Here is a 56867-nt window from a genome sequence, read left to right as displayed (position 1 = left end):
TGCACTCGGATGACTGATCGCCGGCTCAGACGTATGCGCGCAGACGGCCGGACGTTGGCGAGGGCCGGGCAGCGTGGCTTCTCCGCAGGCGGGGCGCGCGGCCCGGCGGGCGGGACGGCCGCGACGGAACTCGCCTCCCCGGGCGATTCCGCTGTCCGAACGGCGGACGTACCGCTCGACGTGCCCTCGGGCATCGCCGCGCGCCCCCTCACCTGTTTCCACGGTTGCCGAGGGCTCCGGAGAACCGGCCGGAGCACCGGGCGGTAGCGGCGGCGGCCCGGGCGGGCCGAGTACATCCGCACGGCGAACTACTTCTTCGCCGCGACGAGGACGGGCAGCGGCCCGATCGGCAGATGCCACCGGGCACGCCGGTGCAGCGCCTCCAGCTCGCGCCGGAGCGGCGGCGTCGGGACGGCCAGCACCGCGCAGCCGGCCTTCCGCAGGCAGTACGCCGCCACCGCGGGCCGGAAGCGGCGGCGCAGCAGACCGCCGCTCTGCCCGACGACTACCAGGTCGTCGGGCCGGTCGGCGACGTGCACGAGCGCCGGGCCGGTCTCGCCGCGCACCACCACTGGGCGCAGTGGCACCTCCGGGTCGGCGCCGCCGAACGCCGCGTCGAGCGCGTCGCGAAGCCGCTGCTCGGCGGCCTTCCGGGCGGCGGAGAGCAACGGCGGGCAGGGCGAGCGGCGGTAGCCGAGCTCGCCGCCCGGCGGCTCCCAGGCGAGCACCGGCACCAGTTCGCCGCCGGTGCGGCGCGCCTCGGCGACGGCGCGGTGCAGCGCCGCGAGACTCCCCAGCGACCCGCTGACCCCGACCACCACCCGGGGTGTCCCGCTGCGCTCGTACCGCCGGCTGGCGTGCATGATCCGTCCTCGTCTCGTTGTCGCGCACTGTCGTCGCGCGCTTCGTCGGCCTCCAGCCAACCGCTGGACGGGCCGCAAGCTCGGCGACCTTGACGGCTTCCTGACGCTCCGGGCCGCCGTCCCAACGCGGTCCATACGCCGGACGGGGGTGCGGATGGACTGGCAGCAGGGAGGCCGTCGTCGACACCGCCCCGCGCGGGAGCTGATCAGCCCAGGGCGCGGGCGGGGTCCAGGACGTAGGTCCTGCCGCCACCGGGGCGAGTTCGCCGTTCCGTCGTCCACCGGGGTGCCGGGTTGGGCCAGGGAGCGGGAACGGCGAGAGGAGGCCCGTCCGTGCTTTTAAAACCTGCATGGTGCTATCGTCAGTAGCACCATGTTGCTGAAGCTGGACATCGGCGACGCCCGCCCCCTGCACGAGCAGGTGGCGGGCGCGATCCGTCGGGCCGTCGCCGAGGGCGAGTGCGGTCCCGGCGACAAGCTGCCGCCCGCCAGGGACCTCGCCCGGGCCCTCGGCGTGAACACCAACACCGTCCTGCGCGGGCTGCGCGCCCTGCGTGACGAGGGGGTGCTGGAGTTCCGCCGGGGCCGCGGCATCACGATCGCCACGGACGCCGACATGCGCGCCGAGCTGGCGGACCGTGTAAGGCAGTTGATCGCCGACGCGGCCCGGGCCGGCTACAGCAGGAACGATCTCGTGGACATGATCAGGGGGATGTCGTGACGGACTCGGAGCCTGTCATAGGACGTAGTGCGAATGAAGCGCGCCGGGGCGGGAGATGGGCGGCGGCGGCCTGGTCTGCCGGTGTGTCGGCCCTGCTCGTCGGCCTGCCGTGGCTGGCACGCCACCGGATGCCGGACCAGGTGGCGACCCACTGGAGCGGCAGCCACCCGGACGATTCGATGACGCTGACGGCGGCGGCGCTGTTCCCGGCCGGGGTCTGGCTGCTCGTGGTGCTCGGCGCCGCGGTCGCCCACCGCTTCCCGGGCGGCCGGGCGAGCGGGGTGCCCGGCACACTGCTGGCCAGCGGCGGGGTGCTGCTGACGGGGGCGCAGGCCTCAATCGTGCATTCCAACCTCGACCGGTCGCGGTGGCAGGACGCCGCCCCGGTAGATGTCTGGGTGGTCGCCATCGTCGTTGGGGCGGCCGTGGCCGGCCTGCTCGCCTGGTTCGCCACCCGGCGGCCGGGCACCGCCGCCGGCTCCCAGCCCCGCGGACCGGTGATGACGATCCCGGCCGGCGAGCAACTGATCTGGCTCTCCCGCACCAGCAACCCGTGGCTCCAACTGCTCGCCGCCGTCCTCGGCACCGGCGCAGCGGGCACCGCGCTCCCCGCGGCCACCGGGCTGACCGGCCTGAACTGGCCGCTGCTCGTCCCGCTCGCGCTCATGGCGCCGGCCGTGCTCGCCTGCTCCTCGGTGCAGGCCCGGGTGACCGCCACGGGCCTGGACATCGGCTTCGGCCCGTTCGGCTGGCCGAAGCGGCACTGGTCCCCCACGGACATCGAGTCGGCGCGCGCCGAGGATCGCACTCCGGCGCAGGCAGGCGGCTGGGGCTACCGGGTCAACGGCCTGGGCACCACCGTGATGCTCCGCCGGGGCGCCTGCCTGGTCGTCCGCACCCACCAAGGTGCCGAGTTCGCGGTCAGCGTCGACGACGCCGAGCGCGGAGCAGCCCTGCTCAACTCGCTCACCGCCAAGGCCTCCGAGACGCCCACCACCTGACGGACCCAGTGCCGCGGTGCCGCCAGGGCGGCACCGCGGCGGCCCGCGAGACAGGTACTCGGAGACGAGCGACCAGCGAAACGCTCAATCCAGTGATGTGGCGTCATCTCCTGAGATGGGTACAACAGTTGCAGCCGCTTCGGTGCGGCGGCGCTGTCAGGACCGCCTCACCCCATCCAACGCGGCAGGCCTGTCCGCGGGGCCCACTGTGCCCGTGCGGGAAGCAAGGAGGCGTCCGTGATCCATGACTGGCGTGCGGAGAGAACCCGGCGGCGCGACTCGTTCGACGCCCGGAACGACACCATCCAGGACGAGCGGAGCGTCACCGTCCTCCGCCTCGGCGTCGGGGTGATCGGCATCGTCCTGCCGCTCGCGCTGCCGCTGGGGAACTGGCTGTTCGCCGAGCTCAGGGGGCTGAGCACGGCGGAGTTCTGGCCGGCGTCGATGAGCGGCGCCTACTACACCAGCACGCGGAACATCCTCGTCGGCAGCCTGTGCGCGCTCGGGGTGTTCCTCGTCTGCTACCGCTTCGACCGGCGTGACGACCGCTGGAGTACAGCGGCCGGCGTGTGCGCTCTCGGAGTTGCGCTGTTCCCGACGACTCCTGCGAACGCGACGACGTTCCAGACGACGATCGGTGCGCTCCATCTCGTCTTCGCCGGGCTGCTGTTCTTCGTGCTGGCGATGTTCTGCGTGCACTCCTTCCGGGACCCGCACTACGAACAGCGGCGCTGGGTCGGCCGCGGGTATCTGGCGGCCGGTGTGGCCATCCTCGCTCTCCTCCTGCTCGCCGTCGTCGCCGGAGTGACCCACTTCGGAACGGACTGGACGGTCCGGCCGGTGTACCTGTGCGAATGGCTGGCGACCTGGGCCTTCGGGGCCGCCTGGACCGGTGCTGCGTTCGAACTCGCTTCCGCCACCGGCGCGTTGGGGCGTTCCGCCGCCCTGCCGCACCAGTCCGGAGCTCGCGCCGTGCCCGCCGACGGCCCGACGGCGAACCCGTAGCAGCAGCCCCGGGAGCCGCCTGCGGCGGATCGCCCGAACGCCCTCTAGATGAAAGTGATTATCACCGCTACCTTGGCCCGTGCTCGCTCGTTATGACGGTGAGCAGGCAGAACGTGCCGAGGGGCGGTCACCATGGTGGAGACGAGTCCCAGCAGCGTCCGGCACCTCGCGGCGGCACCGGCGGTCACCCCGCCCCGCCGGCGGCCGGCGCTGCTGGTGGGAGTGCCGCTGGTCGCGGCGAGCGCGGCGGTCGTCGCACTCGCCGCGACCTGGGACACCGGCGGGCCGCGGGCGTGGCGGACGCTGCTGGTGGCGATCGTCGTGCAGGGCGTGCCGTTCCTCGTGCTGGGCACGGTCGTGTCGGCGGCGATCGCGGCGTTCGTCCCGGCCGCGGTGTTCACCAGGGTGCTGCCGAGGAACCCGGCGCTCGCGGTCCCCGTCGCCGGCATGGCGGGGGCCGTCCTCCCCGGCTGTGAGTGCGCGTCCGTGCCCGTCGCCGGGAGCCTGATGAAGCGTGGTGTCGCTCCGGCGGCCGCGCTCGCGTTTCTGCTCTCCGCCCCGGCCGTCAACCCGGTGGTGCTGGCCGCCACCGCGATCGCCTTTCCCGGCAGGCCCGGGATGGTGCTCGCCCGGCTGGTGGCCTCGCTCGTCACGGCGGTCGTCATGGGCTGGCTCTGGGTCGCGTTCGGCCGGCCCGAGTGGCTGCGGCTGCCCAAGGCCCCGGACCACCACGGCATAACCGGACGCAACCCGCTGGACGAGTTCCGCCGCAGCCTCCAGCACGACTTCCTGCACGCGGGCGGGTTCCTGGTGGTCGGCGCGGCCGCCGCCGCGGCGTTCAACGTCCTCGTGCCGCCGTCGATCCTGGAGACCTTCGACGACTCGCCGTGGCTGGGCATCCCGGTCCTGGCCGGGCTGGCCGTGGTCCTCGCGGTCTGCTCCGAGGCGGACGCCTTCGTCGCCGCCTCGCTCACCGGCTTCTCCCCCACCGCACGGCTGGCGTTCATGGTCGTCGGCCCGATGGTCGACCTGAAGCTGATCGCCCTTCAGTCGGGCGCCTTCGGCCGCGGCTTCGCCGCCCGGTTCTCCTCCGCGACCTTCGCGGTCGCGCTCGTCGCCAGCATCGTGATCGGTGGGGTCCTGTTGTGAAGACCGTGGTCCGGGGCCTCGCGCCATCCCTGCTCATCGCCCTGGTCGGGATCGCGCTGCTGCGGATCACCGTCGGCAGCGACGTCTTCCTCCAGTACGTCAAGGAGGGCCTGCGCTACCCGCTGATCGCCTCCGGGCTGGTGCTGCTCGGGGTGGGCGTCGCGGGCGTGGTCGACTGTCTGACGGCACGGCTGCGGGAGCCCGTCACGCGGTTCGGCCGTGACGCCGAGGGCAACGCCGTCCGCCCCGACGCCGAAGAGGAGCAGCACGGGCACGACCACGGGCCGCGCGTGGCCTGGCTGTTGACCGTGCCCGTCGTGCTGCTGCTCTGCTTCACCCCGCCCGCGCTCGGCTCCTTCACCGCCTCCCGCGACGGCGCGGACGCCACCATGGAGCAGGCGAGCTACGCCGACCTCGGTCCGCAGGCGCCAGCCATCTCGGTGCCTACCCCGATGTCGCTGACCGAGTTCATCGGGCGCAGCCGCGACCCGCGGAAGAGTCTGCAGAACCGCAAGGTCCGTCTCACCGGTTTCGTCGCTCCCGGCTCGGGGCCCGACGAGTGGTACCTGAACCGCCTGGTGGTGAGCTGCTGCGCGGCCGACGCCCGCCGTCTGCGCGTCCTCGTCCACGCCGCCGGCCCGGCCCCGGCCGCCGACACCTGGGTCGACCTGATCGGCGTCTGGCGCCCCGTCCCCGAAGCCCCCGCCAACACCGCCCCGCGCCTGGACGTCACCGAGCAGCACGCCGTCCCCCAGCCCCGCGCGCCCTATCGCGACCTGCCACCCTCGGACGGATAGCGGCTCAGTGATCCGCTCCTCCGTCCGGCCGCCAGGTCGAGCACGGCCACCAGCAGCGCCGCGAGTACCAGGCTCGCCGCGACCGTCGTCCCCAGTTGGAAGGCGAGCGCCCAGTCCGGGTGCCGTCCGCGGGCGTGCGCGAAGAACACCGAGCCGACGATCGCGATCCCCACCGCCGAACCGACCCGCTGCGCGGTCTGCAACACGCCGCCCGCGCTCCCGGCGCGAGCCAGCGGCACCTGCTGGAGGGTCAGTGTCTGGTTCGGCGAAATCACCAGCCCGCTGCCCGTCCCCGCCAGCAGCAGCGGCAGCGCCGTCGCCCAGCCCGTCGCCGACGCCGGCGGCCCGAACCCCACGACCAGCGCCGAGGCCATCAGCCCGAGCAGCACGAGCACCAGCCCGCCCACCACCAGCCGCCTCCCCAGCCGGGTGACCACCCGTCCGCCCAGCGCCGCCGCACCCGCCGAACCGACCGCGAACGGCGTGATCGCCAGGCCCGCCGCCAGCGCCGAGTAGTGCAGGCCCACCTGGAGGTAGAGCGTGAAGATGAAGAAGATCGCGGTGAACCCGGCGAAGTACACCAGCGACAGCAGCACCCCCGCCCCGTAGGACCGCACCGCGAACAGCTCCATGCTGACCAGCGGCTCCCGACGGCGCGCGTAGTACCGCTCCCAGCCCACGAAGACCGCCAGCAGCACCACCGCCACCGGCAGCAGCAGCCAGCGTGCGGCGCCGTGCCACTGCTGCCGTTGGACGAACGGCAGCAGCAACGCCACCGTCCCGGCGCCGAGCAGCAGCACACCGACCGGGTCGAAGTCGCGGTGCCCGGCGCGCTCACCGGGCGGCGGAGGCGCCGGCAGCAGCCGGTAGCCGATCGGCAGGGCGGTGACGCCGATCGGCAGGTTGACGAAGAACACCCACCGCCAGCCGTCCTGTGGCCCGAACAGGTGGATCAGCAGGCCGCCCAGCAGCGGCCCTACGGCCGTGGACACCCCGATCGTCGCACCGAGCGCGCCGAACGCCCGGCCGCGTTCGGCGCCCTGGAAGAGGGTCTGGATGAACCCGGACACCTGCGGCACCAGCACCCCGCCCGCCGCCCCCTGGAACAGCCGGGCCAGGATCAGCCACTCCTGGCTGCGTGCCGCCCCCGCCAGGGCGCTGGCCAGGGTGAACAGCGCGAGCCCGGTCAGGAACACGGCCCGTCGGCTCCGCGCGTCCCCGAGCCGCCCGGCCGGGACGAGGATCAGTCCGAAGGCGAGCGCGTAGCCGCTCAGCACCCACTGGAGGCCGCTCTCCGACATGTGCAGCCCGGTACGGACGGTCGGCAGGGCGACGTTGACGATGCTGACGTCCAACAGGGTCATGAACCCGGCGACCAGGCAGACCGCGAGCGCCCGCCACCGTCGCTCCGACGTCCGTCCGCCCTCGGCGGAGGCACCGGGCGGTGGCGGGTTCGCGAGACGAGCCGCCATGGTCGCTCCTTCCGGGGCGGTCGGTCGGACCTCCCGGGCGGGTCGGCCGGACCTCCCGGGCGGTGCGTGGCCCGGCCCGCAGGGACGGTCGTGCACACATCGCGTGCACGGACCGGAGCGCCATCGTGACCCCGCCGGCCCCGCGCCGCCACGCGGGCCGCCCCCGCTCACCCAGACGGCCGAGCCGGATCGCGGCGGACCCGGGCCGGCGGCGAGGCTGTGGGCATGAGCGAGGCTGCAGAATGAGCGGGCATGGCATCGAACGGTCCGCGTGGGCGAACGCCCCCGCCGAGCGGTGGGGGCTCCCCGGGCCACCGGTCCGGACAAGGGCGGGCACATGAGCGTCGCCATCGAGACCCCGCCGTCCGCCCCGCCGGTGCTGGACGTACGGCAGCGGAACGTCGTCTTCGCCACCATCGTCCTCGGCATGCTGCTCGCCGCCCTCGACCAGACCATCGTCGGCACCGCCCTGCCCACCATCGTCGCGGACCTGGGCGGGGCCGCCCACATGTCCTGGGTGGTGACCTCCTACCTGCTCGCGGAGACCGTCGCCACCGTGCTCGCCGGCAAGTTCGGCGACATGTACGGGCGCAAGCTGCTGTTCCAGCTGTCCGCGATCATCTTCATCACCGGCTCGTTCTTCTGCGGCCTCGCCACCAACATGACGCTGCTCATCGCCTGGCGGGCCCTCCAGGGCGTCGGCGCGGGCGGGTTGATGGTCACCGCCATGGCGCTGATCGCCGACGTCATCCCGCTGCGCGAGCGCGGCAAGTACCAGGGCGCGGTCGGCGCGGTGTTCGGCGTCGCGACGGTGGTCGGCCCGCTGCTCGGCGGCCTGTTCACCGACCACCTGTCGTGGCGCTGGGCGTTCTACGTCAACGTGCCGATCGCGATCCTCGTGGTCGCCGCGGCCGCCCGGACCATCCCGTCGGTGCGGGCCGCCGCGCGCCCGGTGATCGACTACCTGGGGATCGCGCTCGTCGCGGTCGGGTCCGGCGCCCTGATCCTGGCCACCAGTTGGGGCGGCAACCAGTACGCGTGGGGCTCCGGGGTGATCATCGGCCTGTTCACCGGCGGCGTCGTCGCGCTCGGCCTGTTCTGCTGGGTCGAGACCCGCGCCGTCGAACCCATGCTGCCGATGCGGCTGTTCCGCAATCCGGTGTTCGCGGTCTGCTCGGTGCTCAGCTTCGTCGTCGGCTTCGCCATGCTCGGCGCGCTCACCTTCCTGCCGACCTTCCTCCAGTACGTCGACGGCGAGTCCGCCACCGTCTCCGGCATCCGCATGCTGCCGATGGTGATCGGGCTGCTGCTCGCCTCCATCGCGAGCGGCAACGTCGTCAGCAGGACCGGCAAGTACCGGCTGTTCCCGATCGTCGGCACGCTGGTGATGGCCATCGGCCTCTACCTGCTCTCGCTGCTCGACCCCGGGACGGGCACCGCGGCGGCCTCCTTCTCCATGTTCGTCCTCGGTGTCGGCATCGGGCTCAGCATGCAGGTGCTCACCATCGCCGTGCAGAACACCGTCGACTACGCGGACCTCGGCACCGCCACCTCCGGGGTGACGTTCTTCCGCACCATCGGCAGTTCCTTCGGCACCGCCGTGTTCGGCACCATCTACACCAACAGCCTCAGGACCGAACTCGCCCACGGCGTGGCCACCTCCGCCCGGCTCACCGGCACCGACCCCGCCGTCCTCGTCCGGGCCACCCAGAGCCCGCAGGGCCTGCACGCCCTGCCCGCCGCCCAGGCCGCACCGATCGTCGAGGCGTACTCCAACGCCCTGCACACCGTCTTCCTGTGGACCGTCCCGGTCGCCGTCGTCGGCTTCGTCGTCGCGCTCTTCCTCAAACAGGTCCCGCTGCGCGACACCGCCCGCGCCGGCTCCACCGACATGGGCGAGGGCTTCGCCCAGCCGACCTGCAGCGACTCCGACCCGCACCTGGAGTACGCCGTCGGCAAGATCCTCCGTGGGGTCGACCTCGACACCGTCCGCTCGATCGTCTCCGGCGCCGACACCCGCGTCGACCTCGCCGGCGCCTGGGCCCTCATCGAGGTCGCCGGCCACACCAAGGCCCTCGGACAGGCCTCCCTCGACCTCATCGCCGCCCGCAAACGCATGCCGCCCGAAGTCCTGGAACCCGTCTTCGACCGCCTGACCGCCGAGGGCTACCTCACCCGCGACGGCGACCTCCTCACCCCCACCGAGGCCGGCATCCGCCAGATCCGCGCCCTAGCCCACGCGTGGTCCGACTGGCTCAACGCCCGCCTCGAAGCCGACGTCGGCCGCCCCCGCAGCCACCAACTCCGCATGGCCGCCGACGCCATCGCCTGGCGCCTCCTCGTCGAGGACGTCACCAACGGCCTCCCCGCCCGGGCCAAGGCGAAGGCCACCGCCCGCACGGACTAGGAATCGACGGAAATCGCGAGGGGCTCCGACATGGTCGAAGCCCCCGCCTCATGTGGTTCTGACGTCAGGCAACGGACCGGGTCAGGCCGAGAGGGGCTTGGCGAGGACGAGTTCGCGGCTGACGCCGTCGTCGAGGAGGTCGCCGAGCTCGTCGGTGTCGGTGAAGCCGTGGCGGCGGTAGAGGGCGATGGCGGCTTCGTTGTGGGGCATGACGGCGAGCTTCAGCGTGCGGTAACCCAGCGCGGTGGCCCACTGGGCGATCTCGGCGATGAGGCGGTCGCCGACGCCCCGGCCGCGGGCCTGGGGGCCGACCCACATGGAGATCAGCTCGGCGGCGGCCGGGTCCTCGTCGGCGGGGACGCCGCTGGCCATGGCGACGGGGTGTCCCTCGAGGACGGCGACCAGGTCGAGGGCGCCGGGGATCTCCAGGCGGGAGCGCCAGCGTTCCTCGTGGTCGCCGGGGCCCTGCCAGTCGGCGAGGGTGGAGCCGAAGGCGTACGGGGCCTCGGCGAGGGAGGCGAGGCGCAGCTCGCGCCAGAGCGGCCAGTCGTCGGAGGTGAGGCGGCGCAGTTCGAGATCGTGCAGTTCAGGCATGGTACGGACCCTCCCGCACGACGAACCGTGCGGGCAAGCCGATTATCCGGCTGCGGTGGGGGCGGTCCTCCCGGCCGTCGGTGGTGAAACCCGTGTCACTCGTCGTCGAGGTCCGCGTAGCCCTCGCGCATGGTCTCCACCAGGTCGTGCCAGAACTCGTATTCGTCCAGCTTCAGGCCCAGCTGCTCCAGCAGCTCGGTGAACTCGGCGATCGCGGCCCCCGCGTCGCCCTCGGTGATGCGCTCCTCGTAACGGGTCAACAGGACGATCGCGCCCATCAGTTGCGGCAGCGAGTCGGCCGCGTAGCCGGCGTGGCCGGCGGCGTGGTCCCAGCCGTTCGGGTCGTAGGCCTCGACCGATCCGCTGGTGCCGTCCACCATCAGGTGCAGCTGGTTGACGAGCCCGACGCAGTACGCGTAGCCGGCCGGCGGGGTGTCGTCGTCGGGGTAGCGGCGGCCGAAGATCTCGTCCGGGTCTGCCTCCCACATGCCGCGCTCGGGCAGGAACTCCCCGTCGTAGTCGATGAATCCGTTGCGGGCCGCCGGGATGCCGATCTCGGTCAGGAAGGCGCGGGTCTCGGCGTCCTCCAGCCGCTCGGGCAGGGACTCCGGGCTCGGGCGCCACAGGGTGCCCGCGCCGAAGTGGGACTCCAGCCACTCGGCGGTGGGATTCCTGGCGGCGGCCAGCAGCTCGGCGTCGGACGTGGTCATAGGTGGATCTCCCCCGGTCGGAACGGTGCAACGACCCCATCCAAGCGCACCGCACCGACAGCGGGTCCTACCGGGTCAGATCCTCCAGGACGGCCTGCGCCGCGTTGTGCCCGGGAATGCCGCTGACCCCGCCGCCGCGGATCATCCCCGCGCCGCACAGCAGCACGTTCGGGTACGCCGTCGCCACTCCCCAGCGGGCGGCGGCGCCGGCCACGCCCTCGTCCGTGAAGGGGAACGAGAGGTCCCGGTGGAAGATGTGACCGCCCGGCAGGCTGATCTCCCGCTCCAGATCCAGCGGTGTCCTGGCCTCCACGCAGGGCCGCCCGTCGGCGTCCGTCGCCAGGCAGTCGGCGATCGGCTCGGCCAGCACCTCGTCCAACTGCGCCAGGCTCGACGCCAACGCGTGCTCCTTGGCCGCCGAGTACGCCGCCGGGTCCTTGAACAGCCGTGCGGGCATGTGCAGGCCGAACAGGGTCAACGTGTGGAACCCCTGCCGGATCGCCTCGGGCCCCAGGATCGAGGAGTCGGTGAGCGTGTGGCAGTAGATCTCCGACGGCGGCGCCGACGGCATCCGACCCGCGGCCGCCTCGGCGTAGGCCGTCTCCAACTGCCGGTAGCCCTCGGCGATGTGGAACGTCCCGGCGAAGGCGTCGCGCGGATCCACCGAGGCGTCCCTGAGCCTCGGCAGCCGGCGCAGCACCATGTTGACCTTCAGCTGCGCGCCCTCCGGCGCGGGCCCGGGTTCCTCACCGAGCAGCCGGGCCAGGGTCGCCGGGGCGGCGTTCACCAGCACCCTTCGGCCCACCACCGTGAACTCCGCGCCATTGTGGCGGTACGTCACCTCGGCGTCGCCGAAACCGTCCGTGGCGATGGCGGTGACCTCGCATCCGGTCCGGAGCTCCGCGCCGGCCCCCAGCGCCGACTTGGCCAGTGCGCCCGTCACCGCGCCCATCCCGCCGACCGGGACGTCCCAGTCGCCCGTGCCGTTGCCGATCACGTGGTAGAGGAAGCAGCGGTTCTGCCGCAGCGAGGGGTCGTGGGCGTGGGTGAAGGTGCCGATCAGCGCATCCGTGAGCACCACGCCGCGAACGAGGTCGTCGGCGAAGGTCCGCTCGATCGTCTCGCCCAGCGGCCGTTCGAACAGCGCCTCCCACGTGGCGTCGTCCCCGACCCGCCGGCGCAGCTCTGCGCGCGAGGGCAGCGGCTCGGTGAGCGTCGGGAACACGTGCCGGGCCACCTCTCCGGTCATCCCGTAGAAGCGGCGCCAGGCCTCCCACTCCCGGTCGGCGCCGGTCAGCGCCCGGAACGACTCCCGGGTCCGGTCCGGGTCCGCCGCGTCCACCAGCAGCCCGGCCGGCTTTCCGTCCCGCACGGTCGGCGAGTAGGAGGCGATCCGGCGCCGCCGCAGTTCCAGCCGCAGCCCCAGGTCGCGTACCACCTTCCGCGGCAGCAGGCTCACCAGGTACGAGTAGCGCGACAGCCTGGCGTCGACCCCTGTGAACACGCGGGCTGACACCGCCGCCCCGCCCGTGTGCGGCAGCCGTTCGAGCACCACCACCCGCTGCCCCGCCCGCGCGAGGTAGGCCGCGGCCACCAGTCCGTTGTGCCCGCCGCCCACGATCACGGCGTCGTACCGGGAGGACGAGTTCGTGTTCACGCTCGCCACGCTACGGCAGACCGGGCGGCTCGGGAACAGGACGTCCGGCCTTGGTCGGGCGGGCGGTTCGGACGCTTCAGAAGGTTCGGGCGGTCTAGAAGAAGCCGTCGTCGTCGCCCTCGTAGTAGTTGTTGATGACGACCTCGGGCTGGTCGTCGCTCAGCGCCTCGTTGAGGAGCGCGCCGCCGACCAGGCCCGCGGCGCCCGCACCGATCAGGGCGCCGGTGCCGTAGCGGCGGCCGCCCTGGTCGGGCCGGCCCTGGCCGGGGGCCTGCGGGTAGCCCTGCTGGACCGGTTGCGGGTAGCCCTGCTGCGGGGTGTAGAACGGCGGCGGGGTGGTCTGCACCCGCTGGGCGCAGGCGACGCACGCCTGGATCTGGCGCGGCACACCCCACTGCGGCGACCACAGCACCGCGGTCGAGCCGGCGCCGTGGGAGGGGTCGAAGAAGCACGTCACTGGGGAACTCCCTGTTGCTTGGCGGGTCGTTGCTGGCGGGGTCGTTGCTTGCGGGGTCGTGGGAACAGCGGGGGCCGCCGGGACGGGAGCTGCCGGAGCGGCCGGAGCGGCCGGCGCCGGCTGGAGGACGTCGACGCCGAAGTCGGTCGCGATGCCCGCCAGCCCGGCCGCGTAACCCTGCCCGACGGCACGGAACTTCCAGTCCGCGTCGTGCCGGTAGAGCTCGCCGAACACCATCGCCGTCTCGCTGCCGGCCTCGGCCGACACGTCGTACCGCGCCACCTCGCCGCCGCCGTCCGGGTCGGTGAGGCGGATGTACGCGCCGCGGACCTGCCGGAAGGTCTGGGCCCGCTGCGCGGCGTCGTAGATGGCGACCGCGAAGACGATCCGCTCGACGTCGGCGGGCACGTCCGCGAGGCGGACGTCGATCCGCTCGCGGTCGCCCCCGCCCGCGTCGTTGCCGCCCCCGTCGTTGCCGTGGTGGCGGACGGAGCCGTCCGGGCTCCGCAGGTTGTTGAAGAAGACGAAGTGCTGGTCCGAGATGACCTTCCCGGACCGGCCGCACAGCAGGGCGCTGGCGTCCAGGTCGTACCCGGCGCCCACCGTCCAGCCGATGCCCACCCGCACGGCTCGCAACCCCGGGTTCTGCTTCCCCAGGGAGACGTTGCCGCCCTTCGTCAGGGCCACACCCATGACGCTTCCTCCACAACCGTCCGTGTTCCGCTGTTCGACGACGACAACGCCGTGGAGCCGGCGCCGGTTCCCGGGAGCCGGTCAGTACCGGACGGGAAGTTCCAGCAGGCCACGGGCCCGCAGGGCGGGTCGGTGCCGCAGCTGCTCGACGGGCACGTCGAGGGCGAGGTCGGGGAAGCGGCGCAGCAGGGCGGTCAGGGCGATCTCGGTCTCCATCCGGGCGAGCGGCGCACCGAGGCAGTAGTGGATGCCGTGGCCGAGGGAGAGGTGGCCGCTGTCACGGCGGCGCACATCGAGCCGGTCCGGGTCGGCGAACTGGTCGGGGTCGCGGTTGGCGGAGGCGATGGCGAGCAGGACGGTCTCGCCGGCCGGAACGGTGACGCCGCCGATGGTGACGTCCTCGCGCGGGAAGCGGCGGATGGACAGCGGCGAGGGGCCGTCGTAGCGGGCGAACTCGTCGAAGGAGCCCTCGATCAGCGCCGGTTCGGTGCGCAGGGCGGCGAGCTGCTCGGGGTGGGTGAGCAGGGCGAGGACGGCGTTGGCGATGAGGTGGACGGTGTTCTCGTAGCCGGCGAAGAGGATCAGGAAGGCGAGCGAGGTGAGCTCGTCCTCGCTGAGCCGGCCGTGCCCGTCCTCGTCGTCGCGGACCGCGATCAGGTCGGAGAGGAGGTCGTCGGCGGGTGCGGTGCGCTTGCGCTCGATGAGCCCGGTGAAGAAGCCGAGCATCGCGCCGACGGCCGCCTTGGCGTCCTGCGGGCGGTGCGGGTCCGGGGTGATGAGCGTGTCGGTCCAGGCGCGGAAGTCGTGCCGGTCGCCCTCGGGGACGCCGAGCAGGTCGCAGATGACGGTGATGGGCAGCGGCCCGGCGTAGGCGGTGAGCAGGTCGGTGCGGCCGAGCGGGGCCATCGCGTCGAGCAGCTTCTCGGCGACCTGTTCGATCGGGCCGCGCAGCGCGGCGATCCGGCGCGTGGTGAAGGCCTTGGTGACCAGCCGGCGGATGCGGGTGTGGTCGGGCGGGTCCATGTTGAGCAGGTTGGCGTCGAGGGTGGGCGGCAGTTTGAAGCCCTGGTAGTTGCCGGGCGCGGCATGGGCCTTGTCGAGCGAGAGGCGGGGGTCGGCGAGGGCCTGGCGTACGTCCGCGTAGCGGGTCACCAGCCACACCGGCAGGCCGTCCGGGCCGGTGACCCGGTGGACGGGGGCGATGGCGCGCAGGGCGGCGTAGCCGGCGTAGGGGTCGGCGATCAGGGCCTTCACGGTCAGGTCGGATGTCGTCACATGATCACCCTACGGGGAGCGGCGACGCGCTCTGGCGGGGTGTCAGCCCGCCAGGGCCCCACCAGATGGCTCACTCGCACCGCACGGCTCACCGCACACTGCTCGACGGCTCAGGCCGGATCCGCGTACCTGGTGCCCGCCGCCCGGGCCCGGGACTCGGCGATCTCCGCGTACGCCGCCTCCCGGCCCGCCCAGTGCGAGCCCTCGACGGACTTGCCGCGCTCCAGGTCCTTGTAGACCTGGAAGAAGTGGGTGATCTCCAGCAGGTCGAACCTCCGCAGGTCGCCGATGTCGCGCACGTCCTCGTAGCGCGGGTCCCGGGCGGGCACGCACAGCACCTTCTGGTCCGGCCCGCGCTCGTCCCGCATCACCCACATGCCGACCGCCCGGCAGGTCTGGAGGCAGCCCGGCACGGCCGGCTCGCCGCCGAGCACCAGCGCGTCCAGCGGCTCGCCGTCGCCGCCGAGGGTGCCCTCGACGTAGCCGTAGTCCGCGGGGTAGCGGGTGGCGGTGAACAGCGTGCGGTCGAGGCGGATCCGGCCCGCCACGAAGTCCATCACGTACTTGTTCCGGGACCCCTGCGGGATCTCGATCATCACCTCGAACTCCACCACGGCCTCCTCGCCGGCCGGCCGCGCCCCGCAGGGCGGCCGGGTCGCCTCCTGTGGTGATTGTCCGCCCGCGCGGCCGGGGCCCGCCTACCGCCACGCGCAGCGGGCAGGTGCGGGCGGGACACGCGACGCGGTCACGGCCTGCCCCAAGCCCGGTCGGCCGGGCGCGTTCACTCGACGGTCGCCTCCCACGGGCCGTCCTCCCGCCGGGCCTCGGCGTCGGTTCCCGGCCAGGGCGGCATCGTGACGGCGACGATCCGCAGCGGCACGTCACCGTCCGCGTCCGCCCGGAACTGGAACGCCGTGCCCAGCGGTATCGACGCCGCCGTCCCGGGCACCAGCCGCACGGTCTCCTCCCGCTCCCCCTGCCGCCGCCACAGCTCCCCGCTGCCCGCGGTGACGTGCCAAAGCTCCTGCACGGTGGCGTGCGACACCGCCCGCGTCACCGCTCCCGGCTCCAGCTCGAACACCGCGAGACTCCCTCGCTCGTCCATGACGAGCATCGGGAGGACGGCGGCTCCGTCGGGCGCCTTCACGACGGGCACGGCTCCCACGTCTGCGGTCTCAAACGGCTGCACGATCATCCGACCCGGCCTCTCTCGAACGACGGAGTACCTCGGTCTCGCCCCCACCGCCGATCAGATCACGCCGCCCGGCGCCCCCGCCAGACCGCGTGCCGGCGGCAGGCGGCCGCTACTGCCGGGCGCCGAACTCCCGCACCGCGTCCGTCACGATCGCATCCAACCGCGCGTGATGCGCGCCGCGCCAGTACGCCTGACCGCAGTCCGCACACTGCGCGAACGCGTCGTAGGAGCGCTCGGTGCCGTCCCGGAGCTGTTCCCGCACCGACGTCTTGGTCACCGTGCGCAGCGTCCCGTTGCACGTGGTGCAGCGGCTCCAGGGCGCGAGCGGGGGTGCGAAGCGGGAGAGGACGTCGCGGAGCTGTTCGGCGGGGCGGTGGCTGTAGATGTAGGCGCCGGCCCAGAGTTCGCGGCGGTGCAGGAGGCCACGGTCGCGGGAGAGGAGGACGCGTTCCTCGGCGGCGGAGCGGGCGGCCAGGGCGGCGTCGCCGATGTCCGGGTTCTCGTAGGCGGCGTCGATCCCGAGCAGGCGCAGGCGGCGCGTGAGGGTGCCGAGGTGGACGTCGAGCAGGAAGCGCAGCGGGGCGGCTGAGCGCTGGGGGCGGGCGACGCCCTGGACCGAGACGTGTTCGGCGTCGGACGGCACGTGCGAGTCGGGCACCGGACGGCCGTCGACGAGCAGGGTACCGACCTCGGTGAGCGGCACGCCGAGGGACTCGACGATGTGACCGAGCGTGGAGGTGCCGTCGGTGCGCAGCTCGGACCGGCCTTCGCGTCGGCGGCCGGCCACGAAGAGGTGCAGCTCAGGGGCGAAGTCGAGGGAGATCTGCGGTCTGTCCACGCGGCCAGCATGCCAGCGCCCGGCGGGCCTCGGCCACCGGTTTCCGCGAGGGCCGCGGAGGTACGATCGTCCGTATCCGGAGCAGCGGCTTTGGGAGCGTGCCATGGCCGGAGACAGCAGAAGGAACGACGCGGCGGGCCCCCTGTCCCGCCTGGGTTCCGGGGCGCCGGACGACCTCTTCGACGCGCGCGGCGAGGCGCCCGAATCCCTACGGAAGGCCCAGCAGCCGCCACACGACGGCGACGACGACCTCTACGGCGCCTCTGCGGCGGTGGCCACACCGACCGGCGAGGAGGCCGACGGGCGGTAGCGGCGGTCGCGTTCGGCCCAGCGGACGGCCGGCCCCATCGCATGGCCGGCCGCGAGGAAGAGCACGCCCAGCGCCAGCCACCCGAGCAGTCCGCCGTCGAGCAGCAGGGTCGTGAGGACGAGCGGCCCGAGCGTGCGGGCCACCGCGACGCCCGTTCCGAAGAAGCCCTGGTACTGGCCGAGCCGGTCGGCCGGGGCGAGGTCGAAGCCGATCTGCCAGGACCCGGCGGACTGCCGCATCTCGCCGGCGACCTGGAGGATCGCCGCCGCGACGAGGAGCAGGGCGACCACCCACATCGGCACGTCCAGCGCCGACAGCCCGAAGACCGCGCACGACGCGAGCAGGAGCAGCCCCGCCGAGCGGACAGCCCGCGTGGCGGAGGCCAGTTCGGTGACACCGCGCGCCGCCCGTACCTGGAAGGCCATCACGCCCAGGGTGTTGAGGACGAACAGGGCAGATCCCAGCCAGCCGAGCCCGGGCGCCCGCTCGGCGATCCAGAGCGGGATCACCAGACTCAGCAGCGGCATCCGCAGCAGCAGAACGGTGTTGACGAGTGCGACGACGGCGTAGCGCCGGTCGGTGAGCACCTCGAACCGCGGCCCGGATCCCATCTTCCTTTCCATGGACGGGACTTCGGGCAGTCGCAGCAGGATCAGCCCGCCCGCGACGAACCCGAGCGCGGTGACGGTGAAGGCCCCGAGGAACGCCGCACGAGTGCCGGCGGTGAGCGCGATCCCGCCGATCGCCGCGCCAACCGCCAGTCCCCCGTTGAGGGTCGACTGGAGGTGGGCGAGCAGGCCTGTGCGTTCGGCGTGCGACACCAGGCCGCCCACGAGCGCCTGGCGAGCGGCGGTGAGGCCGGACTGGGTCGTCGCGTAGAGGCAGACCGCGAGCAGGAACGGCGGGTAGGAGCGGATCACCAGGAAGGACGCCACGACCGCGGCCGTGGCGAAGGCGAGCAACACCGCCGTTCGGCGCGGCCCGTGGCGGTCGGCGAGATGGCCGAGCGGGACGCCGGCGAGCGAGCCGAGCGCCCAGGCGACGGCGAGGCCGAGCCCGAGCCGTGCCGCCGACATGCCGACGATGTGCGTGAAGTAGAGGGCGGAGCAGGTGTAATAGGCACCGTCGCCGACTGCGCTCGCCAACTGGGCGGCTGCGAGCGTCCGCTGGGGGCCGGCGGGCGGGACGAGACGGGCCGACTCTCTCCTGGTCGGCACTTCACTCCTGGTCGACACGTCTCTCCTGACGGTGTGGGCGGCGCGCGGGCCGGGTGTTCGCAACGGTTCGCACCCAGCCTAGGGCGTCACTGGACCAGGGAAAAGGTCCAATGATCAAGCTTAATCGTGGGCCACTTGGCCGCCGCCCCCGCACCGGCACGCGGCGGCCGAACCGCCGTACGACTCCGCCTGCCTCCCGCCCGCCTCGGGCCGCCCCGAAGCTGCCTCCGAGCCGCCTGTGGGCCGAAGTCGAGCCTGGATCAGCCGTGTTGACCCGTTCAACACGGCGTTCCTATGCTCGTCGGCGTTCGCCATCCGGCACCGGGGCCGGGGCCGCCGGGGCCCGACCGACCGGCGCCGTCACCGGCTCGAAGGGCTCCTCCCATCAGCACCTCCACCGCCCCGCCAGACGACACCGGCGGCGCATCCGAAGCAGACACGGCGCCCGACGCCCCCACCGGCCGCCGCCGCTTCCTCACCTACCTGCTCGCCGCGCCGACCCTCACCGTCGCCGCCCGGCTCGGCCTGGAGGCCGCCGCGCCCGCGGCCGCGCAGACGGCCCTCCGCGCCGCCGAGGCCACCCGGATGTCCGCCCAAGAGGCCTCCACCCCCTCGCAGTTACCCGGTCTGCCCGACGTCCCGGACATCCTGGACCTCGGCGACGCGCTGACCGTGGCCGGCCTGCCGACCTCGCACCTGCTGGTCCTGGAGCTGACCCCCGCCGGGCGGGTCGTGCTGTGGCTGCCCCGCGTGGAGGTCGGCCAGGGCCTCACCACGGCGGTCGCGATGCTCGTCGCCGACGAACTCGACGCCCGGCTCGACGACGTGGACGTGCCGCTCTCCGACAGCCGCCCGGAGCTGCTGTTCAACCAGCTCACCGCCGCCTCCAACTCGGTGCGCTCGCTGTACGACCCGGTGCGCGCCGCCGCCGCGGCCGCCCGCGCCCGGCTGGTGACCGCCGCCGCCCGCCGCTGGAACGTACCCGCCGACACCCTGCGCACCGCCGCCTCCACCGTGCTGGCACCGGACGGGCGCCGCGCCGGCTACGGCGAACTCGCTGCCGACGCCGCGACGATCGCCGTCCCGGCCCTGCCCGCCACCCCCAAGACCGCCGACCAGCTGCGCCTCGTCGGCAGGCCCACCGGCCGCATCGACGCCCGCGACATCGTCACTGGCCGCGCCAAGTACGCCGGGGACCTGGCGATTCCGGGCGCGATGCCCACCGTCGTCGCCCGCCCGACCACCATCAACGGCACCCTGAAGGCCCTGGACGCCACCACCGCCCGCGCCATGCCCGGCGTGTTGGGCGTCGTACGGATCCCCACCGGCGTCGCCGTCCTCGCCGAGACCTTCGACCAGGCACTCAAGGCCCGCGACGCGCTCGTCATCACCTGGAACCCGGGCCCCGTCGCCGGCCTCTGCGACGCCGACATCCGCGCCCGACTGCGCGCCGCCCACGACCCGTTCATCGTCCCGCCACCACTCACCCGGTACGTGGACGGCGAGTTCGACTTCGCCTTCGTCAACCACGCGCCGATGGAGGTCCTGACGGCGGTCGCGGACGTCCGGCCGAACCGGGCCGAGCTGTGGTTCTCCGCCCAGACCCCGATCGTCGCCCAGCAGACCATCGCCGCCGAACTCGGCCTGCCGCAGGACGCGGTGACCGTCCACGTGGTGCGCGGCGGCGGCTCGTTCGGGCGGCGGCTGTTCTTCGACGCCGCCCTGGAGGCCGCGCAGATCTCCAGGGCGGCAGGCCGCCCGGTCAAGCTCATGTGGACCCGCGCCGACGACATGCGCCACGGCCGGATGCGCCCGGCCAGCCACCACCGCGTCAGGGCCACCTTCGCACCCGGCCGGGTGCTCACCTACGAACACCGCGCCGCCACCGTCCGGACCGACACGCGCCACGGCCTCGGCGAGGCCCTGACCGCGGCCGGCTTCGACCTCTCGCTCGCCGGGCTGAGCATCGCCCAGGCCCACTTCCTGCTCACCGAGAAGAACCCGTACGACGTCGGCATCCCCACCCAGCTGCTCGCCGAGCTGCCGCTGGACGTGCACACCGGCAGCTGGCGCTCGGTGTACTCGGGCACCGTCCGCGTCGCCGACGAGATCATGATGGACGAGCTCGCGCGCCGGATGGGCGAGGACCCGATCGCCTTCCGACGCGCCCGACTGCGCGACACCGCCGGGCGGGCCGTTCTCGACACCGTGGCCACGGCGGGGAGTTGGGGCCGCCCGATGCCGCCCGGGCAGGCCCAGGGCATCGGCTACCACGACGAGTACGGCGGGCGCACCGCCTACCTCGTCGAACTGGACGCCACCGACCCGAAGAACCCGCGGGTCACCAAGGCGGTGATCGCCGCCGACATCGGCCAGGTCATCAACCCCCGCGGACTGGAAGCCCAGTTGACCGGCGCGCTGATCGACGGCATCTCGGTGATCCTGCAGGCCGGCAACCACATCGACAACGGCGCCGTCCGTGAGAGCAGTTACGCCGACTTCCGCTACGCCCGGCAGCGGCACACCCCACCCGTCGTCGAGATCCACCTCATGCCGCCGAGCGGACGCCCGGGCGGCGCGGGCGAGTTGGGCGTCCCGGCCGCCTCGGCCGCGGTCGCCAACGCCTACGCCCGCGCGACCGGCACCAGCCCGCGCTCGTTCCCGATCGACTTCTGAACCCTCCGAAGGACTTCGCCCCCATGCCCAGCCACACCTTCGTCCTCAACGGGCGGCCGGTCACCGTCGAGGCACCGGACGACATGCCACTGCTCTGGGTGCTGCGCGACAAGCTCGGCGTCACCGGCCCCAAGTACGGCTGCGGGGTGGGCGTCTGCCGCGCCTGCACCAGCCACCTGGACGGCCGGGAGTTCCAGCCCTGCACGGTGACCGTCAAGGACTGCGCGGGCCACGCCGTCACCACGATCGAGGGCTTGGCCGACGGCGACACCCTGCACCCCGTCCAGGAGGCCTGGCTGGCCTGCGACGTCGCCCAGTGCGGCTTCTGCCAGCCCGGCCAGATCATGACCGCCGTCGCCCTGCTGCGCCACACCCCGAACCCCACGGACGCCGACATCGACCGGATCCAGAACATCTGCCGCTGCGGCAGCTACCCCCGCATCCGCGCGGCCATCAAGCAGGCCGCCGCCCACCGCGGGCCTTGACACTCCGGCCCGTCAAGGCAAAAAGCCCCATCAAGGCAAGGAGAAGGGCGAAGAGAAACCGGCGAAGAGGGACACCCCACTCCCCGCCACTCTCAACGTATAGCGCACCAGGGGCCTTGCGGCAAGGCCCCGGTCGTACCTCAGAATCGCTCGCCGAGGCCAAGAACCTGCGGAAACGGGAGATTCACGAAGTGCACGCGTTTTTGTCGGACGACACGACCCCTCTGACCACCAGTGCGTTCGACCTTCCCGACCACCTCTCCCCAAAGGCCGACCCGGCGCTGATCGCCGCCGACGAGCGGCACTTCGCGGCCGTCGCCGAGAGCCTCGACCGGACGATCGCCGACATGTCGGACCGCCTCGACGCCCTGCGCCGGGCCCCGGGCGGCATCGGCCGGGACGCGATGGACCGGGACGTCGAGATCCACCGGCTGACCGGTCGCCTGCGCACCCTGCGTCGCTTCGGTGCGGACCTGTGCCTCGGACACATCGTCAGCACGGACGACCTCGAGCCCGTGTACATCGGACGGCTCGGCCTCACCGACAGCACGGGCCGCCGACTGCTGGTCGACTGGCGCTCCCCCGCGGCCGAGCCGTTCTTCGCGGCGACCCACGGCAACCCGATGGGCCTGGCCAGGCGCCGCCGGTACCGCTGGACCCGCGGCCGGATCGGTGACTACTGGGACGAGGTGTTCACCGCCGAGGGACTCGAAGGGCACGCCGCGCTCGACGACCAGTCCGCCTTCATCGCCAGCCTGGGCGCCAACCGGTCGGACCGGATGCGGGACGTGCTCGCCACCATCCAGGCCGACCAGGACGCCATCATCCGGGCGGGATCCCGCGGCGCTCTCGTCGTCGACGGCGGTCCGGGCACGGGGAAGACCGTCGTCGCCCTGCACCGCTCCGCCTACCTCCTCCACTCCGACCCGCGCCTCGGCCACCGTCGGGGCCGCGTGCTGTTCGTCGGTCCGCACCAGCCCTACCTGGCCTACGTCGCCGACGTCCTCCCCAGCCTCGGCGAGGAGGGCGTGCGGACCTGCACCCTGCGGGACCTCGTCGCCGAGGGAGCCGGCGCCGCGATCGAGACCGATTTGGACGTGGCTCGCCTGAAGTCGTCCGCGGACATGGTGAAGGCCATCGAGAAGGCCGTCCGGCTCTACGAGGAGCCGCCCACCGAGGGGATGACGGTCGAGACCCACTGGTCCGACCTCTGGCTCACCGCCGACGACTGGGCCGAGGCGTTCGACGCGCCGGAGCCGGGCACTCCGCACAACGAGGCTCGCGACCAGATCTGGGAGGCACTGGCCACCATCCTGATGGACAAGTACGACCTCGACGACGTCTCGCCCGACCTGTTCCGCAGGTCACTGCAGCAGGACCGGGAACTGGTCACGACCCTCAACCGCGCGTGGCCACTGCTCGAAGCGGCCGACCTCGTCGGCGACCTGTGGTCGGTCCCCGCCTACCTGCGGATGTGCGCCCCCTGGCTCGGCCGCGACGAGGTCCGAAGGCTGCAGCGCGAGGACGCCCAGGCCTGGACGGTGTCCGACCTGCCGCTCCTCGACGCGGCCCGGCACCGCCTCGGCGACCCCGAGGCCGCACGGCGCAAGCGCCGGCACGACGCCACCGTCGCCGCCGAACGCGCGCGCATGGCCGACGTCATCGACGACCTCCTCCGGGCCGACGACGACGGCGAGGGCGCGGTCACCATGCTGCGCGGGCAGGACCTGCGGGACAGCCTGATCGACGAGACCGCACTGCCCGGCACCGACCCGGAACCTCTCGCCGGCCCGTTCGCGCACATCGTCGTGGACGAGGCCCAGGAGCTGACCGACGCCGAGTGGCAGATGCTGCTGCTCCGCTGCCCGTCCCGGAGCTTCACCATCGTCGGGGACCGCGCCCAGGCCAGGCACGGGTTCACGGAGTCGTGGCGCGAACGGCTCGAACGGATCGGGCTCGACCGGGTCGAGGCGGCCTCCCTCAGCGTCAACTACCGGACGCCGGAGGAGGTCATGGCGGAGGCCGAGCCCGTCATCCGCGCCGTACTCCCGGACGCCAACGTGCCGACCTCCATCCGCCGCAGCGACATCCCCGTCGTCCACGGATCCGTCGCGGAGCTCGACTCGATCCTCGACACCTGGCTCGCCGCACACGCCGACGGGACCGCCTGCGTCATCGGCGATCCAACGTTCCGGGCGACGTCCCGCACCCGGTCGCTGACCCCCGAGCTGTCGAAGGGGCTCGAGTTCGACCTGGTCGTCCTCGTCGACCCGGAGGCGTTCGGCGAGGGTGTCGAAGGAGCGGTCGACCGCTATGTCGCGATGACCCGGGCGACCCGGCAGCTCGTCATCCTCACGAGCAACTGACACCGGCCCGTCCGCAGAGCCAGGCCGGGCTCAGCCGAGGAGGTAGCCTGCTCCGCCCGCCCCCGCGACGGCGGCCACACCCGGGGCGGTGGCGCGCAGCGGCCTGGCCCACCGGTAGGTGCCGGGCCGACGGCGTTCCGCCCGCAGGGCGCCGACGGTGTAGCGGTTGATCCACTCGTTGATCCTGGCGGCGGCGCGCCCGGTGATCACCGGGCGGTGCGGCGAGTCGTCCGCGCGGACCGGCTGGATCACCGCGTCGTCGCGGCCCAGGCTGACGCACTGCGCGACGTAGCGGAAGCGGAACGGCTTGGGCTCACGGCCCTTGGCGAGCGCATCGATGACCTCGGCGGCGTGGGCGCCGGTCGGCATCGCCGTGGCACACGCCATCCGGAGCTCCCCGATGCCGGGAGCGTGCACGCGCGCGGCGTCGCCGACGACCAGCACGTCGGGGTGCGAGGTCGAGCGGAGTGTGGCGTCGACCAGGGCACGCCCCCGGGCGTCGACGGCCAGGCCGGCCTCGGCGGCGAGGGTCGGAACGGTCAGTGCCGCCGCCCAGACCACCACGTCGGCGCCGATCTGGCCGCGGTCCGTCGACAGCCCGCCCGGGTGGACGGCCGTCACCCGGGTGTGCGCGTGGACGCGGGCGCCGAGCCGTTCGAGAGCGGCGGCGACATGCCGGCGTCCCCCGGCCGACAGACCCGCACCCGGTTCCCGCCCGGTGACCAGCCGGACCTGCCAGCCGGTGGCGGCCTCCGCGAGCTCGGCGGCCAGCTCGATGCCGGTCAGCCCGCCCCCGACGACGGCCAGCGTGCCGCCACCCTGTGCCAGCCGGGCACTCAACTCGCCCGCCCGCTCGACGGTGTAGGCGTGCTCCGCCACGCCGGGCACCCCGGCGGTGTCGGTCCGGCTGCCGAGGGCGTACACCAGGCGGTCGTAGCCGACCACCACGCCGTCGTCCAGCGTCACCGTCCGGCCGTCCGGGTCGAGTGCGACGACCCGGGCGGCGACCGTGGTGACGTCGCGCCCGGCCACCAGCTCACCCAGCGGAACGCTCGCGGCCGCACGGCCGGCGGCCACCTCGTGCAGCCGGATGCGCTCGCTGAATTCGGTCCTCGGATCGATCAGCGTCACCCGGTGACGACGGCTCACCCGAAGGGCCGCCGTCAAACCCGCGTACCCGGCACCGATGACCACGACGTGCTGCTGCATCGCACTGCTCCTCCCCTACCCCGCGCTGCTCTCCGCGCGGCTTCACAGGACTGGACCGGGCAGCCCGCGAAGGTGTGACATCGGCCCCGCACAAAGAGGCACGCCCCGGGCGGTCTGCCTGGGGGTGTCTGGCCCGGCCGGGTACCCGCTGTCGTCGAGGCGCCGCCCCGGGCCACACGCCGGTGTCACCCGGTCAGCGCTTGTTGCCGGCGCGCAGCCACGCGATGTAGTCGGCGGCGGCTCGCTCGGTGTCGTACTCGGGCCGGTAGCCGGTGTCCCGCGTCAGCCGGTTGATGTCGAGGACGAGGTGCGGTGCCTCGCCTCCGGTGGGGAGGTCGACCTGGGCGCCGGGGACCGCCTTGCTGATCGCCTCGATCAGTTCGGCGTTGGTGGTGGCCCGGCCGGAGCCGACGTTGTACGTGCGGTGGTTGAGCTTGTCCGCGAGCTGGAGAAGGGCGATCGCGCGCCCGGTGTCCTTGACGTAGGTGAGGTCGATGCCGTCCTCGGCGAAGGCAGGCCTCACGAGGTGCGAGAGGTCGGGGGCGGTGCCGTGCGCGGCGGCGTGGACGAGGGCGGGCGCGGCGAAGAACGGGTCGGGGTGGCCGAGCGGGCCCCAGGTGCCCGAGATCCGGTAGTTGACGATGTCGATGCCGGTGGTGTCGGCGAGGAAGTCGCCGAGCATTTCGCCGATCTTCTTGAAGGTGGGGATCGAGACGGGTGCGTGCATCGACAGCGGAGCGTCCTCTCTGAGCGGTCCCTCGCCGGCGGCACCGAGGTAGACGCCTATCGTGCTGGCAACGCCCAGACGCCGTACGCCCCATTCCTGCGCTGCCTGCGCGATGTTCAGTAGTCCGCCCAGGGCCTGCCGGGTCGCCTCGACCGGCGCGTCGGGGACGGGCGGCCAGGGGTGGGACCCGGCCAGGTGCACGATGCCGGTGATGTCGTGGCGCCGGCCGATGGCGAGCAGGGCCTCGCGGTCGTTGATGTCCGCCGGCTCCACGGTCATGCGCGCGTCCTCGAGGAAGGCCGGGAGTTGACGGGTGCTGCGCTGGACGACGACGCAGTCTTCGCCCAGATCGAGAAGCGCTCGCGCGGTGTGGGAGCCGATGAAGCCGAGCCCTCCGGTGACCAGGATCATGTCGTGCCCTTTCTGGATCGTGTGGTTCTCGCGCTCACACCAGGTGGAGTTCGCCGGCCATGGCGGAGGGCGTGATGAATGCGTCGCTGGCCCGCCGGGCGGGGCCTGCGGGGTGGGCACCGGGTGCCCGCGTCCGCATGCCGCGCGGCAGATCTCGCGACCCGCTCGGCTACTTGCTCTGCAGCGTCCCCAGCGGGTCGGGGGCCGCCTGAAGCGCTGAGGCGGCCGCCTCCCAGCCGGTGTCCGCGGGATCGAGGGCACTGTGCAGGAAGGCCGTGGTCAGGTGCTGGATCAGGGCGACGCGTGCGGGGTTCTCGTCGGTGGTCTCGGCGACCTCGTAGCCGGGGATGCCGCCGAGCGAGTGCTCCGCCCCGAACAGTGTGAGCAGGCTCTTGGGAGCCGGGCTGTAGGTGTAGGGGTCGGTGAACCAGTCCGGTCCGCGCGTGGACAGGTGGGACTGGTCCTTGTCGCCGGCGACGACGAGCGCCGGGGTGGTCATGGTGTCGAAGGACGGCTTCATGAAGGGGAAGTGCTCGGCGGCGAACGGGGTCAGGTCGTCGCCGAGGCCGGTCAGCGCGAGCAGCACACCCGCCTTGACGCGCGGGTCGGACATGTCCTGGCCAGGTACGCCGTCGGCGTCGAGAACGCGCGCACCCAGCAGCGCGCTCACCGTCTGGGCTCCCCAGGAGTGGCCGGCCACGGCGATGCGGCCCTGGTCGACGCGCCCGGCCAGGCCCGGCACGGACGCTTCCAGCACGTCGAGTCCGTCGAGAACGCGCGTGATGTCCTCGATGCGGAAGCGCCACATTCGCGGCGTACGGGGATCCTCGGCGGAGATGCGGAGCGTCCGGGAGTCGAGGTGGGTGGGCTGGACGACCACGAAGCCGTGAGCCGCCCAGTGGTCGGCCAGCGGCGCGTAGCCGTTCATCGACCAGCCGAAGCCGTGGGAGAAGACGATCACGGGCAGGCCGCCGCCGCCCGCCGGCGCGGACACGCGGACCTGGAGGTCCTCGCCCCGGCCCGGGGCGGGCAGGACGACCGGCTTCGCCGACACCACCGTGGTGGGCGCGCCCGTGTGGTGCCGCACGTGCGTGGTCTTCGAATCGGACATGGAAGTGCCTTCCATTCGGTGCTTTTTCGCACGCTCGGGTTCGGTGGCCCGGCAGCCGGCGATGTCGCAGGCCGGGCTTAGGGCGGAAGAAGTGCCTGAGCCTCCGCGTCCGTGTGCCGCGGTATCGGCGCTGGGCGCGGTCGGCGCGCACTCTTCGCCCCAGGTGGAGCGGGATGACGACAGCGAAAGGCTGACGGCCGTCCCGTCTGTCATCATGGATGAAGCGGAACCTTGCTCCACTTACGATACGGAACGCTGTTCCGTTTTTCAAGGTCGATATTGAAAGGAGTGGCGCGGTGAACGACAGCGGCCAGGAGGCGGGCAGTTCGGCCCGGTCCAAGCGCAAGGACGCCCGGCGCAACCAGCAGACCCTGCTGGAGGCGGCCGCCGCGGTCTTCGTCACTTCCGGCGTGGATGCACCGGTGCGGGACATCGCGGCCAAGGCCGACGTCGGGATAGGCACGATCTACCGCCACTTCCCCACCCGGGCGGACCTCGTCATCGCCGTCTACCGCCACCAGGTCGACGCGTGCGCCGAAGCCGGCCCGGCCCTGCTGGCCGCCGGCCCGACACCTCACGCCGCCCTCGCGGGGTGGGTCGACCTCTTCGTCGACTTCCTGGTCACCAAGCACGGACTCGCGGCCGCGATGCAGGGCGACAGCACCGGATTCGAGGCACTGCACGCCTACTTCCTCGAACGCCTCGTGCCGGCGTGCACCGAACTGCTCGACGCCGCTGCCACCGCCGGCGAGATCCGCACCGACATCGATGCCTACCAGCTCATGCGCGGCATCGGAAACCTCTGCATCGGCGCCGAGGACGACCCCCGGTACGACGCACGCCGGCTCGTCGCACTCCTCGTTGCAGGACTGCGTCCAGCGCACTGACCAAGACGCCCGCGAATGACAGGACTTCACATGAACGGCCCCTGCCGGAGCAAGATCAGAAACGGGCCGCCGAACCCCTACCGTCCCCGGAATGCCCAGATCATGCGAGGAATGGATTCGCGTTCTGCTCCCGACGTGCCGTAGAGTCGGGTTCACCGACGCGGGGTGGAGCAGCTCGGTAGCTCGCTGGGCTCATAACCCAGAGGTCGCAGGTTCAAATCCTGTCCCCGCTACGATCAGGCCGGGCCCGGCGTGTCTCGACGCACCGGGCCCGGCCGGTTTTTACGGCTCTTCCACCGCATGTGTGGGTGCTCTGAGCTGGGCTGATACGCGAAACACGCCGTCTCCTGCGTATGGTTCTTGGCCTCTGAGGTCAAGATCCACATGCAGGAAGACGGCGGCGTGTCTGCGAACAGGACATGGAAGAAGCTGCTGACGGTCGAACGGGCCGTGGTCAAGCGGGTTGAGATCGACCAGGACACCGGCGTGCTGGTCGCCGGGGTGCGCCCGAGGGCGCGGGAACGGGGTCGGTGCGGGTCTGCCGCCGCCCTGGGCGTGGCTACGACCAGGGGCGGGGCCGGCGACGCTGGCGGTGCCTGGACGCCGGCACCACCCAGGTGTTCCTGGAGGCCGACGCGCCCCGGGTGGCCTGCCGCGAGCACGGGGTGGTCACGGCCGCCGTCCCCTGGGCCCGGCACGGCGCCGGCCACACCCACGCCTTCGACCGGCAGGCAGCCTGGATGGCCACCGAGTGCTCCAAGTCCGCGGTCGCGCAGCTGATGCGCACGTCCTGGCGCACGGTCGGAGCGATCGTGGAGCGGTTCGTGGCCGACCGCGATGCCGGTCTCGACCGGCTGGCGGGCCTGCGCCGGATCGGCATCGACGAGATCTCCTACCGCAAGGGGCAGCGGTACATGACCGTGTGCCTGCGCACGGTCTTCGCCACCGCCCCGCGAGCAGGACGCCGGCACAGCCGTCGACGCCCTGGACGGGTGGCTGTCGTGGGCACAACGCAGCCGCATCGAGGCGTTCGTCGAGCTCGGCCGCAGGGTCCGCCGCCACCGCGAGGCCATCGTCAACGCCCCTGGTCGAGAGGCTGTCGAACGGGTTGATCGAGTCCACCAACACCAAGACGAGACTGATCATCCGCCGGGGCTTCGGCTTCCGCACCGCCGACGCGGTCGTCGCCCTGGTGATGCTCACCCTCGGCGGCGAACGCCCGACACTGCCAGGGCGCCAACTCGCTCCAGCATGACCCACACATCAGTCAGAAGAGCCGTTAATCCTCTGCAAGCCCTGACTGAACGGCGTTGGTACTAACCCGCTGCCCCGCTCCCATGCGGCACCAGGTCCTCGCCGGACCGCCAGCCGCCCTCGGGGCGCCGGTCTGGCCGAGCAGCCCCGCCCGACCAGACCCACGCGGCACTCCGGGTTGGCTCAGCAGCCCGTGGCGTTGTAGTTCCAGAACGCGGTCCTGGTTTGCGTTCCGGCGACCCCGTCGGGGGTTCCGGCGTTGAAGCCAACGGCGTTCAGGAACTTCTGCAGCGCCGTGATCGTGTTGGGTCCGACGACCCCGTCGACGGTACCGGCGTTGTAGCCCCAGGCGTTGAGCATCCTCTGCGCTGCCTGCCAGCTGTTGGTACCCAACTGCCCGTCGACGGTACCGGCGTTGAAGCCCCAGGCGTTCAGGCAGCTCTGCCAGTTCATGGCCCTGGCTGTACTCAGGCCGAGGTTGTTCACTGCGAGGAGGGAGACGTGCGGGCTGCTGACCGCGGGCTTCGCCGCCTGCTGGGGGGCCGCAAGGCTCACACTCGCGCCCGCAAGACTCCCAGCGGCGATCCCGACGATGGTGGCCGTGGTGACGAGTGCCCTTGCCAGAGAAGATCGCATTGCTTCCTCTTTCCGAACGGATTTTGCAGGGCCTTTGACGCGACCGCCGTCACCGGCCATCCGCGCAGGCCCAAGGGTTGCCGGAATCGTGCGGCTAGAGCTAGTACGAATATGGCCTACTGCCACGTAGCACCTAATTCACGCCAAAGTGGCAAGCGTCTGCCCCACCTTCTCCAACCCGTCCCTCGAAACGAGCTGCACCCAATCGGGAATGACTGACCCTTGGACTCCTAGCCAAAAACCGCCATGTCGCCGAGGCCGCGCTGCGGCCGTGGACTCCGGTGTTCGCGCACGGCGACCTGCAGATCCCTCAGCCTCGACGATCAGGTGGTGCTTGCTGCCAGCCTTGCCCCGGTCCACCGGGGACGGTCCGATGGCCGGCCCGCCCTCATCACGCGGATGTGGCTGGAGTAGACCGCGGCGCGAGAGAGGTCCAGCAGGTCCTGCGGCCCACAGACGTCGGGGCCGCCACCGCTATCGCCCGGCCGAGGAAGATCGACCGGCTCCCGCAGCGCGTGTCGGTGGCGCCTGGTAGGAAAGAAGCGCAATCACCAATGAGGAAATCGTGGCCGTCGCCCGAAACTTGACGGACGCGAGCATCGGGCTGCGATGGAGCGCGGACGACCTGCGCGACCTCGTGGCCCGGCTCGGCTGGAAGTGGGCCGGGGAGGTGGACGGCGGGATACGGCTGACGTGCGGGCTTCCCGGCGGGGACGCGATGCTCGTGCCGGTGAACGCGCGGGCGCGCGCATGGGCTCCGTCCCAGGAGTTCCTGGAGCTCGTGGTTCCGGTGAGCCGGCCGGCTGCTGAAGTCCCGGCACAGGTCGACGAGTTCCGGAGGGCCGCCGACGCGGTCCGGCAGGTCCTCGGCGACGCGACGTACCTCGGTGCTCACGGGCTGACCTGCCCGTCCGGCTATCGGCTGGACCCCCCTGGGGAAAGCCCTTCCTGCGCTGGCGCCAGGGCGCGGTGACCCTGGAGCTGCGCGCCGGCGAGAGCGGACCGGAACTCGTGTTGCAGGCGAGCGCGGTGTGGGAGTCCTGGTACGCCCAGTGCGGGGAGGGTTTCGTCGGGGTGTTGGAGGGCTCCGGACTTGAGCTGGAGCACCCTCGCGGGGAGTCCGCGGGGGACTGGGAGGAGCTGCGGACCATTCTCGGGGGGTTCCTGCGGACGCTGCCCGCCGAGACCCGGGCTACCGGCCTGTCCCAGGGCATGCCCCTGTACGGGTATTCGATCAGCAACGGGCCGCTGCTGTTCGGCATCGAGTGCGGTGACGACGGCCTGCTGGTCTCGTACACCGAGGCCGACGTTGCCGAGGCCGCACGCGGGGAGCGGGCCGCCGCCCTCGGATGGACCCCGATCGACGAGTCCCTGCCGTCCGGCCCTGCCCCGGCCTGGCCGCCCGGCCGGTGCGGGGAGCCCTGGCCGGGCTGCGGCCCCGGTAGGGCGTGTCGGGCCTCGTTCCCAGGCGGGACCGTCCTAGCAGTTGATCAAGAAGCAGGGCTGTGCGGATTGAGCGTCACCAGGTCGTGTCAGCAGGTGAGCATGGGGAGCCCGGGGAACCCGAGGCGGTACTGGCGGCGGTGCCCCGCCACGCCCTCGATGAGGCGGTACCCGGCCTCGCCTCCGACGCGCAGCCCGGACGCGGACGCGATGCCGGCGGCGCAGGCCGTACGCACGATCAGGTCCGCGAGGACCTGGTTGTCCACGCGTCGTACTTCATGCTCTCGCCCGACGACCGCCCTCGGGCAGGCCGGCCTACCCTGATCCACGACAGGGGGAAGGAACCGACGTGGAACTGACGGCCCGCGACAAGCGCTGGATAGCCGTGTTGGGGTTGATCGGGGTCGGGGTGTCGGCATGCTACGCGTCGGGTGATGACTATCCGCTCCCGTACAAGAGACGGGACGCATCAGTTCTCGGCCGAATCGCGCTCGACGACCCGTCCACGAGAAACACGACCGTAGCAGCGGACGACCGCACGATCACGATCGAGGTCGCCTGGAGCGGCTGCGACGACAAACCCGACCTGGTGACACGGGAAACGGCGAACCAGGTCACACTGCTGTTGAAGCGCCGGGACGCCTCGGGCCCCGGGATCGGATGCGAGGACGGCGGCATCGCCCAGCTCAAGGCCGTCCTGCACCAGCCACTCGGCACCCGCACCTTGGCCGACGCCGTCACCGGCAAACCCGTCCCGTACACCCACAACCAACGACCGCCGACCACAGGCTGAGAGCACGACGACGGCCGCTACGCTCCTCCACGACCAGCGGCAGGCCGAAGCGACCACCGCTGAACCGCTCGACCACCACGCCAGGGGCAGCGCGTTGCGCCAGTGGCAGTTCAGCTCGAACGCCCGCCGCTGCTCCGTGCCGGGCGGTCCGCCGAACGGATCCGCGAGGACATGACCCCGGCAGACGCAGCGGAGCAGCCCATACGGCTTGTCAGAGATGGCGGTCATAATCGCGGTCGTCGTGATCACCGGATCTGCTGGAGGCCCTCGTTGGAGGGCCACGTTCCGGACCTGTCGCCAGCGCCGCGTCCACCTCGACCACACCCCCATCCCTGCCAAGGCCGCCAAGGTCGGCAACCCCCACAGCTGGGCATCGACGGCCGCCGGATGCCCCTCCTCCAGATGCCCCGCCAGCCGCTTGCGGCGCGGCACTGCGGCCGTGCTTCCGCGGCCGGTCTTGGCGCACGCTCCGGGATCTCTCACCGCTTGACACATGCCAGATCACCCCATGATTACCCGTTCGGATGAATGCGTCTCGTAGCACTGCTAGTTCGTCAACGAGCAGTGCTACCAATTGCTGTGCACTCAGGCATGGGCTTCGAAAACACCTAATGGTCGCGTGCGAATTGCACGGCCTGCAACGAGAACGGAAGCTTCCTCATGGCAATCGCACTCCGCAAGACGCTCGCCGTCGCCACGCTTGCGCTGACGGCCTCTTTCCTGCCGGCCGGTGAGGCTGGGGCCGCCCACGCCGCCCACTCGACCCCGCGCACCCCCGGTCTCTACTGCCTCGCCAACACCTGGCAGACCCCGAACGTCTCCACGAAGCCGTGCAACTCCACCGACCTCGGCCAGCACTGGACCCTCTCGGGAGAGCAGATCTCCCTCACCAATGCGCGAGGCTACTGCCTCGCCAACGCCTGGGGCACCCCGGGTGTCTCGGTGAAGCCGTGTAACCCCACCGACCAGGGGCAGTACTGGACCGTCTCCGGCGAACAGATCTCCCTCACCTTCGCCCCGGCCTACTGCCTCGCCAACACCTGGCAGACCATGAATGTCTCCACGAAGCTGTGCAACGTTGCCGACCCCGGGCAGCACTGGGTGATCTTCAATGACCAGATTAGTCTGGCGCTCGCCTGATACGCCCATTGCCGTGCCCGCGGAAGGTCGGAGGCCCCCGGGCACGGCCCCGCCAGTCGCCCGCTGATACGCAACCTGCTGGCCAGGTGGAAGCCGTAGGCGCCGGACCACCTCTGGGATCAGGATCCGCGCAGCGTCGAACTGAGGCTCATGTAGCCGCCCAAGGCGTCGCAGGTGAGGAAGCCGCCGGCCTTGAGCCGGCCGAAAGTTGCCGCGAACTCCTGGGGGCTCTCCATGGGGCCAGCTCCCGACTGTCATAGCGCGGCGCGCCGGACCGCGTGGCATACTCGACCGTGGCAGCCGCCAGGAGTTCGCCTGTGCCAGGCGGAACTTCGATCTAGGAACCCGCAGACGATGCCCGAGCAGCAGCAGGACGAGCCGCAGCTCACCCACGACGACGCCGAGCGCTCGCTCGCCATGCTTCGCCATGCCCGCGCCCACCACCGCGCCGCCACCGGATGGCCGAACAGCCAGCTCATCCCCTTGGTCTTCGAAGCGTTCACCGCCGGCGGCCTGTCCATCGACGTGATCGCAGTCGAGCTCAACATCGCTGAGGACCGGGTACGGGCCGTGATCGACGGACACATGTTGTTCGCGTACCGGGTCGACCTGCAAACCACGTACGGATGGGAGGTCGACGATTACGTAGAGCGTGCGCCCGTCGAGATCGTAGACATCGACCCGACGCGCAATGCCGAGCAGTTCGCACAGACCACCGCCGACGAGGTGCTGGCCGGCCACGACCCGGACGTGATCAACGTTCGGGTACTGGTCTGGGCCGTCCGCCCCGGACGTGACGAGGACGCCGCCGCGGTCGTCGAACGCTCTCGCAGCTAGCCCCAATGCCAGTGACTTAAGTTGTGTCCCGCTGGGTGATCGTGACGGTGGCCGGTTGGGGCGGTGGCCAGTTGCGGTGTTGGGCGCGTTTGAGGGGCCAGTTGGACATCTTGCGTTTGATGACGTGGGGGCAGGTCCGGTGGCGGCGTTCGGGCAGCAGGCGTTCGGCGATCTCAGCCAGGGTGCGGGTGAGTGCCCTGGCGAGTCTGCCGGGGGGAAAGTCCCGCCTGGGCGGGTACCTGGCGGCGTACAACCCGCAGGCTGCGGGTGAAGGACAGCCGGTCGGGGTCGATGCCCTGGTGCAGGGCGGCCTGGTGCATCAGCTGTCGGATCGCGTAGTGGACGAGCAGGAGGCCGTAGACCTCCTGCTCGACTCCCCACGGGTACTTGGAGCGCAGGACGAGCCTGGGGCCGCGCTGGTGGGTCTTGATCTCGTCCAGGGTGGTCTCGATCTCCCAGCGCTGGACGTAGAGTGCCGCGAGTTCGGCGGCTGGTGCCTCCTTCGGGTCCAGGAGGGTGGTGACCAGGCGGTAGACGGTTGCCTCGCCAGTGCGGGCCAGGGTGTACTCCACGACCCGCACCGTCACCGGGTTGCGGCGCGTCCCGCGGTCCCGCTCGGCGTGGATCGTGCTGAGGTAGGAGCCGTCGTCGAGCACCCGCGTCACCGGCAGCGCCGCGTTCTTCTTGACCCGCCACAGCAGGTCCGCGCCGGTGGCCCGCGCCTGCTGCCACAGCTCGAACCCGTAGAAGCCGCGATCGGCCAGCAGCAGCATCCCCGCCCGCAGGTGAGCGAACAACTGCCGGGACAGGGTCTGCTCGCTGACCGACAGCGGCCCCAACGCGGCGCCGAACACGGTGTGGGTGCCGCACTCCGCCAGCCCGACCAGCCTGGCCTGCGGGAACGCGCCGCTCCCGCGCCCTGATCCCGGCCGGCCGAAGAATTCGTCGTTGGCCTCGGTGTCCGCCAGGTCCAGCGTGGTCCCGTCCACCGCGACCGGCTGCCAGCGCCGGTACCAGGCACCCGCCGTCCCGGGCACCACCACCGGACGGCATACCCGCGCGAACAGCAGCCGCAAGGGCTCCGGGCCCAGCCGCCGGCGGGCCCGCCCGATCGCGGCGGTCGTGGGCACCCGCCACGACCGCCGCCCGTCCCCGAGCCCCTCACCCAGCAGCCGGGCGACCTCTTCATAGCCCTGCCCGAAGAACAGGCACATCGCCAGGACGAAGTACACGACCACCCGCGCCGGCAGCAGACGGCTGCGTTTCTCGCCCCGCCCGGTCTCGGCGATCACCTCATCGACCAGACCCGGCGGAAACGCCTGGGTCAGCACCCCGATCGCGATCCGGTCCGACAACCGCTCACCCGCAGGCGACTTGACCTGCCCCACCCTCGCCACACCACAACCAACGAGGCACGGACCACAAAGTCACTGGCATTGCAGCTAGCCCCCTACGCCGTTACCAACCCGTGATCCAGGGTTCGAACGCCTCCGGCGTGCCCGGAATCGCCACCACGCCAGCCCCGCCTACCCGGTGGGGCTGTTCGCGTTCCACCTGCCTCGGGGCCAAGTTCTTGGGGGTGGGTCAAGTTCTCGGGGTCGGTAGGCCTCCGGGGTACAGGTGGAGTGCAGGCCGCCAATGGAGGACGGGGCGTGGTTCGACCGCAGGGCGCAGCTGCGGAAGTGGCGGCGGCGGTTCGCAGTGTGGCGGGGACTGCCGACTGCGGCCGGACGAGGCGAGTGCGAGGTTCGCCTCGCCATCAGCCCAAGGGTGTCCCGGGGGTACTGAACTCGTGATCACCCGGAGATCGTGCCTGCCTTCGTTCCACACCTGTCTCCGAACCGCCAGCCCATACCAACCGTCTGAATCGACAGCAACGGACAAGACCGAACGACGCCGCCCTACGTGGTTCCGTGGGGTGATGTCAGTGGCATCGGGGATGCTGGGTGGCTCATGTCACCGAGGCAGGGAGTCTTCAGATGTCGATCCGTGTTGCCAGCCGTCGCCGTGCGATGACGTCACTGACCACCGCATTCCCCGGCGCGGAGATCATCGACGTGACCTCCAGGGCATCCGAACCGTGGGTGCGGCTGAGCCCGTTCTACCCCCACGGCGGCATTCCCGTTCCCTACTGCGACGGCGTGACCAGCCAGTCCGTCGAAGGGATCTGGCAGGCCCTCAAGGTCTTCCAGGAGTCAGATGTCGACCCCGCCAAGCTCAGGATCCCCACGATGAAGGGGCTGAAGCGGACGGTGCGTCGACACGGCCCCGTCCAAGGCCACCGCACCGGTCTGCATGGCGACCAACTGCTGCCCTACGAGACCGCCCGGCGCCGGATCTATCTGCCGGCCTACCGATGGGTCCTCGAACACCGCGTCGCCGATCTGGTCGATCGGCTCCGCGACAAGAAGGATGTTGTACTCCTGGACTACACCACCAACGGCGATGTCACCGATCCCGCCAGCCCGCTCTCCCACGCCGCGCTCATCCAACTCCACATAGAAGGCCGCTGGCCCGATGAGGGTGACACGATGCTGCCGACGCGGTCAGCGATCGAATGCGCTGAGTGATCCGGCGGCGGGCGCACCCACGTCCGCGCCGCCGGCGCGATCCTCCTGCTCTTCGGACAGGAGGTCACCCGGATCGCCGCGCTGCCCACCGACGCCGTGACCGTGCGGACCGGCGAGCCCGTCCTCGTCCTGGACCAAGTGCCCATCCGCCTGCCCGACCCCCTGGCCCGGCTCCTGGCCGACTTCGCCGACCGGCCGCGGCCACCGGGCTGGGCGGCGAACCACCCGAACCACTGGCTCTTCCCCTCGACCGAGCCCGGCCGACATATCACCGGCGCCGCACTGGTCCGCCGCCTCACCGCCCACGGCATCCCCAGCCGCCCGGCCCGGGCCGCCGCCCTCGTCCAACTCGCCCAGGACATGCCCTCGGCCGTCCTCGCCCCCATGCTCGGCCTCAACCTCATCACCCTCACGCGATGGCGCGCCCGCGCGGCCACCGACTGGACCGCCTACCTCCAGGCCCGGACCTCCAACCGGGCAGCGACGCACCGCGGCTCCGCTACCGCCCCGGCCGGTGTCAACCCGGACGGCGGCTCGCCGACCACCGGGTGACGGTACGCTGGCAGCCCCGCCCGGGCCGGTAGCCCTTGCTGCATGATCACTTCTGCCTGGTGGCACCGAGGCGCCAGCACCGTCGCCGCGCTCGCCCTCGCCCTGATCCCCGCGGCCGCCCCGGCCGCCGCCGCAGCCGAGCCGACCGCTCCCACCGCTGCTGCTGTCGCCCGGCACCGTCAGTTCCCCGAGCCGCCCCCGGCCGAGCAGGCCCGCACCGAGCTGGACGAACTTGTCGTCGAGGCCCCGCACTCCATGGAGGGGTACTCGCGGGACCGCTTCCCGCACTGGATTAAGCAGTACGGCACCTGCGACACCCGCGAGGTCGTCCTGCAGCGCGACGGCCAGGACGTCGTCCAGGACGACCAGTGCCGAGCCGTCTCGGGCACCTAGACCAGCCCCTACGACGACAAGACCTTCACCGACGCGAAGCAGCTGGATATCGACCATCTTGGCCCGTTGGCGGCGAGTTGGCGGCGGGCGCCGACACCTGGACCACGGACAAGCGCAAGGCCTTCGCCAACGACCTGACCCATAGCCAGCTGGTCGCGGTCTCCGCCGCCTCGCACCGAAGCAAAGCCGACAAGGGGCCGGACGCCTGGCGACCGCCGCTGTGGTTGTACTGGTGCACCTACTCCCGGGCCTGGACCGACATCAAGCACGTCTACGGCCTGTCCGTCACCGAGCCGGAGAAGACGGCGTTGACCGAGATGCTCGACACCTGCGCGTAGCCGTCGGCCGCGTCGTCGGCCCGCCTCTGTCTCTCGGGCGGGCCAAGCGGTGGTTGCTCGGGTTGTGGTTCCGGTTTCAGCCGTCGAAGCGGAACCAGCGGAAGCCGTAGTCGAGAAGTGCCGTCAGGGTTCCGCGGTGGAGCGCGGCGAAGCTGATTCCCGCATCGGTCCCGTCGGTGCTGACCGCCGTGATCAGGCCGGGGGCGACGAAGAACCTCGCGGCGTCGTGGGCCGGCAGGAACGGGCTCAGCGGCACCGACCGGAGCGTGCTCAGCAGCGGATTCAGGCTCGCGGCCGGCAGGCGGTAGGTCCAGGCATGGTACGGGGCGGCGATCATGGCCTCGAAGAGGGTGAACTTCAGGAGGAAGCGGCTGAGCGGTTCGTGTTCGACGGTCGTCTCCTGGTAGGCGGCGCTCTGGGGGTCTTCGGTCTGCCACACGACGGGATCGGATCCGTCCTGCTCCCGCGATGGCCAGGGGATGGACCAGTCCCGGTAGCCCTGCGCCCACCGTGCGAAGACCAGTCTGTCCCCGAGCGGTCCGCTGGCAGGCTCCGGCTGTTCCAGGACTGGGTCGTGGAACTCGCGGAGGGCTGGACGCAGACGGGCCAGGCGGTGGAACGCGGCCAGCGCCTCCGGCAGGTCACCCTGCGCTCCCGCCCCGTCGTTCCCCGATGCTTCCACCTGATCGGCAGGGAACCAGCCGAGGGCGAACGACTCCAGGGCCCGGATCGGGTCCGACTCCACCTGGTCGACCCAGTCCACTCCCGGTACCGGACCGATGGCTTGGACCGGTCTGACCGCGTCCAGCGCCGCTCGGCTCAGCGGCTGGTCGAACTCCAACTCGATCTGGTCGAAGCCGTCGCATCCCCAAGTTGTTCCCCGGCGGAGTGCGGTGCCAAGAGGGAGGTATCCCTGCTCAAGTCGTGCGAACAGCTGAGTGGGTGGGCCATCGCAGGAGCCCAACCGTGAGCGGAGGTCCGGCACCTTCTCCCCACACAGGAGGATCCTGCTGGAGTTCTGCACGCCGGTCTCCGGGTCGTCTCCGGGTATGAGGATGACGACAGTGGCGTCCGTTCCTGCAGCGATGAGCGCCGGCCCGAGCGTGTAGTGCCGGAGTCCGGCGCCAGCAGCGGACAGTACCGCCGTCTCGGTGATCAGGTGCGGAAGCGTCTGTGCCATGCCGTCACCTTAACCACGGGGACGGACAGCACAGGCGATCGGCCCTGCTACAGCAGCGGACGCCTGCCCGGTTGCTGCTTGCCGGAATATGGCAGGTTCGGAATGACGCTCCCCGCCAGTCGCCGATGTGGCTGTCGGCGCCCTGCCGTAGAGTCCACCGCCGTGACGACGCTGATGACCTGCGCCGGTACGCCGGGCCCGGCCGGCCAGCCACCCGGACCGGGCAACGAAACACCCGACTGCCCCGCCTGTTCACAGCCCATGCCGCTGGCCGTCCGGCTCGAGGAGGGCCACCACGCCGCGACCGCCATGACCGGGGTCACATGGCGGGGAGACTGTTCGCCATCTCCCGGAAGCGGGCGGACGGCCGCATCATGCCGTTGTCGCCGACGTTCAGGTTCTCCAGCCAGCCGTCCCGGTACCAGAAGATCGACGAGGTCAGCGGGGCCGGGTCGTTGACCTGGAGCTGCTTCGACAGGTCGATCATGAAGCGGATCGCGTTCAGCGACGAGCCGCTGCGGATCGGCGCTGCGCAGAACGCGTTGCTCGTCGGCAGGGTGACCAGCGCGCCGTGGGGCAGGTCGGTCCCGCCCAGGGCGTTCTCCAGGCGCAGGGCCTGGGCGGCACCGGGCCACGCCCCCGTCCCGTTCACGGCGTAGAGGACGTCGCCGTTCGTCGCGTTGAAGGATTGCCGGTTGAGCTGCTCGGTGGTCAGGTTGGCGAAGGCCCGCTCCCAGAGCTCGGCCCGGCTGACGCTCCACTGGTCGGCGGCGTGCTCGGCTATTGACAGGGCCTCGGTCGCCCCGCCCCGCTTCCCGCCGTTCACGCACAGGACGACCGACAGCTCGTCGTCGATCTGCCGGGCCATGGGGTCGGGGCCCAGTGCGCGGGTCGGGGTGACCAGCAGCCGCAGCCGGTCCCGGACCTCGAAGACCGAGATCCTGGCCAGCGCCTTGCACGGGCCGTGCTCGTCGCACAGCGGCTTCGGAAGGTTCTTGCGATTGCCGAACAGCGGCATAGGTGGCTCCCCCGGGGTCGGTACGGTAGTCAGACCAAAGTCACAGCATCCCACTGGAGTTCGCAGCCGTCCCCTGGATCATCCGATTCTCAGACTACGCTTGGACAGTGTGTCATTCGTCGGCCGGATGTTCCCAGCGGCGTGCCCGCCGCAAGTGCGGCCGACACGCCCTTCGTGGGCCGCGCTGGCCAGCCGCGGGTGCGGACCGGCCGCGCACCCGCACGCCGGAGAAGCCGGCCCGCCTCCCCGGTCCCCGAGCATGCCGCCAGGTCGACCTCCGCTGCTACTGGAAGCTCACCACGATCGGTTCTGGCCCCATGGCCCGGCCGCCAAGCGCCCGGCCATGGTGGGGATACAGTCCCGTCATCGGAGCTGATGTAAGCAGGACCCGGACGTACGAAGGACCGGGCATCCCGATAGGGGCCGGCTCGAGGTCCGGACCTCGATGGACGGCGGGCGCGCGATATGGCGGACGGAAGCCGGCGAAGGAGCCTCACCGGCAACCACGCCTGTCCGGCCCTCCTCAGCGCCTGTCCGACCCTCCTCAGACCGGGTAAATGATCGAGCCCAGCGGCGGGCAGGGGATGAGCATGGTCCCTGCGCCGGGGCGTTCGACGAAAGCCCGGGCCGCGGCGGCCTGCCGGCGCCGGGTTTCCAGCTCGTCGGCGTGCCAGGCGTCGCGCATGGCACGGGGGTAGTCCCACGTGTCGTCGATGAGACTGAGGCTGGTGTTGCCGGAGCTGCGTTGGAACTCCGCCTTCACGGCGGCCTGTTGGAGTGCGGTCTGGGTCGCGGCGAGATCGATGCGGGTGATCAGGACGCCGAGGGTGTTCGGTTCGCGGGTGGGCAGGGGGGCCTGCCGGAGCAGGGACACCCCGGTGTCGAGGCGGCCGATGTTGTCGACGGTCGCGCTCTGGGCCTCCCTCGTCGCGATCTGCATCTCCTGGTGCAGCCAGAAGAACTCGTCAAGATCCGCCTGGGTGATGCGCATTCGCTGATATACGGCTCGGAAGCGGGGATCGCGGTGCAACGGACGTATGGGGGTCGTGTGGAACGCCACGCAGTCGTTGTAGCCGGCTGCCACCGCGGCATCGAGGTGGAAGATCGCCTGGTCCGCCTGCCCCCGTGCGATGGCCAGGCCGCCGAGGCTCGAGTGGCCCGCGGCGACGAGCCACGTGCCGTCGGGACCGAGCGCCGTGGCGCGCGCGATGACGTCGTGGAAGCCCCGCCGCGACGTCGACGCGCCGTGGGGCGCCGAGGAATTGACTCGCGAACGACGAGAGGATGTTCAGCCCCGCCACCGCCTCGGCGGCACTGTTGGTCAGGTGCGCCACGAGCAGTTCGTGAACGCGGGCGGCCAGTGAGTTGACGGTGTCGACCATGGATCTCCGTAAGGTGAAGAGCGAAAGGGTGTTGAGTTTGTGCAATCCCCGCGGGGATGACGGGCGGACGGGGTGAGCGGTTCCTGCTCGTCCGCGCCGATGACGTCCTCGTCACGGACGAGTGGCCAGAAGCGGCGGGTCCGACTCCCCACTCGAAACCGAGCCGGCCGCCTCGACTCCGCGTTGACCCTGCCCCGGCTGCGCCGGGCGCGCCGTTCCCGGACGTCGTCCGGTCCTGACGGCAGGGTGTGCTTCGGCTGCGCCCACCCATCGTCTGCCCGCCAATGCCCGCTCCCCGGAGCCCTGTTGGTCCGGAAGAGGCTGCCCGCGCACGTCTCAGTCCTTCTTCCGCAGCACCATGAACTGGTTCGGCTTGAGCAGGTCCATGCTGTAGTGGAGTGTGCCGTCCGACTGCATCGTGACCAGGCGGTAGATCGACCGGTCGGCGAGGCACGTGTCACCGGGCGAGGAGCCGGTCGCCCGGGAGGCGTAGGAGACCTGGCTCTCGTTGGCCTCGGTGAGCGTCCATGCGCCTTCGCACCAGGTGCCGGTCTTCGGCGTCTCGGCGCGGATCCTGCTCTTCTCCTCACTCGGCGCCGACTGGACGATGGTGAGGGTGACGGTGGTGACGTCCCCGTTGGCAGCCTTGCGCTCGCCGACCCACGTCCCGAGGAACTTCGCGGGGATGATGCCCGCCCCCGGTTCCGTGGGGGACGCGCCGGGCGCGGGGCTGTCGTCGGTCGGATCGGAACCGTCGCCGGTCGGCTCGGGGTGCTTCGAAGCCGGGGCGGCGGGGGCCGTCCTGCCCCCGGCCGGGGCGGTCTGCCCGGGGTTCGACGCGGCGGCCTGCCGGTCGTTCTCCCGTAGCCGCTCGATCAACAGGTATCCGCCACCCAGCAGCAGTACGACGGCCAGCACGGCCGCCAGCGCGCCGTACGCCCACCGGCTGCGTGGCCGCTGTGGGTACGGCCCGTAGCCCGGCACCGTGGCCGGTAGCGACGGCGTCGGGAACGGGGTCGGCGTGTACGGTCCGACCGGCCCGACGGGCGCTACGGTCGGCGGGTCGAAACCCGGCGGGGCCGGCGGCTGGAACCCGGGCGCACCGGGAACCCCGGGCGCACCGCCGTCCGGTACAGCCTTCGCCGCCTCGGCAACCGTCCGGCTCCTGGTGGGAGCTCGGGTTCCAGCCGCCGTCTCCGGAGCCGGCGCAGCCGCCCCGTCCGCCGCAGCCGTCCCCTCCCCGGCCTCCCGCTCCCCCTCCAGGTCCAGCAGCTGCACGGCACTGCGCCCCACCGCCGCCGCCAGCGCCGCCGGCAGCCAGTTCCCGTGCCCGAGCCGGGCGGCGGCCGCGGCGTCCCCGTCCAGCCGTTCCCGTAGCCGTCCGGGCGTCGGGCGGACGGACGGGTCCCTGGCCAGGCAGTCACGGACTAGGGAGCGCAGCGGGCCGGCCAGCCCGGAGAGGTCGGGCTCCTCGTGCAGCACGCGGTAGAGCAGGACAGGCGCACTCACTCCGGAGCCGAACGGCATCGTGCCCGTCGCCGCGTACGCGAGCACCGCGCCGAGCGAGAAGACGTCGCTGGCCGGCCCGGCGGGCAGCCCGTTCGCCTGCTCCGGCGACATGAAGCCCGGCGAGCCGAACACCTGGCCGGACTGGGTGAGCACGGTGGAGGCGTCCAGCGCGCGGGTGATGCCGAAGTCGATCAGCCGCGGCCCGTCCAGGGTCAGCAGCACGTTCGACGGCTTGACGTCCCGGTGCACCAGCCCGAGGCCGTGCACATGGGTGAGCGCCTCGGCGAGGCCGACGCCGAGGGTTCGAACGGCCGGCTCGGGCAGCGGGCCGAACTCCCGTACGGCGGCGGTGAGCGCTGGCCCGGCGACGTAGCCGGTGGCCACCCAAGGGTGCCCGCCCTCGGTGTCCGCATCCAGGACCGGTGCCGTCCAGGTACCGCCGACCCGCCGGGCGGCCGCCACCTCCTGACGGAACCTGGCCCGGAACTCGGGGTCCCCGGCCAGGTCGCGACGGACCACCTTGACGGCGACGGTCCGCCCGCCCGTGGTCCGGCCGAGGTAGACCCGGCCCATCCCGCCCGCTCCGAGCTGCCGCAGCAACCGGTACTCCCCCACCTGCCGCGGATCGTCCGCTGCCAGCGGCTGCATGCCCACCCTCCCCTCGACGCCCGGCGCGGTCGTCCCCGCCTCACGCGTCCGGAGCAAGACGCTATCGGTCTGGGACCGTCCGTGGGACGGGATCGCGATCACGGAAGCGACCGGCGCGACGGTGGCGTGTGCGTCGGGAACGTGGTCCTCCTGGCCGACTGATGGCGTTTCCGGCGAGTTGCCGGTGCAACTACCGTCAATGCGACGGGAATTGAAGCTCAAGCTGCCCGGACATCGCCCAGTTCGCCCACCGGCTCCATGGCCCCTCCCGCGACTGGTACGCCGAGATCCTCCTGTCCAACCTCTGGCCCCGCATCCTCGTCGAGTACGCCGACCTGGTGGAATCGTTGCCTCCCACCCGCACGGTGACTCGCAGCCTCCTCGGAGACCGGGCACCCGCCGTCCGCGCCGAACTCAGCCGGGGCAGCACCAGAGCCGCCGACGCTCTTGCCCCACCGCCCCCTTCCCACTGCCCCTCCCAGGCGGTCCACGCAGGGCCTCCGGTCTCGGCCCCGTCCCGTGTCGGGGTTCCGTCGTCGTTGAGTTCGGCGCGGCGGGCTTTGGCGTTGTTGAGCCAGGCGCCCAGTGACAGCCCTTCGGGGATCTCGTGGGCTAGTGGAACGCGGGTGTGCCCTTCCCGTTTCGGAGGGGGCTGCCGCCGCCATGACCCGCGAACGGCCCGCAAACGCGAACGAGGTCCGGCACCCAGTGGGTGCCGGACCTCGTCCGACCGTGGAGCGCCAGGCCCGGGTTGCACGGACTCTCCCTACTGAAAGTAGGACGTGCTCTGGTAGCACCGCTGACGCCTGGCGAGGAATCATCCCCCTCGCGACGAGAAGAATACTAGCAGGTCAGCGAGCCACCACCGCAGCCGGACGGCGCGGCCGCCGCTCGGCTCCGTTTCCGGCCCCCGGTGTGCCGGCCGCGCTCCGGCCGGCACACCGGGCCCCTGTCCGCTCCCGCCGATCCGTGCCCCAGTGCTGCGCGGCCCTATTCGGCCGTCGGTGCCCACCCTGAAAACGAAAACGCAGCCACCCGCCGCCACAGGCCGCCCGGCTGCCCTACTGCCAGTACGACCAGGCGCGGATCAGCCCAGGCGTAGGCTCTCGGCTGATCACAGCCATCACGAGAGGTAGACATGGGCCAGAAGATCATCCGGTTCTCGGACCTGACCGGCAAGCACGTGGAGAACGATGGCGACCTGGTGCGCATCGTGGTGCGTCAGCACCCCGACCTGGAAGACGGCCCGGTTGAGATCGAGGCGCTGGCCGACGAGCTGACCTCGGTCGAGGAGCTGGCACTCGACCTCGTGACGATCGAGCTGCACTACCCGGATGCCGACGAGCCGGAGACGGTTGTTCTGGAGGCCGAGGCGTTCAACCAGCTGGCCTCCGCTACCCCGATGGCCGAGGTGCTGCGCGGCGCCCAGCGGGTGGCCCGTACCGTCCCGAGCCAGGCGGCGCCGGCCAGCGCCAAGGAGCGCGTCAACTACGCCAGCCTGGAGCACGCCGGCAGGCCGCACAAGGGCCGCACCACGGATGCCGAGAAGCAGCTCGTCCAGAAGCACCTCGACGAGATCAACGAGCGACTGACCGCAGAGGGCATCCGCACGATCGACCTGAGCAACGCGGAGCACGTGGCCCGGTACGGCCTGGAGGCTCTGGTCCAGGAGCGCAGTGCGACGCTCGGCTGACCAGGGAGCAACAGATCAGGGCCAGCGCAGCCACCGCTGCGCTGGCCCTACCGTTTCTATGGGTTGAAACGTCGCCACTACCGGCGAGTGGTCGGAGGGCTGGTCGTGCAGCTGCCTCGCCGGCCCACTGGCCTGAGCTTCGATCCGGCCCGTTGACGGATCCGCTGGCACTATGCCCGGCGCTGGCCGCGGCAGGTATGGCAGCGCCACCCCATGTCTTTGCTGACCTGGGACTACGACGGTGATCTGTACTGCGCTCTCACCACCGTAACCGGCACGGGCGAGGGCCGGACCACCCATTTCGGGCTCAGCGAGGCCCGCATGGTTCCGAGCGGATCCCCCTCCATGCCTGCGTCACCCTCTCCCGGGCCGACAGCGGTGACGGTGTGTCGGCAGCGCCACCGAGGAGGAGAAACCCGCAACTGCTCTACCTACCCGCAGACCACAAGATCGCCGACCGGCGCGAAGCGCCGGACGGGACGGTGTTCTGTTCCGCGCTCCAACACGTGGGCATCAAGTACGGCACGCTCACCGAACCGATGCCGGCCTCTCCGGTGGGTCGGATCCGCGAGCAGGACATGCCCGCCCTGGCGGAGGTCGGCAGCGCGATCTGGGACGCGGTCTACTCGACGAAGAAGCCGGTCACGGCCGAAGTCCGCAGGAAGGGCGAGCAGGGCGGCCACCGCATCCCGCGCCTGCACGCCGCCGACAAGGACGTCGACGCGTTGGTCGCCGACATTCATGCCGAGACCGAGAAGATCTGGCTGACGGAACCACTGGAACTCGGCGAGATCCACCGCGGATCCATCCCGTCCGGAGCCGGCACGTTCGAGACCGTCCTTCCCACGCTGCTATTCGTCAACGGCGAGATCCGCCCCCTCGGCTACGCCTCCTACGGCGGCCTCGTGCGCGGCGCGGCCCAGGGCATGCCGATCGGAGCCCTGCAGCACACCACACCCGCGGGCGCTGTCGGTCTACGACGAGCTGACCGGTACCCGCCCGTTCACCACCAACCCGACCACGAAGGACCTCCGTTGAGCCAGCTGGTCAGCACCCGCATCCGCACCGTGGCCGCCAAGCTCGGTCCGCCCCGCCTCGCCGAGAGCCTCAGCCAGTACGCCCAGCGCGCCGACGAGGCCAAGATGGCTATGCAGACACCCACGACGCCGCTCTCCGCACACTGGCCGAGGTCTACGGCGCGGAAGTTGTCTGAGCTCTCGGCGGTGGCGAACCGCAGGCGGCGCCGTCCTGGGGATCCCCAGGACGGCGCCGGCGCCGGGCGGGAGGGCTCGCGGTCGCGAAGGACTACTTGACCGCGCGGATGTCGATCAGGCGGATGTCGGGGTCGGCGGCGAGGAGGTCCGGGCCGACCTGGGCGAGGGCGGCAGGGATGCGGCCGGTCAGGTGGGCCTGGCGGCCCGCGTCGTCGGCGAATGCGTCGAAGATGCCGAAGGTGGAGCCGTCGATCTGGAAGGCGTACCAGACCTCGGTCTGGGCCTCCTCGGCGGCGATGCCGCGGGCGGTGTCCAGCAGGGCGGCCACCTCGGCCTCCTTGCCGGGCTTGGCGGTGAGCAGGGCCAGCACACCCAGCTTGAGCGTCATTGTCGGTCTCCCTCGTGTCGTGATGGGCCTTGTGTGATGGGCCTCAGTCGGCCGGACGCACCCCGCGTTCGGCCTCAATCACAAGCTATGGGGCTGAAAACCGACCTGCGAGTGGCGGAAACGACGTGTCGGTTACTGTTTCCGACATGCAGATCGCCATGGTGGCCGTCGACGGCATCTTCGACTCCGGACTCTCCGCCCTCCTCGACGTGCTCGGCACGGCCAACGCGGTGCGCCTCCAGGGCGAGGAGGCGCCGCCGTTCACGGTGACCGTGGTCGGGGCGGACACCGAGGTGCGCACCGGCAACGGCCTCACCGTGGCGACCGTGCCCGCCGAGGAACTGCCGCACCGGCCGGACCTGCTGCTGATGCCCGCAACCGGGTTCAAGACGCCCGACGAGGTGCTGGCGGCCGTCCGCTCACCTGCCAACGCCTGGGCGCTGGAGCTCAGCGCGAGGCTGGCCGAAGCCGGCACACCGGTCGGCGCCGCCTGCACAGGCACGTTCTTCCTGGCCGAGGCCGGGGCGCTCGACCACCTGCGGGCCACCACCAGCTGGTGGCTGGGGCCGTTCTTCCGCAGTCGCTACCCGAAGGTGGTGCTGGACGAGTCCCGCACCCTCGTCCAGGACGGTCAGGCCACCACCGCCGGCGCCGCCTTCGCCCACATCGACCTCGCACTGTGGGTGGTGCGCCGCCACAGCCCGGAGCTCGCCGACACGGTCGCCCGCTACCTGCTGATCGGCGACCGCCCCTCCCAAGCCGCTTTCGCGGTGCCGACACTGCTGGCCCAGGCCGACCCGATGATGACCGCGTTCGAACGATGGGTGCGCGCCCGGCTGGCCGATCCACCGCCGCTCGCCGAGGCCGCCCGGGAGCTGGGCGTCAGTGAGCGGACTCTCCAGCGCACCGCCCAGGCCGTGCTCGGCATGACGCCACTGGACTTCGTCCAGGAGGTCCGGCTCGACCAGGCCACCTTCCTGCTGCGCACCACCTCGCTGAGCGCCGAGGCGATCGCGACCAGAGTCGGCTACCGCAACGTGGGCACCCTGCGCGCGCTGGTGCGGCGCAAGCGCGGCACCACGCTGGACGCGCTGCGCCAAGGCGGCTCGGGCGCCGACTGACGGCAGTTGAGATCGTTCTCTGGTCGATCGGGCACAGAGTGATCTTCGGTTCCGAGGGGCACGGTGCCCATTGAGTCAGACGGGCCGACTACCTGGAGCGTCGCACGGTGACGAGGCGCCCCGGTGAGAAGCCGCACGCCGCCTCTCCGCGTACTCGTTGGAAGGCTCAGCCAGGTGCAGATGAACGGCTCAGTCGCCGATCTCGTGAAGTCTGCGTGTTTGCGTCCACGCCCCTTTGTCGAGTCAGGGCCTGCCCTGCCCGGCGATGCGCTGTGCGACCGCGATGTGGCTGTATCCGGGGATAGACGACCCGACGGCCTTCTCGTAGCGCACAGCGTCAGCGATCCCGAGTTTCTCGCCCGTCGAGAGGGTTCTGTTCGCCGTCCACAGGAGCATTCGCAGGTGCTCGTTCTGGGCGCCGAGGAGCGGGGCTGCAGGCTTCAGCGGCACACCGGTGTGAACCCGCCAGTCAGCCACCGCGGCCCAGAAACCGGTCACGGTGTCCCAGCAGATCGCGCTTCGGGGTCCGAGTAGCAGGCGTATCTCCTCGGTGGACCGAAGCGTGTCGAGGCCGTGGGACACGAGGTTCTGGAGGTTCTCCAGGAACGTGACGACGAACCCGTACTCGGCCTCGTCCATCAGCAGTTCCTCGACGACCGCCAGAACCTCAGCGGTCGCGCCGTGGTCCCGCCGGGCTACCCGAAAGGCGACCTGCCGGCAGACGTCCAGGTCGTCGGTGTCATCAACCGATCCGGGCTTCACACCCGCAATGTCGAGGAGCCGCCGTGACCGCCCGGCCGGCCGTCGGCGCCATGGGATTCGCATCGTGTCCCTTTCCGCTTGCAGCAATGGCGATCATGGTCGCCCGTGGTCGGCCAGCATGACACGGCGTTCCGAGCATGCCGTCCACGGGACCGACGTCAGTACGAGCTGCGGACGACCCAGCATCGCTGAGCAGGCCCGGAGCGGGGTGCCGGGATTGCTCCCGGTCCGTTCCTCCGGACCTCTCGCCGAGTGAGTAGGCGGCCAGGACTCCTCTGGCGGAGGTCAACTACGGCACGATCGGCTCGGTCGACTTCTTCCCGCCGAACAACGAGCACGTCCCGCTGGACCAAGCGGCGGAACGGACCCGCACGTTCGCGACCGCCGCGCTGGCGGCGTCCACCACCTCGGGCGCCTCCACGGGCGCGGGCTCCTCCGCCTCACCGAGCCGGTCCTGAAACCGACTCCGCCCGGTGCGGCGCTTGCACACCCCCGTATCGCAAGCGACGCACCGGGCGGACCGGGTGTCGGGGCTCAGAGGCGCCAGCGGGCTCCCGGCTGGTTCAACCATTCCCACTGCTGGACCCGGGCTCCGTTACTGGAGGAGGAGTTCTCCACCTCCAGGTAGTAGTAGCTGTGGTTCCGGATCAGCCTGGTGCCGTCCGCCGACGGCCACGGGACCTCCCACAGGGAGCCGGGCTGGTTGAGGCAGTCCCACTGCTGGGCCCGGGCACCCAGCTCGAACACCCCTGGCTGATCTGGCTCAGGAATCGGTCGATAGATGAACGGTGCCGCCGATCACGTGCAGTAGGTGCCGAGGCCGTGTTCCAGCTGGGCGAACGCCTGCTGCGCGGCGGCGACGGCGTCCGGATGGACCGCGTCGGCTGTCTCGCCGGCTGCGAGCCGTCGGACGTTCTCCCGGACCAACTCGTTCTGCACGCAGCACAGCTGGGTCGCCGCCGTACGCGCCGTCATGTCGCGCGGGCCGGTTCCGGTCTGTTCGGCGAGCGCGGCGGCGAGCGCGTCCACCGTGCGGGTGGCCTGCTCCAGCACGCGCAGCCGCAGGCTCGGTGCGGCGAGGACCATGCGGTGGAAGGCGAGGACGTGCTCGTCGTCGTTGAGGCCGGTGACGACGTCGCGCCGGTCCAGTCCGGCCAGGAAGTGCCGGCGCAGGGCGCCGAGAGCGGACTCGCCGGGGTCCCGGGCGAGAACGATGGCGACGGCGTCGTCGAAGTGGTCCTCGAACCGGTGCAGGACCAGGTCTTCCTTGGTCGGGAAGTGGTTGAACACCGTCATCGTCGAGACGTCGGCCGCTGCCGCGACGTCCGAGACGGGGACGTTGTCGAAGCCACGCTCCAGGAACAGTGAGATCGCCGCCTCGGAGACGGCGCGCCGTGTCTGCTGCTTCTTCCGTTCCCGCAGGCCGCCCGTCCCGTTGCTCATGCCGTCACGCTACCACGTAGCTTATATTGCTACAAAGTTTGATTGACATAATAGATTTAGTGACTATAGGAATCTTCCCGGGCGGTCGTCACGGGGCGTCCAGCCCCTGGAGGAGGGACGAGATGAGCGGGATCACCATGGTGGGGGCGCCTTCCGGGGAAGGCGCGGATCCGCCGATGAGTCGAAGGCACGTCGTGATCGCGGCGGTCGGCTGCTTCGCCACCCTGCTGCTGGGGCTGCTCGACCAGAACATCGTCAGCGCGGTGTCGTGGACGATGGTCAAGGACCTCGACCCGCTGCACGGTGTGGACCGTCTGCCCTGGCTACTGACCGCCTACACCCTGGCCGACTGCGTCGTGCTCCCGCTGTACGGGAAGCTGGCCGACGTCTACGGCGCCAAGCGCATCTACCTGCTCTCCCTCGGGATCTTCCTGACGGGGTCCATCCTGTGCGGCCTCGCGCAGAACATGGGCCAGCTGATCGCCTTCCGGGCCGTTCAGGGCGTGGGCGGCGGCGGCCTGATGTCCGTGACCATGGTGGTCCTGGGACTCCTGGTCCGGCCTGGCCGGGGAGGGGGAGACGAGGACTCCGGCAAGGCCGGCATGGGCGGCATCATGGTGGGACTCGGCATCGTGCTGGGCCCGGCCGCCGGCGGACTGATCGCCCACCACCTGAACTGGCGCTGGGTCTTCTACATCAACGTCCCTCTGGGGATCGCCGCGTTCGTCACGTCCGCGCTGCTGGTCAGACTCCCGGTCACGCCGGTCAGGCGTCGCATCGACTTCCTGGGAGCCGGCCTCATCGCCGCGGCCGCGAGCGCACTGCTGATGATCTCCCAGTGGGGCGGCAAGGACTACGCCTGGACCTCGCCGACCATCGAGGGGTTGGGCATCGCCGCGGTGGTCCTGCTGGCCGCGTTCCTCTGGCGTCAGACGACCGCGCCGGAGCCGATCTTCACGCTCGCCCTGCTGCGTAACCCGGTCTTCCGCATCATGGTGCCACTCGGGTTCTTCGGCGGCATCGGTCTCGCGGGCTCGGTGGCGTACCTGGCCGGCTACCTCCAGGAGGCCCGGGGGATGACCCCGACCGGCGCCGGCCTGCTGTTCCTCCCCATGGCCATCGGCATGATCATCGTGGGTCTGCTCTCTGGGAAGGCCATGGTCGCGATGGCCGGCCGGTACCGCTACCAGCTGCTCGCCGGCCACCTGCTGGTCGCCGGCGCGATGCTGGTCTTCAGCGACCTGCGGACCGGCACCTCGCTCTGGTTCCTGGGTTTCGGCCTGTTCCTGCTCGGCCTGGGCCTCGGGCTGTGCCTGGGCATCGGCCTGATGATCACCCAAAGCGCGGTCGAGCCCGAGAACCTCGGTGTGGCCACCACCTCGGTACGGTTCGCCCAGCAGCTCGGCGCCTCCGCCGGCCTCGCACTGTTCGGCACCGTGCTCAACCGCGAGCTCGCCGCGAAGCTCAGCAGCGCAGCGGGCGCCGCCGACGCGAACGGCCGTCTGAACACGGCGGCCCTGCCCGCCCTGAGCCCGGAGCAGCGGCTCGCCGCACTGGAGGCGATCGTTTCCTCGACCCACACGGTGTTCGCGATCGCGGCCTGCGTCATGGTCGTTCCGGCCGTGCTGTCGATGTTCCTCAGGGAACGGCCCGGCCCGTCCGGCCGCGTGCCCCGGCAGCGTTCGTAACGGACCGGCGACAGGGCGGACCTCCCTGCAGATCAGGACAGCCCTGCTCGCCGGCCCCTGGCCGTCTCTTGGCCCGCTGTCGTCGCTCCGACTACCGTGCGGCAGCCGGGACTTCGGGGCGAGGGTCGATCGGCGTGAGCACGCCGAGGCGGTCCTCGATCTCCTGGGCAGCGGCCAGGCACAGGTCTTCCCGGAACGCGCGCCCGATGATCTGCACGCCGGACGGCAGTCCGTCGCCGACTCCGGTCGGTACGGCGACCGCGGGCACGCCCACGAAGCTGGTCACCGTGCACAGGCGCCTGCCATCGGCGAACCGTTCCCATCCCGCTTCGTCGCGTGACTCCAGTCCCGGCTCGACGGGCGGCTCGGTGAACACTGGTCCGAGCAGCAGCGGGTACTGGTCGAGGAACTCTGCCCAGGAGTGGCGGATGCCGAGCCAGGTCCCCATCAGCTTCGTGAGCTCTGCGGCGTTCGCAGGCGGAGTCCTCTCCATGGCCGTCTGGATGAAGCGGTCTCCGCCTTCGCCGAGCAGTTTCCGCACCACCGGCCAGGTCGGCGCGAATTCGGTCACGGTGATCCGGCCGTATGCCTCGAGTGCCTCGTCCAGCCGCGGAACGTCCGCCATCTCCCGTACGTCGTACCCTGCGTCGCGCAACGCGTCCGCTGCGGCTGCGACGGCCGCGCGGACAGTGGGGCGGACGCCGCGGCCGCCGGGGTCGGCGACAAGCGCCACCTTGACCGGCCCCGGCAGCGGTTCGCCGTAGCGGGGCACGGGTACGGCCCGCGGGTCCTGCGGGTCGGTCCCGGCCAGCGCCTCGTATGCCAGCCGCAGGTCGGCGACCGTACGGGCCAGGGGTCCGTCGGTGACCAGCATCTGTGAGGCTGGTCCCGGGTCGTCCGGGCCGAGGACGCGGTGGTCGGCCGGGAACCGCCCGGTGGTCGGCTTCAGCCCCGTCGCGCCGCAGCGTATGCCCCGGATGGGTGGGATCGCGTCCACGGTCGAGGGCTTAACCCGTTCTGTGCTCGTCTCCTCGGCCGGGCTGCCAGACGAAGCGACCAGATACCCCCTGGCAGTGAGCTCGATGGCGCCGGTCGCCTCGCCGGATCTTCCCCCTTTTTCCCGAGCGCTGCAAAACATCTCCGGTATCCAAGGGCGGGCTCACCCATAAGGCAGGCGGGCACGGGGAGTGCAATTAGCGATATACGGAACGGCGGAATGCTTGAAACGCCATACGGTCAGCTGCCATGGATTCAGCCGTAAGGGCATGGCTTCACCAAGCAAGTCAAGACTTACCTTTAGGGAACTTTGACCGTATGGTGTGGCTCGAATCGAAGGAGTCGCTGTTGTCGGAAATAAATGATCCCGCTGTGCGTGCGGTTGAATCGGAGCGAGATTATGTGTCCTCCTTGTACGAGTTGCTCACCGAGCGGCTTTCCGAGGCGCGAGTGCACCGAGCGAGTGTGCTGAAGGCCCCGGCGGACAGCGCCGGTGAGGCATACGAGAGAGAAATCGCCGCCGAGCGCCTGGCCAAGGAAATCGGCCGGCTGGAGGGCGCCGAAAAGGGGCTGGTCTTCGGGCGCATCGACTGGACGGACGGCACGGCCCTGCGCATCGGGCGGATCGGACTGCAGACGGAGGAGGATGACCTGCCTCTGCTCGTGGACTGGCGCGCGAACGCGGCGCGGCCCTTCTACGAGGCGACACCGGTCCACCCGATGGACCTGCGGCGGCGCCGGCACCTGCGCATCGAGGAGCGCACGGTCATCTCGGTGAGCGACGAACTGCTGGACGGGACCGCCCCGACCGACGAGGACGTCGTGGGGGACGGCCCGTTGACCGAGGCTCTGTCGGCACGGCGTACGGGCAGGATGCACGCCGCCGTCGCGACGTTGCAGGCCGAGCAGGACGAGATCGTCCGCTCCGCCCACCGCGGGGTGACCGTGGTTCAGGGCGGGCCCGGCACCGGCAAGACGGTGGTCGCCCTGCACCGGGCGGCCTACGTCCTGTACGCGTTCCCGCGCGCCGCGGAGGAGGGTGTCCTGGTGGTGGGCCCGAACGCCCGGTTCCTCGACTACATCTCCCAGGTCCTTCCCTCGCTCGGAGAGAACGACGTCGTTCTGGCGACCTGCCGGGAACTGGCCGGAGTGCCCACGGACACGGTGGACCCGTTCGACACGGCGCGGCTCAAGGGCAGCTCCGACCTCGCCGACGCCTTGGCCGGCCTGCTGCGCGTCCACCAAGCCCCCGCCGGTGACTTCACCGTGCGGGTCGGACAGGAACTGGTTCACCTCTCCGGCGAGGATGTCGCCACGGCACGCGACGCCGCCGTGACAGCCGCGCCGGGGCACAACCCCGCGCGCCAGGTGTTCAAAGAGCTCTTGGTCGACGCCGTCACCGACGCGGTGCAACGAGACATGGGCGACCTCCTGGAGCAGATCGACGCCGATGCCGAAAGGATGACGGGCATCAACCTCGACCGGTTCACGGGAGCCGCCCAGCGCCGTGCCGAAGGTGCGGCCGACTCGGGTCCGGTCCACGAGCTGGACCTGGACGCCATCCGAGCCGATCTCCTCGACGACGCCAGCGTCGACCGAGCGGTCGAGGTGTTGTGGCCGCGGCTGGTACCCGGTGACCTCGTGAAGGCGCTCCTGACGAACGCCGGCGCTCTCGCCGAGCGCCTGCCACGCCTGACCGCGCAGGAGCGGTCCCTTCTGCTGCGCGGTCCGGACGACCCGTGGACCGATGCCGATGTGCCGTTGCTGGACGAGGCGGCGAGCCTGGTCGACGGCTCCCCAGATCGGACGTACGGGCACGTCGTCGTCGACGAGGCGCAGGAACTGACCGCCATGCAGTGGCGGATGATCGTCCGCCGCTGCCCGGCAAGGGCGATGACGCTGGTGGGTGACTTCGCCCAGTCAGGCCCGGTCGCGACAGCACGCGACTGGAAGGAAGCGCTGAGCCCCACCGTCGGACCGCGGTTCAAACTGCACAACCTGACCGTCAGCTACCGCACCACGCAGGAGATCCTGGAGAGCGTCCGGGACCTGCTCACGCGGATCGCTCCGGACCAGAAGCCCACACGGTCACTGCGAAGCGGTGCGAGCCCTCGTACCGTGACCACGCCTCCGGACGGATTGGTCACCGCGGTCGTGCAGGAACTCCGCGCCCAGAGCACCGCGCACCCGGGCGAGCTTCTGGGAGTGATCTGCGCGGACACCAGGGTGAGCGAGCTGACGGCCCAGGGCATCGCTCACCACGCACGCATCGTGCCGGCGTCCGAAGCGCGCGGCCTGGAATTCGACGGGGTCGTCGTCATGAACCCCGAGGAAATCATCACGGCGCGCCCCGGTGGGGAAAGGGACTTGTACGTGGCCCTGACCCGGGCCACCAAGCGCCTCTGCACAATCACCGTCCAGCCCGCCTGACGACTCGGCGCCCGCGTCGTCGCCGCGGGCGCACCCGGCGCGGTACAGACACCGGCCCGCGCACACGGGGCTGCTCGCCGCCGGCGCGAATGGGTCCCGACGTGTCCGGTTGGCGCGGCCGGTCCCACGGCACCGCGCTGTACGCCAGCCGCGCCGATGATCAACGTATCAGGGCAGGTGCCGTCGCGCTGCCAGCGGCGGAACAGCCCGTAGACCGTCTCCCATGGCCCGTCGCTCTGGTAGATCCCGCCACGGTATGCCCGTACGGGTCCGGAACCGTATCCTGTTGATCAGCGCTGCATCTTTGTGTGCACCGGCGGCCGACCGGCCTTGATGCCCCGCAAGCAGAGGTTCCGGCACAGCCCACTGTGTGTCTGTCAGATCTCCCCGAGCCATGAAACGTGATCACCGCACGACCTTGATCTACTTCTGAAACAGGCCCTGGTGCCGTGGAGCGGCTACACCCACTGCGATCGGGTCCTGCTGCGCGCCCTGGTCTGGTAGCGTCCGGCTCGTTGATCGTTTTTGAGGGGTGGGGATCGATGCGTTGGCGTGCACGGAACTACGGCGGGGCTGCGGTCGCGGCCGCGATCGCCCTGGCAGTCACCGGTTGTAGCAGTGCGGGTGGCACCAAGGGCTCCCAGGACAACGGCGGCTCCTCCGGCACTCCCGCGAGTTCCGCGAGCGCCCAGGCCAAGCCCGTCGGCGCGCCCGGGACCGTCACCGTGTCGTGGTGCGACCTGAAGGGCGGCAACAGCGGCGCCCCGACCGCCCAGCAGCTGACGCTCGCCTCGTACTCCATGACCGATGGGCAGGAGGTCGCCCGCACGGTGTCCCTGCTCCCACAGGGCGCGGACACCGGGATCCTCTGCGATTCCACTCCCACTGGCCAGACCAGCGTCCCGAGCGCCGTCCGACAGGCCTTCAACAAGGACTTCACGCTGGTCGCCGGCGTGATGCCGCCTCCGCGGTCCGGGGCGAGCAGCCAGGACGGTCCCGCCGTCGCCTTCGCGCTCAAGCCACAGGGCACGCCGGTCGGAGCCCCGTCCGCCGATCCCTTCACGGTCGGCGCCAAGGACCGCACGCCCGCCTTCCAGAGCGGCACGTCGACGCTGTGGTACGAGACGCATGACCGGCATGTGATGAGCCGTGATCTAGGTCAGCCGGGCACCGCCGCCACCGACCACGGGATGTCGCACGACTGGG

The 56867-nt window shown here is 71.4% G+C and carries 50 protein-coding genes, 1 tRNA gene and 6 pseudogenes (2 of these 57 running past the window's edge); 28 read left to right on the top strand and 29 right to left on the bottom strand.

Annotation, left to right across the window (positions count from 1 at the left end; translation table 11 throughout):
- On the top strand, positions 1 to 17 hold the final stretch of the coding sequence (locus tag F7Q99_RS27480) for a S1C family serine protease (protein ID WP_326847165.1). Its footprint begins 982 nt before the window's first position; only the last 17 of its 999 coding nucleotides appear in the window; its start codon lies beyond the left edge, outside the window; the stop codon is at positions 15 to 17.
- A gap of 291 nt (positions 18 to 308) precedes the next feature.
- On the opposite strand, the gene F7Q99_RS27475 is transcribed toward F7Q99_RS27480, so the two are convergent.
- Positions 309 to 863 carry a universal stress protein gene (locus F7Q99_RS27475; protein WP_153465624.1) on the bottom strand — a complete coding sequence of 185 codons (555 nt, stop codon included), beginning with the start codon at positions 861 to 863 and terminating at the stop codon, positions 309 to 311.
- Positions 864 to 1236: 373 nt separating this feature from the next.
- Between F7Q99_RS27475 and F7Q99_RS27470 the strand changes: the two genes are divergently transcribed.
- From F7Q99_RS27470 to F7Q99_RS27450, 5 genes are all read left to right on the top strand, one after another.
- A complete protein-coding gene (locus F7Q99_RS27470) occupies positions 1237 to 1584 on the top strand; it encodes a GntR family transcriptional regulator (protein WP_153465623.1) in 348 nt (115 codons plus the stop codon).
- An 83-nt stretch (positions 1585 to 1667) separates the two neighbouring features.
- A complete protein-coding gene (locus F7Q99_RS27465; RefSeq protein WP_326847164.1) occupies positions 1668 to 2585 on the top strand; it encodes a DUF1648 domain-containing protein in 918 nt (305 codons plus the stop codon).
- Positions 2586 to 2822: 237 nt separating this feature from the next.
- Entirely contained in the window at positions 2823 to 3590 is a 768-nt protein-coding gene (locus F7Q99_RS27460) for a hypothetical protein (RefSeq protein ID WP_153465622.1), read from the top strand.
- A gap of 132 nt (positions 3591 to 3722) precedes the next feature.
- Entirely contained in the window at positions 3723 to 4739 is a 1017-nt protein-coding gene (locus F7Q99_RS27455; protein WP_153465621.1) for a permease, read from the top strand.
- Positions 4736 to 5536 (top strand): TIGR03943 family putative permease subunit, encoded by an 801-nt coding sequence (locus tag F7Q99_RS27450; RefSeq protein ID WP_153465620.1) that lies wholly within the window; start codon positions 4736 to 4738, stop codon positions 5534 to 5536. The genes F7Q99_RS27455 and F7Q99_RS27450 overlap by 4 nt, the downstream gene beginning before the upstream one ends.
- Here the strand turns inward: F7Q99_RS27450 and F7Q99_RS27445 are convergent.
- Positions 5506 to 7008: an MFS transporter gene (locus F7Q99_RS27445; RefSeq protein ID WP_153465619.1), complete on the bottom strand. Its 1503-nt coding sequence runs from the start codon at positions 7006 to 7008 to the stop codon at positions 5506 to 5508. The genes F7Q99_RS27450 and F7Q99_RS27445 overlap by 31 nt on opposite strands.
- 337 nt (positions 7009 to 7345) lie before the next feature.
- On the opposite strand from F7Q99_RS27445, the gene F7Q99_RS27440 reads away from it, so the two are divergent.
- Positions 7346 to 9415, top strand: a complete 2070-nt coding sequence (locus F7Q99_RS27440) for an MDR family MFS transporter (RefSeq protein WP_153465618.1) — start codon at positions 7346 to 7348, stop codon at positions 9413 to 9415.
- 81 nt (positions 9416 to 9496) lie between these two features.
- On the opposite strand, the gene F7Q99_RS27435 is transcribed toward F7Q99_RS27440, so the two are convergent.
- The 9 genes and pseudogenes from F7Q99_RS27435 to F7Q99_RS27395 all read right to left on the bottom strand — a co-directional run bounded on the left by F7Q99_RS27435 (position 9497) and on the right by F7Q99_RS27395 (position 18361).
- Positions 9497 to 10009: a GNAT family N-acetyltransferase gene (locus F7Q99_RS27435; RefSeq protein WP_153465617.1), complete on the bottom strand. Its 513-nt coding sequence runs from the start codon at positions 10007 to 10009 to the stop codon at positions 9497 to 9499.
- Positions 10010 to 10104: 95 nt separating this feature from the next.
- On the bottom strand, positions 10105 to 10719 hold the full coding sequence (locus F7Q99_RS27430) for an SUKH-4 family immunity protein (RefSeq protein ID WP_153465616.1): 615 nt from the start codon (positions 10717 to 10719) through the stop codon (positions 10105 to 10107).
- A gap of 67 nt (positions 10720 to 10786) precedes the next feature.
- On the bottom strand, positions 10787 to 12385 hold the full coding sequence (locus F7Q99_RS27425; protein ID WP_407697835.1) for a phytoene desaturase family protein: 1599 nt from the start codon (positions 12383 to 12385) through the stop codon (positions 10787 to 10789).
- 574 nt (positions 12386 to 12959) lie between these two features.
- A pseudogene (locus tag F7Q99_RS41590) lies at positions 12960 to 13526 on the bottom strand (TerD family protein); the annotation flags it as partial.
- Positions 13527 to 13607: 81 nt separating this feature from the next.
- A complete protein-coding gene (locus F7Q99_RS27415) occupies positions 13608 to 14801 on the bottom strand; it encodes a cytochrome P450 family protein (RefSeq protein ID WP_326847162.1) in 1194 nt (397 codons plus the stop codon).
- 110 nt (positions 14802 to 14911) lie between these two features.
- Positions 14912 to 15412 (bottom strand): inorganic diphosphatase, encoded by a 501-nt coding sequence (locus F7Q99_RS27410; protein ID WP_326847161.1) that lies wholly within the window; start codon positions 15410 to 15412, stop codon positions 14912 to 14914.
- A gap of 170 nt (positions 15413 to 15582) precedes the next feature.
- A complete protein-coding gene (locus F7Q99_RS27405; protein WP_326847160.1) occupies positions 15583 to 15966 on the bottom strand; it encodes a cupin domain-containing protein in 384 nt (127 codons plus the stop codon).
- A 139-nt stretch (positions 15967 to 16105) separates the two neighbouring features.
- The gene (locus tag F7Q99_RS27400) at positions 16106 to 16834 is read right to left on the bottom strand and encodes a Mut7-C RNAse domain-containing protein (protein WP_326847159.1); all 729 of its coding nucleotides are present in this window, start codon (positions 16832 to 16834) and stop codon (positions 16106 to 16108) included.
- Between the two features lie 252 nt (positions 16835 to 17086).
- The gene (locus F7Q99_RS27395) at positions 17087 to 18361 is read right to left on the bottom strand and encodes an MFS transporter (RefSeq protein ID WP_326847158.1); all 1275 of its coding nucleotides are present in this window, start codon (positions 18359 to 18361) and stop codon (positions 17087 to 17089) included.
- Between the two features lie 294 nt (positions 18362 to 18655).
- Between F7Q99_RS27395 and F7Q99_RS27390 the strand changes: the two genes are divergently transcribed.
- The 3 genes from F7Q99_RS27390 (at position 18656) to helR (ending at position 23888) form a co-directional block, all read left to right on the top strand.
- The gene (locus F7Q99_RS27390) at positions 18656 to 21037 is read left to right on the top strand and encodes a xanthine dehydrogenase family protein molybdopterin-binding subunit (RefSeq protein ID WP_153465610.1); all 2382 of its coding nucleotides are present in this window, start codon (positions 18656 to 18658) and stop codon (positions 21035 to 21037) included.
- Positions 21038 to 21060: 23 nt separating this feature from the next.
- Positions 21061 to 21522: a (2Fe-2S)-binding protein gene (locus tag F7Q99_RS27385; protein WP_153465609.1), complete on the top strand. Its 462-nt coding sequence runs from the start codon at positions 21061 to 21063 to the stop codon at positions 21520 to 21522.
- A gap of 203 nt (positions 21523 to 21725) precedes the next feature.
- Positions 21726 to 23888 carry an RNA polymerase recycling motor ATPase HelR gene (gene helR, locus F7Q99_RS27380; protein ID WP_153465608.1) on the top strand — a complete coding sequence of 721 codons (2163 nt, stop codon included), beginning with the start codon at positions 21726 to 21728 and terminating at the stop codon, positions 23886 to 23888.
- 30 nt (positions 23889 to 23918) lie between these two features.
- Here the strand turns inward: helR and F7Q99_RS27375 are convergent, their stop codons facing one another.
- The 3 genes from F7Q99_RS27375 to F7Q99_RS27365 form a co-directional block, all read right to left on the bottom strand.
- Positions 23919 to 25097 carry an NAD(P)/FAD-dependent oxidoreductase gene (locus F7Q99_RS27375; RefSeq protein ID WP_153465607.1) on the bottom strand — a complete coding sequence of 393 codons (1179 nt, stop codon included), beginning with the start codon at positions 25095 to 25097 and terminating at the stop codon, positions 23919 to 23921.
- Between the two features lie 193 nt (positions 25098 to 25290).
- Complete coding sequence (locus tag F7Q99_RS27370) at positions 25291 to 26235, bottom strand: NAD-dependent epimerase/dehydratase family protein (RefSeq protein WP_153465606.1); 945 nt, start codon at positions 26233 to 26235, stop codon at positions 25291 to 25293.
- Between the two features lie 169 nt (positions 26236 to 26404).
- Complete coding sequence (locus F7Q99_RS27365) at positions 26405 to 27346, bottom strand: alpha/beta hydrolase family protein (RefSeq protein ID WP_153465605.1); 942 nt, start codon at positions 27344 to 27346, stop codon at positions 26405 to 26407.
- Positions 27347 to 27642: 296 nt separating this feature from the next.
- On the opposite strand from F7Q99_RS27365, the gene F7Q99_RS27360 reads away from it, so the two are divergent.
- The 3 genes and pseudogenes from F7Q99_RS27360 to F7Q99_RS27350 all read left to right on the top strand — a co-directional run bounded on the left by F7Q99_RS27360 (position 27643) and on the right by F7Q99_RS27350 (position 29488).
- On the top strand, positions 27643 to 28233 hold the full coding sequence (locus F7Q99_RS27360; protein ID WP_326847157.1) for a TetR/AcrR family transcriptional regulator: 591 nt from the start codon (positions 27643 to 27645) through the stop codon (positions 28231 to 28233).
- Between the two features lie 159 nt (positions 28234 to 28392).
- Positions 28393 to 28466 (top strand) — tRNA-Met (locus F7Q99_RS27355).
- Positions 28467 to 28617: 151 nt separating this feature from the next.
- Positions 28618 to 29488 (top strand): annotated as a pseudogene (locus F7Q99_RS27350) (transposase).
- A 182-nt stretch (positions 29489 to 29670) separates the two neighbouring features.
- Here the strand turns inward: F7Q99_RS27350 and F7Q99_RS27345 are convergent.
- Positions 29671 to 30123, bottom strand: a complete 453-nt coding sequence (locus tag F7Q99_RS27345) for a peptidoglycan-binding domain-containing protein (RefSeq protein ID WP_153465603.1) — start codon at positions 30121 to 30123, stop codon at positions 29671 to 29673.
- A gap of 233 nt (positions 30124 to 30356) precedes the next feature.
- Between F7Q99_RS27345 and F7Q99_RS41585 the strand changes: the two are divergent.
- A pseudogene (locus F7Q99_RS41585) lies at positions 30357 to 30431 on the top strand (aminoglycoside phosphotransferase family protein); the annotation flags it as partial.
- On the opposite strand, the pseudogene F7Q99_RS41580 reads toward F7Q99_RS41585, so the two are convergent.
- Positions 30430 to 30560, bottom strand: a pseudogene (locus F7Q99_RS41580) (IS5/IS1182 family transposase); the annotation flags it as partial. The pseudogenes F7Q99_RS41585 and F7Q99_RS41580 overlap by 2 nt on opposite strands.
- Before the next feature lie 128 nt (positions 30561 to 30688).
- Between F7Q99_RS41580 and F7Q99_RS27335 the strand changes: the two are divergent.
- The gene (locus F7Q99_RS27335; RefSeq protein ID WP_153465602.1) at positions 30689 to 31096 is read left to right on the top strand and encodes a hypothetical protein; all 408 of its coding nucleotides are present in this window, start codon (positions 30689 to 30691) and stop codon (positions 31094 to 31096) included.
- A 559-nt stretch (positions 31097 to 31655) separates the two neighbouring features.
- On the opposite strand, the gene F7Q99_RS27330 is transcribed toward F7Q99_RS27335, so the two are convergent.
- Positions 31656 to 31832, bottom strand: coding sequence for a hypothetical protein (locus F7Q99_RS27330; RefSeq protein WP_153465601.1), 177 nt, complete (start codon positions 31830 to 31832; stop codon positions 31656 to 31658).
- An 83-nt stretch (positions 31833 to 31915) separates the two neighbouring features.
- On the opposite strand from F7Q99_RS27330, the gene F7Q99_RS27325 reads away from it, so the two are divergent.
- From F7Q99_RS27325 to F7Q99_RS27315, 3 genes are all read left to right on the top strand, one after another.
- Positions 31916 to 32359: a hypothetical protein gene (locus F7Q99_RS27325; protein ID WP_153465600.1), complete on the top strand. Its 444-nt coding sequence runs from the start codon at positions 31916 to 31918 to the stop codon at positions 32357 to 32359.
- A gap of 660 nt (positions 32360 to 33019) precedes the next feature.
- On the top strand, positions 33020 to 33499 hold the full coding sequence (locus F7Q99_RS27320) for a ricin-type beta-trefoil lectin domain protein (RefSeq protein WP_153465599.1): 480 nt from the start codon (positions 33020 to 33022) through the stop codon (positions 33497 to 33499).
- A 354-nt stretch (positions 33500 to 33853) separates the two neighbouring features.
- Positions 33854 to 34336 carry a hypothetical protein gene (locus tag F7Q99_RS27315; RefSeq protein WP_153465598.1) on the top strand — a complete coding sequence of 161 codons (483 nt, stop codon included), beginning with the start codon at positions 33854 to 33856 and terminating at the stop codon, positions 34334 to 34336.
- A gap of 173 nt (positions 34337 to 34509) precedes the next feature.
- Here the strand turns inward: F7Q99_RS27315 and F7Q99_RS27310 are convergent, their stop codons facing one another.
- Positions 34510 to 35733 carry an IS4 family transposase gene (locus F7Q99_RS27310; protein ID WP_326847156.1) on the bottom strand — a complete coding sequence of 408 codons (1224 nt, stop codon included), beginning with the start codon at positions 35731 to 35733 and terminating at the stop codon, positions 34510 to 34512.
- Between the two features lie 582 nt (positions 35734 to 36315).
- Between F7Q99_RS27310 and F7Q99_RS27305 the strand changes: the two genes are divergently transcribed.
- From F7Q99_RS27305 to F7Q99_RS27295, 3 genes and pseudogenes are all read left to right on the top strand, one after another.
- Positions 36316 to 36906: a DUF6939 family protein gene (locus F7Q99_RS27305; RefSeq protein ID WP_153465597.1), complete on the top strand. Its 591-nt coding sequence runs from the start codon at positions 36316 to 36318 to the stop codon at positions 36904 to 36906.
- Between the two features lie 96 nt (positions 36907 to 37002).
- Positions 37003 to 37458: a hypothetical protein gene (locus tag F7Q99_RS27300; RefSeq protein ID WP_153465596.1), complete on the top strand. Its 456-nt coding sequence runs from the start codon at positions 37003 to 37005 to the stop codon at positions 37456 to 37458.
- Between the two features lie 42 nt (positions 37459 to 37500).
- Positions 37501 to 38189, top strand: a pseudogene (locus tag F7Q99_RS27295) (HNH endonuclease).
- A 76-nt stretch (positions 38190 to 38265) separates the two neighbouring features.
- Here F7Q99_RS27295 and F7Q99_RS27290 read toward each other — a convergent pair.
- From F7Q99_RS27290 to F7Q99_RS41575, 3 genes are all read right to left on the bottom strand, one after another.
- On the bottom strand, positions 38266 to 39369 hold the full coding sequence (locus tag F7Q99_RS27290; protein ID WP_153465595.1) for a hypothetical protein: 1104 nt from the start codon (positions 39367 to 39369) through the stop codon (positions 38266 to 38268).
- Between the two features lie 319 nt (positions 39370 to 39688).
- On the bottom strand, positions 39689 to 40387 hold the full coding sequence (locus F7Q99_RS27285; RefSeq protein WP_153465594.1) for a hypothetical protein: 699 nt from the start codon (positions 40385 to 40387) through the stop codon (positions 39689 to 39691).
- A gap of 544 nt (positions 40388 to 40931) precedes the next feature.
- Positions 40932 to 41378, bottom strand: a complete 447-nt coding sequence (locus F7Q99_RS41575) for a hypothetical protein (RefSeq protein ID WP_230210337.1) — start codon at positions 41376 to 41378, stop codon at positions 40932 to 40934.
- 205 nt (positions 41379 to 41583) lie between these two features.
- Between F7Q99_RS41575 and F7Q99_RS41570 the strand changes: the two genes are divergently transcribed.
- Complete coding sequence (locus tag F7Q99_RS41570) at positions 41584 to 41751, top strand: hypothetical protein (protein WP_230210336.1); 168 nt, start codon at positions 41584 to 41586, stop codon at positions 41749 to 41751.
- Positions 41752 to 42105: 354 nt separating this feature from the next.
- On the opposite strand, the gene F7Q99_RS27275 is transcribed toward F7Q99_RS41570, so the two are convergent.
- Positions 42106 to 43926: a serine/threonine-protein kinase gene (locus F7Q99_RS27275; RefSeq protein ID WP_153465593.1), complete on the bottom strand. Its 1821-nt coding sequence runs from the start codon at positions 43924 to 43926 to the stop codon at positions 42106 to 42108.
- A 1138-nt stretch (positions 43927 to 45064) separates the two neighbouring features.
- Between F7Q99_RS27275 and F7Q99_RS27270 the strand changes: the two genes are divergently transcribed.
- Both F7Q99_RS27270 and F7Q99_RS41565 read left to right on the top strand, forming a co-directional pair.
- Positions 45065 to 45619 (top strand): hypothetical protein, encoded by a 555-nt coding sequence (locus F7Q99_RS27270; protein ID WP_153465592.1) that lies wholly within the window; start codon positions 45065 to 45067, stop codon positions 45617 to 45619.
- Positions 45620 to 46005: 386 nt separating this feature from the next.
- Positions 46006 to 46932 carry a cucumopine synthase-related protein gene (locus tag F7Q99_RS41565; protein WP_326847155.1) on the top strand — a complete coding sequence of 309 codons (927 nt, stop codon included), beginning with the start codon at positions 46006 to 46008 and terminating at the stop codon, positions 46930 to 46932.
- Here the strand turns inward: F7Q99_RS41565 and F7Q99_RS27255 are convergent.
- Entirely contained in the window at positions 46925 to 47221 is a 297-nt protein-coding gene (locus F7Q99_RS27255; RefSeq protein ID WP_153465591.1) for a putative quinol monooxygenase, read from the bottom strand. The two genes, F7Q99_RS41565 and F7Q99_RS27255, sit on opposite strands and share 8 nt — an antisense overlap.
- Positions 47222 to 47367: 146 nt before the next feature.
- Between F7Q99_RS27255 and F7Q99_RS27250 the strand changes: the two genes are divergently transcribed.
- Entirely contained in the window at positions 47368 to 48342 is a 975-nt protein-coding gene (locus F7Q99_RS27250; protein WP_153465590.1) for a GlxA family transcriptional regulator, read from the top strand.
- Between the two features lie 243 nt (positions 48343 to 48585).
- On the opposite strand, the gene F7Q99_RS27245 is transcribed toward F7Q99_RS27250, so the two are convergent.
- The 4 genes from F7Q99_RS27245 to F7Q99_RS27235 form a co-directional block, all read right to left on the bottom strand.
- Complete coding sequence (locus tag F7Q99_RS27245) at positions 48586 to 49104, bottom strand: hypothetical protein (protein ID WP_153465589.1); 519 nt, start codon at positions 49102 to 49104, stop codon at positions 48586 to 48588.
- A gap of 289 nt (positions 49105 to 49393) precedes the next feature.
- Complete coding sequence (locus tag F7Q99_RS42740) at positions 49394 to 49525, bottom strand: hypothetical protein (protein ID WP_268267561.1); 132 nt, start codon at positions 49523 to 49525, stop codon at positions 49394 to 49396.
- Between the two features lie 113 nt (positions 49526 to 49638).
- The gene (locus tag F7Q99_RS27240) at positions 49639 to 49851 is read right to left on the bottom strand and encodes an RICIN domain-containing protein (protein WP_153465588.1); all 213 of its coding nucleotides are present in this window, start codon (positions 49849 to 49851) and stop codon (positions 49639 to 49641) included.
- 51 nt (positions 49852 to 49902) lie between these two features.
- A complete protein-coding gene (locus F7Q99_RS27235; RefSeq protein ID WP_153465587.1) occupies positions 49903 to 50547 on the bottom strand; it encodes a TetR/AcrR family transcriptional regulator in 645 nt (214 codons plus the stop codon).
- A 122-nt stretch (positions 50548 to 50669) separates the two neighbouring features.
- Between F7Q99_RS27235 and F7Q99_RS27230 the strand changes: the two genes are divergently transcribed.
- On the top strand, positions 50670 to 52235 hold the full coding sequence (locus tag F7Q99_RS27230; protein WP_153465586.1) for an MFS transporter: 1566 nt from the start codon (positions 50670 to 50672) through the stop codon (positions 52233 to 52235).
- Between the two features lie 91 nt (positions 52236 to 52326).
- Here F7Q99_RS27230 and F7Q99_RS27225 read toward each other — a convergent pair.
- Positions 52327 to 53199, bottom strand: a pseudogene (locus F7Q99_RS27225) (amidase family protein); the annotation flags it as partial.
- Positions 53200 to 53633: 434 nt separating this feature from the next.
- Between F7Q99_RS27225 and F7Q99_RS27220 the strand changes: the two are divergent.
- On the top strand, positions 53634 to 55661 hold the full coding sequence (locus F7Q99_RS27220) for a HelD family protein (RefSeq protein ID WP_326847265.1): 2028 nt from the start codon (positions 53634 to 53636) through the stop codon (positions 55659 to 55661).
- Positions 55662 to 55829: 168 nt separating this feature from the next.
- Here F7Q99_RS27220 and F7Q99_RS27215 read toward each other — a convergent pair whose 3' ends face one another.
- Positions 55830 to 56057 (bottom strand): transposase, encoded by a 228-nt coding sequence (locus F7Q99_RS27215; protein ID WP_230210334.1) that lies wholly within the window; start codon positions 56055 to 56057, stop codon positions 55830 to 55832.
- A gap of 146 nt (positions 56058 to 56203) precedes the next feature.
- Here F7Q99_RS27215 and F7Q99_RS27210 point away from each other — a divergent pair, with 146 nt between their 5' ends.
- Positions 56204 to 56867, top strand: partial view of a hypothetical protein gene (locus F7Q99_RS27210; protein ID WP_153465585.1) — the 5' portion only. The gene runs 560 nt beyond the window's last position; 664 of the gene's 1224 nt are visible here — the first part of the coding sequence; its start codon is at positions 56204 to 56206; the stop codon falls past the right edge of the window.

This window comes from Streptomyces kaniharaensis, from assembly GCF_009569385.1.
In the GTDB taxonomy this organism is placed as follows: Bacteria; Actinomycetota; Actinomycetes; order Streptomycetales; family Streptomycetaceae; genus Kitasatospora; species Kitasatospora kaniharaensis.
The sequence above is the reverse complement of the archived record's forward strand: the minus strand, read 5'-3'. Positions and strand labels throughout refer to the sequence as shown.

Coding starts and splice junctions, on each gene's coding strand:
- F7Q99_RS27475 (WP_153465624.1), bottom strand. CDS start 863: ATGCACGCCAGCCGGCGGTACGAGCGCAGCGGGACACCCCGGGTGGTG.
- F7Q99_RS27470 (WP_153465623.1), top strand. CDS start 1,237: ATGTTGCTGAAGCTGGACATCGGCGACGCCCGCCCCCTGCACGAGCAG.
- F7Q99_RS27455 (WP_153465621.1), top strand. CDS start 3,723: ATGGTGGAGACGAGTCCCAGCAGCGTCCGGCACCTCGCGGCGGCACCG.
- F7Q99_RS27445 (WP_153465619.1), bottom strand. CDS start 7,008: ATGGCGGCTCGTCTCGCGAACCCGCCACCGCCCGGTGCCTCCGCCGAG.
- F7Q99_RS27440 (WP_153465618.1), top strand. CDS start 7,346: ATGAGCGTCGCCATCGAGACCCCGCCGTCCGCCCCGCCGGTGCTGGAC.
- F7Q99_RS27435 (WP_153465617.1), bottom strand. CDS start 10,009: ATGCCTGAACTGCACGATCTCGAACTGCGCCGCCTCACCTCCGACGAC.
- F7Q99_RS27430 (WP_153465616.1), bottom strand. CDS start 10,719: ATGACCACGTCCGACGCCGAGCTGCTGGCCGCCGCCAGGAATCCCACC.
- F7Q99_RS27390 (WP_153465610.1), top strand. CDS start 18,656: ATGCTCGTCGGCGTTCGCCATCCGGCACCGGGGCCGGGGCCGCCGGGG.
- F7Q99_RS27385 (WP_153465609.1), top strand. CDS start 21,061: ATGCCCAGCCACACCTTCGTCCTCAACGGGCGGCCGGTCACCGTCGAG.
- F7Q99_RS27375 (WP_153465607.1), bottom strand. CDS start 25,097: ATGCAGCAGCACGTCGTGGTCATCGGTGCCGGGTACGCGGGTTTGACG.
- F7Q99_RS27370 (WP_153465606.1), bottom strand. CDS start 26,235: ATGATCCTGGTCACCGGAGGGCTCGGCTTCATCGGCTCCCACACCGCG.
- F7Q99_RS27365 (WP_153465605.1), bottom strand. CDS start 27,346: ATGTCCGATTCGAAGACCACGCACGTGCGGCACCACACGGGCGCGCCC.
- F7Q99_RS27345 (WP_153465603.1), bottom strand. CDS start 30,123: ATGCGATCTTCTCTGGCAAGGGCACTCGTCACCACGGCCACCATCGTC.
- F7Q99_RS27320 (WP_153465599.1), top strand. CDS start 33,020: ATGGCAATCGCACTCCGCAAGACGCTCGCCGTCGCCACGCTTGCGCTG.
- F7Q99_RS27315 (WP_153465598.1), top strand. CDS start 33,854: ATGCCCGAGCAGCAGCAGGACGAGCCGCAGCTCACCCACGACGACGCC.
- F7Q99_RS27305 (WP_153465597.1), top strand. CDS start 36,316: ATGTCGATCCGTGTTGCCAGCCGTCGCCGTGCGATGACGTCACTGACC.
- F7Q99_RS27290 (WP_153465595.1), bottom strand. CDS start 39,369: ATGGCACAGACGCTTCCGCACCTGATCACCGAGACGGCGGTACTGTCC.
- F7Q99_RS27285 (WP_153465594.1), bottom strand. CDS start 40,387: ATGCCGCTGTTCGGCAATCGCAAGAACCTTCCGAAGCCGCTGTGCGAC.
- F7Q99_RS41575 (WP_230210337.1), bottom strand. CDS start 41,378: ATGCGCATCACCCAGGCGGATCTTGACGAGTTCTTCTGGCTGCACCAG.
- F7Q99_RS27275 (WP_153465593.1), bottom strand. CDS start 43,926: ATGCAGCCGCTGGCAGCGGACGATCCGCGGCAGGTGGGGGAGTACCGG.
- F7Q99_RS27270 (WP_153465592.1), top strand. CDS start 45,065: ATGGGCCAGAAGATCATCCGGTTCTCGGACCTGACCGGCAAGCACGTG.
- F7Q99_RS27255 (WP_153465591.1), bottom strand. CDS start 47,221: ATGACGCTCAAGCTGGGTGTGCTGGCCCTGCTCACCGCCAAGCCCGGC.
- F7Q99_RS27250 (WP_153465590.1), top strand. CDS start 47,368: ATGCAGATCGCCATGGTGGCCGTCGACGGCATCTTCGACTCCGGACTC.
- F7Q99_RS27235 (WP_153465587.1), bottom strand. CDS start 50,547: ATGAGCAACGGGACGGGCGGCCTGCGGGAACGGAAGAAGCAGCAGACA.
- F7Q99_RS27230 (WP_153465586.1), top strand. CDS start 50,670: ATGAGCGGGATCACCATGGTGGGGGCGCCTTCCGGGGAAGGCGCGGAT.
- F7Q99_RS27215 (WP_230210334.1), bottom strand. CDS start 56,057: ATGGCTCGGGGAGATCTGACAGACACACAGTGGGCTGTGCCGGAACCT.